Origin of the sequence: Paenibacillus sp. Dod16 (assembly GCF_049893405.1) — a bacterium.
Classification (GTDB): domain Bacteria; phylum Bacillota; class Bacilli; order Paenibacillales; family Paenibacillaceae; genus Paenibacillus_AQ.
Map to the genome: position 1 here is coordinate 1 of NZ_JBNDYG010000055.1, position 43620 is coordinate 43620.

At 50.5% G+C, this 43620-nt stretch carries 45 protein-coding genes, 1 pseudogene and 1 riboswitch; of the genes and pseudogenes, 35 read left to right on the forward strand and 11 right to left on the reverse strand.

What is annotated here, in order from left to right; translation table 11 throughout:
- The coding region (locus tag ACPV3A_RS31345; RefSeq protein WP_426203510.1) for an IS3 family transposase at positions 1-112 on the forward strand (112 nt) is incomplete at its 5' end.
- Positions 113-264: 152 nt separating this feature from the next.
- Here ACPV3A_RS31345 and tatC read toward each other — a convergent pair.
- Positions 265-1035: a twin-arginine translocase subunit TatC gene (gene tatC / locus ACPV3A_RS31350; protein WP_426203609.1), complete on the reverse strand. Its 771-nt coding sequence runs from the start codon at positions 1033-1035 to the stop codon at positions 265-267.
- Positions 1036-1058: 23 nt separating this feature from the next.
- Positions 1059-1310 (reverse strand): MerR family transcriptional regulator, encoded by a 252-nt coding sequence (locus ACPV3A_RS31355; protein ID WP_071222093.1) that lies wholly within the window; start codon positions 1308-1310, stop codon positions 1059-1061.
- Positions 1311-1587: 277 nt separating this feature from the next.
- Between ACPV3A_RS31355 and ACPV3A_RS31360 the strand changes: the two genes are divergently transcribed.
- From ACPV3A_RS31360 to ACPV3A_RS31390, 7 genes are all read left to right on the forward strand, one after another.
- Positions 1588-3192, forward strand: coding sequence for a flavin monoamine oxidase family protein (locus ACPV3A_RS31360; RefSeq protein ID WP_194540790.1), 1605 nt, complete (start codon positions 1588-1590; stop codon positions 3190-3192).
- 19 nt (positions 3193-3211) lie between these two features.
- The gene (locus ACPV3A_RS31365) at positions 3212-3766 is read left to right on the forward strand and encodes a RidA family protein (protein ID WP_071222092.1); all 555 of its coding nucleotides are present in this window, start codon (positions 3212-3214) and stop codon (positions 3764-3766) included.
- A gap of 90 nt (positions 3767-3856) precedes the next feature.
- Entirely contained in the window at positions 3857-4072 is a 216-nt protein-coding gene (locus ACPV3A_RS31370) for a twin-arginine translocase TatA/TatE family subunit (protein WP_071222091.1), read from the forward strand.
- Positions 4073-4318: 246 nt separating this feature from the next.
- The gene (locus tag ACPV3A_RS31375) at positions 4319-4522 is read left to right on the forward strand and encodes a CsbD family protein (protein WP_071222090.1); all 204 of its coding nucleotides are present in this window, start codon (positions 4319-4321) and stop codon (positions 4520-4522) included.
- Between the two features lie 32 nt (positions 4523-4554).
- The gene (locus ACPV3A_RS31380) at positions 4555-4830 is read left to right on the forward strand and encodes a hypothetical protein (RefSeq protein WP_426203614.1); all 276 of its coding nucleotides are present in this window, start codon (positions 4555-4557) and stop codon (positions 4828-4830) included.
- Between the two features lie 246 nt (positions 4831-5076).
- Positions 5077-5751 carry an NAD(P)H-binding protein gene (locus tag ACPV3A_RS31385; RefSeq protein WP_220686639.1) on the forward strand — a complete coding sequence of 225 codons (675 nt, stop codon included), beginning with the start codon at positions 5077-5079 and terminating at the stop codon, positions 5749-5751.
- A gap of 68 nt (positions 5752-5819) precedes the next feature.
- Positions 5820-6200 carry a RidA family protein gene (locus ACPV3A_RS31390; RefSeq protein ID WP_071222088.1) on the forward strand — a complete coding sequence of 127 codons (381 nt, stop codon included), beginning with the start codon at positions 5820-5822 and terminating at the stop codon, positions 6198-6200.
- Positions 6201-6342: 142 nt separating this feature from the next.
- Here ACPV3A_RS31390 and ACPV3A_RS31395 read toward each other — a convergent pair whose 3' ends face one another.
- From ACPV3A_RS31395 to ACPV3A_RS31405, 3 genes and pseudogenes are all read right to left on the reverse strand, one after another.
- Complete coding sequence (locus ACPV3A_RS31395; protein WP_220686638.1) at positions 6343-7107, reverse strand: tryptophan-rich sensory protein; 765 nt, start codon at positions 7105-7107, stop codon at positions 6343-6345.
- A 190-nt stretch (positions 7108-7297) separates the two neighbouring features.
- Positions 7298-8812 (reverse strand): annotated as a pseudogene (locus tag ACPV3A_RS31400) (response regulator); the annotation flags it as partial.
- Between the two features lies 1 nt (position 8813).
- The gene (locus ACPV3A_RS31405; RefSeq protein ID WP_220686636.1) at positions 8814-10598 is read right to left on the reverse strand and encodes a sensor histidine kinase; all 1785 of its coding nucleotides are present in this window, start codon (positions 10596-10598) and stop codon (positions 8814-8816) included.
- A gap of 152 nt (positions 10599-10750) precedes the next feature.
- Between ACPV3A_RS31405 and ACPV3A_RS31410 the strand changes: the two genes are divergently transcribed.
- The 3 genes from ACPV3A_RS31410 to ACPV3A_RS31420 all read left to right on the forward strand — a co-directional run bounded on the left by ACPV3A_RS31410 (position 10751) and on the right by ACPV3A_RS31420 (position 13901).
- On the forward strand, positions 10751-11632 hold the full coding sequence (locus ACPV3A_RS31410) for a carbohydrate ABC transporter permease (RefSeq protein WP_071222084.1): 882 nt from the start codon (positions 10751-10753) through the stop codon (positions 11630-11632).
- A complete protein-coding gene (locus ACPV3A_RS31415; RefSeq protein WP_194540796.1) occupies positions 11632-12468 on the forward strand; it encodes a carbohydrate ABC transporter permease in 837 nt (278 codons plus the stop codon). The genes ACPV3A_RS31410 and ACPV3A_RS31415 overlap by 1 nt, the downstream gene beginning before the upstream one ends.
- Before the next feature lie 143 nt (positions 12469-12611).
- Positions 12612-13901: an ABC transporter substrate-binding protein gene (locus tag ACPV3A_RS31420; protein ID WP_071222082.1), complete on the forward strand. Its 1290-nt coding sequence runs from the start codon at positions 12612-12614 to the stop codon at positions 13899-13901.
- A gap of 243 nt (positions 13902-14144) precedes the next feature.
- Here the strand turns inward: ACPV3A_RS31420 and ACPV3A_RS31425 are convergent, their stop codons facing one another.
- A complete protein-coding gene (locus ACPV3A_RS31425) occupies positions 14145-14357 on the reverse strand; it encodes a PLDc N-terminal domain-containing protein (protein ID WP_194540797.1) in 213 nt (70 codons plus the stop codon).
- A gap of 312 nt (positions 14358-14669) precedes the next feature.
- Between ACPV3A_RS31425 and ACPV3A_RS31430 the strand changes: the two genes are divergently transcribed.
- From ACPV3A_RS31430 to ACPV3A_RS31440, 3 genes are all read left to right on the forward strand, one after another.
- Positions 14670-17771, forward strand: a complete 3102-nt coding sequence (locus ACPV3A_RS31430; RefSeq protein ID WP_339295513.1) for a DEAD/DEAH box helicase — start codon at positions 14670-14672, stop codon at positions 17769-17771.
- A 70-nt stretch (positions 17772-17841) separates the two neighbouring features.
- A complete protein-coding gene (locus ACPV3A_RS31435) occupies positions 17842-18579 on the forward strand; it encodes a hypothetical protein (protein WP_426203623.1) in 738 nt (245 codons plus the stop codon).
- Positions 18580-18768: 189 nt separating this feature from the next.
- Positions 18769-19647, forward strand: a complete 879-nt coding sequence (locus tag ACPV3A_RS31440) for a M15 family metallopeptidase (protein WP_194540800.1) — start codon at positions 18769-18771, stop codon at positions 19645-19647.
- Positions 19648-19851: 204 nt separating this feature from the next.
- On the opposite strand, the gene ACPV3A_RS31445 is transcribed toward ACPV3A_RS31440, so the two are convergent.
- Entirely contained in the window at positions 19852-20220 is a 369-nt protein-coding gene (locus ACPV3A_RS31445; RefSeq protein WP_216532632.1) for a hypothetical protein, read from the reverse strand.
- A gap of 377 nt (positions 20221-20597) precedes the next feature.
- Here ACPV3A_RS31445 and ACPV3A_RS31450 point away from each other — a divergent pair, with 377 nt between their 5' ends.
- The 8 genes from ACPV3A_RS31450 to ACPV3A_RS31485 all read left to right on the forward strand — a co-directional run bounded on the left by ACPV3A_RS31450 (position 20598) and on the right by ACPV3A_RS31485 (position 26870).
- Positions 20598-21419: a zinc ribbon domain-containing protein gene (locus ACPV3A_RS31450; protein WP_426203626.1), complete on the forward strand. Its 822-nt coding sequence runs from the start codon at positions 20598-20600 to the stop codon at positions 21417-21419.
- Between the two features lie 97 nt (positions 21420-21516).
- The gene (locus ACPV3A_RS31455; RefSeq protein WP_426203627.1) at positions 21517-22413 is read left to right on the forward strand and encodes a TrmB family transcriptional regulator; all 897 of its coding nucleotides are present in this window, start codon (positions 21517-21519) and stop codon (positions 22411-22413) included.
- Between the two features lie 35 nt (positions 22414-22448).
- Complete coding sequence (locus ACPV3A_RS31460; protein WP_426203629.1) at positions 22449-22646, forward strand: hypothetical protein; 198 nt, start codon at positions 22449-22451, stop codon at positions 22644-22646.
- Between the two features lie 2 nt (positions 22647-22648).
- Positions 22649-22954, forward strand: a complete 306-nt coding sequence (locus ACPV3A_RS31465; RefSeq protein WP_426203631.1) for a hypothetical protein — start codon at positions 22649-22651, stop codon at positions 22952-22954.
- Between the two features lie 85 nt (positions 22955-23039).
- Positions 23040-24137, forward strand: coding sequence for a metallophosphoesterase (locus ACPV3A_RS31470; RefSeq protein ID WP_426203632.1), 1098 nt, complete (start codon positions 23040-23042; stop codon positions 24135-24137).
- Positions 24138-24297: 160 nt separating this feature from the next.
- Complete coding sequence (locus ACPV3A_RS31475; RefSeq protein WP_426203633.1) at positions 24298-24486, forward strand: hypothetical protein; 189 nt, start codon at positions 24298-24300, stop codon at positions 24484-24486.
- 162 nt (positions 24487-24648) lie between these two features.
- A riboswitch (purine riboswitch) is annotated at positions 24649-24749 on the forward strand.
- A 147-nt stretch (positions 24750-24896) separates the two neighbouring features.
- On the forward strand, positions 24897-25466 hold the full coding sequence (locus ACPV3A_RS31480; RefSeq protein ID WP_009593434.1) for a xanthine phosphoribosyltransferase: 570 nt from the start codon (positions 24897-24899) through the stop codon (positions 25464-25466).
- 39 nt (positions 25467-25505) lie between these two features.
- Positions 25506-26870: a nucleobase:cation symporter-2 family protein gene (locus tag ACPV3A_RS31485; protein WP_194540807.1), complete on the forward strand. Its 1365-nt coding sequence runs from the start codon at positions 25506-25508 to the stop codon at positions 26868-26870.
- 232 nt (positions 26871-27102) lie between these two features.
- Here the strand turns inward: ACPV3A_RS31485 and ACPV3A_RS31490 are convergent, their stop codons facing one another.
- The 4 genes from ACPV3A_RS31490 to ACPV3A_RS31505 form a co-directional block, all read right to left on the reverse strand.
- Positions 27103-27441 (reverse strand): DUF4870 domain-containing protein, encoded by a 339-nt coding sequence (locus ACPV3A_RS31490; RefSeq protein ID WP_071222068.1) that lies wholly within the window; start codon positions 27439-27441, stop codon positions 27103-27105.
- A 99-nt stretch (positions 27442-27540) separates the two neighbouring features.
- Complete coding sequence (locus tag ACPV3A_RS31495; protein WP_426203637.1) at positions 27541-29499, reverse strand: electron transport protein; 1959 nt, start codon at positions 29497-29499, stop codon at positions 27541-27543.
- 66 nt (positions 29500-29565) lie between these two features.
- Positions 29566-29844 (reverse strand): transposase, encoded by a 279-nt coding sequence (locus ACPV3A_RS31500; RefSeq protein WP_194540809.1) that lies wholly within the window; start codon positions 29842-29844, stop codon positions 29566-29568.
- A gap of 161 nt (positions 29845-30005) precedes the next feature.
- Positions 30006-31052, reverse strand: a complete 1047-nt coding sequence (locus ACPV3A_RS31505; RefSeq protein ID WP_426203641.1) for a serine hydrolase domain-containing protein — start codon at positions 31050-31052, stop codon at positions 30006-30008.
- 385 nt (positions 31053-31437) lie between these two features.
- Here ACPV3A_RS31505 and ACPV3A_RS31510 point away from each other — a divergent pair, with 385 nt between their 5' ends.
- The 13 genes from ACPV3A_RS31510 to ACPV3A_RS31570 all read left to right on the forward strand — a co-directional run bounded on the left by ACPV3A_RS31510 (position 31438) and on the right by ACPV3A_RS31570 (position 43451).
- Positions 31438-31626, forward strand: a complete 189-nt coding sequence (locus ACPV3A_RS31510) for a hypothetical protein (protein WP_006208082.1) — start codon at positions 31438-31440, stop codon at positions 31624-31626.
- Positions 31627-31893: 267 nt separating this feature from the next.
- Positions 31894-32643, forward strand: coding sequence for a type I methionyl aminopeptidase (gene map, locus ACPV3A_RS31515; protein WP_216532624.1), 750 nt, complete (start codon positions 31894-31896; stop codon positions 32641-32643).
- A 434-nt stretch (positions 32644-33077) separates the two neighbouring features.
- A complete protein-coding gene (gene coxB / locus ACPV3A_RS31520) occupies positions 33078-34127 on the forward strand; it encodes a cytochrome c oxidase subunit II (RefSeq protein ID WP_100540082.1) in 1050 nt (349 codons plus the stop codon).
- 86 nt (positions 34128-34213) lie between these two features.
- Complete coding sequence (gene ctaD, locus ACPV3A_RS31525) at positions 34214-36061, forward strand: cytochrome c oxidase subunit I (protein WP_426203656.1); 1848 nt, start codon at positions 34214-34216, stop codon at positions 36059-36061.
- Positions 36058-36678: a cytochrome (ubi)quinol oxidase subunit III gene (locus ACPV3A_RS31530; RefSeq protein ID WP_009590523.1), complete on the forward strand. Its 621-nt coding sequence runs from the start codon at positions 36058-36060 to the stop codon at positions 36676-36678. The genes ctaD and ACPV3A_RS31530 overlap by 4 nt, the downstream gene beginning before the upstream one ends.
- 3 nt (positions 36679-36681) lie before the next feature.
- Positions 36682-37005 carry a cytochrome C oxidase subunit IV family protein gene (locus tag ACPV3A_RS31535; protein ID WP_071222061.1) on the forward strand — a complete coding sequence of 108 codons (324 nt, stop codon included), beginning with the start codon at positions 36682-36684 and terminating at the stop codon, positions 37003-37005.
- A gap of 99 nt (positions 37006-37104) precedes the next feature.
- A complete protein-coding gene (gene ctaG, locus ACPV3A_RS31540) occupies positions 37105-38013 on the forward strand; it encodes a cytochrome c oxidase assembly factor CtaG (RefSeq protein WP_426203645.1) in 909 nt (302 codons plus the stop codon).
- A gap of 24 nt (positions 38014-38037) precedes the next feature.
- A complete protein-coding gene (locus ACPV3A_RS31545) occupies positions 38038-38502 on the forward strand; it encodes a DUF420 domain-containing protein (RefSeq protein WP_098741840.1) in 465 nt (154 codons plus the stop codon).
- A 615-nt stretch (positions 38503-39117) separates the two neighbouring features.
- Entirely contained in the window at positions 39118-39843 is a 726-nt protein-coding gene (locus tag ACPV3A_RS31550; RefSeq protein WP_426203648.1) for a hypothetical protein, read from the forward strand.
- A 75-nt stretch (positions 39844-39918) separates the two neighbouring features.
- The gene (locus ACPV3A_RS31555; RefSeq protein WP_119850108.1) at positions 39919-40320 is read left to right on the forward strand and encodes a GntR family transcriptional regulator; all 402 of its coding nucleotides are present in this window, start codon (positions 39919-39921) and stop codon (positions 40318-40320) included.
- 6 nt (positions 40321-40326) lie between these two features.
- Positions 40327-41229 (forward strand): ABC transporter ATP-binding protein, encoded by a 903-nt coding sequence (locus tag ACPV3A_RS31560; protein WP_194540816.1) that lies wholly within the window; start codon positions 40327-40329, stop codon positions 41227-41229.
- A 22-nt stretch (positions 41230-41251) separates the two neighbouring features.
- A complete protein-coding gene (locus ACPV3A_RS31565; RefSeq protein WP_426203651.1) occupies positions 41252-42154 on the forward strand; it encodes an ABC transporter ATP-binding protein in 903 nt (300 codons plus the stop codon).
- Positions 42147-43451 carry an ABC transporter permease gene (locus ACPV3A_RS31570; protein WP_426203654.1) on the forward strand — a complete coding sequence of 435 codons (1305 nt, stop codon included), beginning with the start codon at positions 42147-42149 and terminating at the stop codon, positions 43449-43451. The genes ACPV3A_RS31565 and ACPV3A_RS31570 overlap by 8 nt, the downstream gene beginning before the upstream one ends.
- Positions 43452-43620 lie beyond the last annotated feature (169 nt).

Below are 43620 nucleotides of genomic sequence, written 5' to 3' on the forward strand. Positions count from 1 at the left end.
AGAGGCACAAAACCGAATTGAAAAATACATACGATTTTACAACCAGAGACGACCGCAGCGGAAATTAAACAAACTGACGCCGGTAGAGTACCGACGCCAGTTTGCAGCTTAGGTGTTTTTCCAATGTCCACAAAATGGGGTCTTGACCATGCAGGTAAACGGCCTCTTTTTTGTGCGCCTGTCGTTAAAATATCACTGCCCTCAGGGCAGCCAATAAATGGGTACTCGGCTGCTTCGAGAGTCGGCGAGGAGTGAATACGGAAATTAGATCATCTGGTGAGCCGTATCGATTTCCGTGCTTTCTTCATGTTTCACATGCTTCTGTTTGCGATGCATCCAGCTTGCCAGCCATGTGCTGATCTCATACAGACCGATGAGCGGGATGGCAACCATCAGGTGAGATACGAGATCAGGCGGTGAGATCAGCGCCGCAATGATCACCAGAACGACGTAGGCATACCGCCTCATCGTATGCAGGATAGCCGGGCTTAATATGCCTATTCGCGTCAGAAACAGGACAACAACGGGGAGCTCGAAGGCAAGGGAGAGCGGGATGATGATATTGAACATGAATCCGAAGTACTGGGCGACGCCGTACGTTTCGACAAGGTCCATCTGACTGTTGATTCCTGTCGTAAAAGCAAGACTCATCGGAAAAACGACAAAGTACGCAAAGGCAACCCCTATAAGAAAACATAACGCGGAGAAAGGGATAAACCGAAGGGCCGCTCTCTGCTCGCGGTTGTTCAGTCCCTGATTGACGAACAGCCATATTTGATAAAGGGCAAACGGCAGGGTAGGAAGCAGCGATAATACGATGCTTATGCTCATATAGATGCGCAGTCCGTCCCAAGGCGAGAACACGTTCCAGGTTACCTGAAAGGCCGGTGAGTGATGCTTTAACATGGATAACACATGGGGGGCGGCAATCAGGCCTGCCGCCATGCTCAGGATGAAGACGGCAGCTACCAGCAGGATCCGTTTTCTAAGTTCGGCGATGTGCTCAAGCAGCGTCATGGTACCCTTGAACTCCATAGGCTTCGTCACTCCTTTGGTCATCATCGGAAGATGGGCGTGCAGCGCTGTTTTTTCGTTTTGTTCAATTCCTTCAGCTCAAATGTATTAAATCCCTCCTGCATTTTTTGATGGATTTCCTGGATGCTTTTCACATCCTCAAAAGAATATCGACGATTTCCTCCCTTCGTACGCTCCGGAAATATAAGCTTTCGTTCCTCGTAATACCGAATTTGACGTTCCGTCAAGCCGGTCAGTTCGCAAACAACCCCAATACTCATCACCTTACTCTCCATAATCTTTACCTCCTATGTAAGTATTGTTAACCCTGAGCTATTGTTCCTGGCTTGGGATTAAAAACGAAGAAGATAAAACGGCAATAATTTTGGCGATTTCATTTTGTTCGGAAGGATTTATGACATGATTTTATGAAAAAGAAGGAAAAAAAGCAATCGTTTTTCAAAAATAAAAAAACCGTGTAAGAAAACCTAACAAAATTTAAGCCAAACTTTGTTTTCTCTGCTAAGATCGGCTCATGAATCCAATCACAAACTAGCGAAGGAGTGAACGAGGGTGGCTACAAAAGGACAACCAAAAGAGATGACCCGGAGGCAATTTCTGACGACTGTTGGCAAGGTGGGTGGATCTGTCGCCGTCTTCAGCTTGATGGGTACGATGGGGCTCCTTACGCCGGAAACGTTGAAAGCAGCAGAATATATGCCTCCCGGAAAAAATGACCTGACTCTAAGCGGCCGCGGCGGCAAAAAGATTATTATTCTCGGCGCAGGAATCGCGGGTTTGACGGCAGCGTATGAGCTTGGTCTGGCAGGTTACGATTGCACGATATTGGAAGCGAAAAGCTTTGCCGGCGGGCGCAATTGGACGATCCGCAAAGGAACCTCCGTTGCGGAGATCGGATTTGGCCGTCAGACTTCCCGCTTTGATAACGGGCTGCACTTCAATGCAGGCCCGATGCGGATTCCGCAGTTTCACGTCACGCTGGATTATTGCAAGAAGTTTGGCGTAGCCATCGAGCCATTCAACAATGTGAATGAGAGCGGCTACTACTATAACGAGAACGTGGGGGCTTTATCCGGGCAGCGCGTCCCCAAGCGTGCAGCCAAAGCCGACGTGCGCGGTTACGTGGCCGAGATGTTGGCCAAAGCCGTGAATCAAAATGCGCTGGATCTGCCGCTGACAGCGGAAGAGAAGCTGAAGCTGGTGGATTATCTGAGGGCCGAAGGCGATTTGAATCCGGATCTGTTCTACAAGGGATCCGAGCGCGGCGGGTATAAGGATGAGCCGGGAAGCCGCCTGGATGCCGGTGTGCTCCGGGATCCATTCGATTTGAAGGCGATCATCAATTCCGGCTTCGGCAAATATTTCAGCAACGAGTACGGTTACGACCAGCAGATGATGATGTTTCATCCCGTAGGCGGCATGGATGCCATCATCAAGGCATTTGAGAAAAGAATCGGCAACCGGATCAAGTACCGGGCAGAGGTGAAGGAAATTCGCCAGTCCTCTTCCGGTGTGCGGATCGTGTACACGGACGGCAATTCCGCCAGAGAGCAAGAAATCCGCGGCGATTATTGCATCTGCACCATACCGTTGACGGTATTGAAGAAGATCCCGGCCGATTTCTCGCCGGAGATGTCCAAAGCGATCAGCAGCGTCGGTTACGCTTCCGCAGGTAAAATCGGCCTGCAGTTCAAACGGCGCTTTTGGGAAGAAGACGAATATTTATATGGCGGCAGCAGCTTGACGAATATGGACATTACGCAAATCTACTATCCGCCGACAGACTATTTTGGAAAGAAGGGGATTCTGCTTGGTTATTATGCATACGGGGGCACTGCCGATAAAATCGGGGCCATGTCGTATGCCGAACGCGAGCGACTTGCACTAACGCAAGGCGCTAAGATTCATCCACAGTATCCGAAGGAGTTCGAGGCATCCTTCTCCATCGACTGGAAAAAGACTAAATACCAGGAAGGCGGCTGGGTATCCTATTCCGCCAACGACAGGAAAACCTACTACCCTACCCTCTGCAAGCCGGATAACCGTATTTACTTGGCAGGGGAGCACATCAGCTACATCACGGCTTGGCAAGCAGGGGCCATTGAGTCCGCCCGGGAGGTCGTAACCGACATCCATCAACGCGTAATGAAAGCGTAAATCGAAAGGAGACGATTCCATGAAAAATCAACTGAAGACGATCCTGGCGCTGGCCATGCTGATCAGTGCGGTGAGTGTAACCGCCGCGTATGCCGACAGCTCTTCCGCCTATAAGAAGCCGACCAAAGCTTCACCCGCCCCGAAATTTTACGGCAGTCCCACATCCTCTATTTCCAGCGGGGTTATCATACCCGAAGGGGCTTCCTATCTTTATACAAGCGGGACGGTTCCGCCCTTGCTGAACAAGGATGGCAAGACGGTTTATGAGCGCTATGGCGATACCAAAACCCAAGGAATCGGCATCCTGAAGGAGATCGAGAAACAGCTGAAGGAGCAGGGGCTGACGATGAAGGATGTCGTCTATTTGAGAGTATACTTAACCCCGGATGCAGCCAAGAACGGAGCTTTTGATTATACCGGCTGGTTTGACGCATACGCCCAGTTTTTCAATACGAAGGAGAATCCCGTGAAGCCTGCGCGTTCTACCGTGGGAGTAGCGAGCCTCGTGAATGCCGATTGGTTAATTGAGATTGAAGCCGTAGCGGTATACCCTGGCAAGGATAAGAAAAAGTAAGTTGTTCTTGTTCCACGTAGTCGGCTGATCGAATAGCGCTGGCTTTTACAAATGAACGGTCACCATCACATATTAAAGGAGTTGGGTTCTATGTTTCAAAATGTCGGCTTTGTCGGATTGATGATGATCCTGATTGTCGTGCTCATTCTGTTCGGTCCTTCCAAGCTGCCGGAGCTTGGGCGGGCGGTGGGCCGCACGTTGTCTGAATTCAAAGCTTCCGCCAGAGACTTGGTTGGGGAAGATAAAGAAGAGGAAAAGGGCAAGGAGAGGGAAAGGGAGGGAGCGGTCATCAAACTGAAAGGGTGATCAGGCCGTTTCATCCAGCCCTCAGCACTATGAGATTGGATATGTATGTACAAATGAAGCTGTCCCGTGGAGCTGCTGTAGCCCATGGAGACAGCTTTTTTGAATGTTTGGACTTTGAGATCAATGCGAGGACTGAAACTTCGCGATGACATCCTTTGCCAGGATTCAGAGAAACTTCTGAGGGGTATACACAAGTACAGGCAATTCTACATTTCATCATTCATTACTCTATGAGGAGCTGATATTATGGATAGCAACGTATTTAAAGGGAAATGGAAACAGATGAAGGGTGAAGCGAAGAAGCAATGGGGAAAATTGACGGATGACGATCTCGATGTGATCGACGGCCAGAAGGATAAATTGGTTGGCAAGCTGCAGGAACGTTACGGACATACGAAGGATGCGGCGGAGCGTGAATATACCGATTGGAGTGCAAGATACCGCGACTAGTCTAAAGGACGATAAGGGAGGCAGAACGAATCATGTTGGAATCCCGGGTTGTGACCGGCAAGGTGATCGATATTCGTGACGGCAAGGTGTTTACCTTACACGGAGACATGGTCAGCACCTATCATTTGGGATACTATGAGATGATGAATGAGGAAGTTCTCCCTGTCAGAGACAGTCAGCAGGCGGCATCTTCCACCGCGGGGCTACTGGCGGAGGAAACTGCCGAATCCTCCGGCTGGCTCCGCAGGGAGTGGAAACCGCTGACCAGCTTCATAACCGCTTGGAGAAAGAGTGCAAATCGAGCCTGATTTGCGCTCTTTTTTTGCCTTTTTTAAGCTTGGATGTCCAGGCCCTGAGCCATGGGAAATTCATGTGAGTTTTATATTTGAAAAGTCATATTGACTTGGGTCCGATGCGGTGTAGAATGAGGTCAAAAGGAAGTTTGATCAGCCCATTTAGGGCGGAGAATGCTTCGTGCTGCATAGAAGAGCGGGGGCTGCAGAGGCCTTTCATGTCATTCATATTTTATATCATGAACGGAGGGAGGGGGCGAGGTGGGAATGGTTGCACTCGTAGTCGGGGCTACAGGGCTTGTGGGGCGTATGGTAACCGAAGAACTGCTGGGGCGCGAGGAGCTTGAAGAGGTTCGCGTGCTGGTACGAAGTCTTCCTGATATAACGCATCCCCAGTTGAAGCCCATCTTGGTGGAATGGGATCAACTGGATCGATACAGCGATGCTTTTTCTGGCGTCCACAGCGTGTATTGCTGCCTGGGAACCACGATCAGGAAAGCGGGGTCCCAGCAGCAATTCCGTAAAGTGGATGTGGATTATGTCATCAAGACAGCGGAGTTGGCTAAGCGGCACGGGGTGAGACAATTTATGGCGGTCAGCTCCGCAGGCGCTAATCCGAAGGTTCGTAATTTCTATCTTCGCACCAAGGGTGAGGTTGAAGAAAAGCTGGCCGGGATTGGCTTTCGGGGGCTGCATCTGTTCAGACCGTCATTATTGCTGGGCGAGCGGCCCGAGCGGCGGTTTGGAGAGCGGGTGGCATCTGTTCTCATGACTTCCCTGGACTTTGCATTCAAAGGTCCGAAGCTGGCCCCATACCGGGCCATACCAGCGCGGAAAGTAGCCAGATCGATGGTGAATATCGGCTTAACGGATATGAAAGGCCACCATGTATACACCAATGAAGTCATTCATGTTCTCGGCGAGGCCGCTGAATAAATTTGCCAGAGCACCCTTGGCAGATTACAATGTACACAGATAGGAATACATAGAAAGGGTGACAGACCATGAGTAAACATATCATATCGACCAACAAAGCACCGGGAGCTATCGGGCCTTACAGCCAAGCTGTAGAAATCAACGGATTCGTCTATACCTCAGGCCAGCTCGGCCTGAATCCGGAAACGGGTGAATTCGGCGAGGGAGTTCAGGAGCAGGCGAAGCTGTCTCTTAGCAACGTGAAGGCGATCCTTGAAGCAGCCGGGACAAGCCTCGACCATGTGGTGAAAACCACCGTATTCTTGAAGGATATGAATGATTTTGCAGCGGTTAACGAAGTGTACGGCAGCTTTTTCTCCGAGCCCTACCCTGCTCGCAGCGCCGTTGAGGTTGCTCGTTTGCCGAAGGACGGACTGGTTGAGATTGAAGTCATCGCCGTTAAGCCATAAGCGATATGATCCCATGTGAAAGGGAGCTTTGCCAATGCAGGCAAAGCTCCCTTTTTTATGCTCTATTGAATTTTAACGATATTGAAAAGGGTGCGAACTAATCTCATAGACGAGCAAGGGAAGCTTTTCGTTAAGGCTCGGTTTAATATCGCGATCTTCTCCGATTGCGGGTAAAGAAGAGCCATATGGCATATACAAACAGGACGATAGAGAGTACAAAGGCGGTCATTAAAATGCTGTCGGTCTCCCGATGCTCGGCCGCGATGGCGATGTAAGCCCAGGTGAAGACCAGCGGCACGATGCTGTCCCGGTAACGCTGGCCGATCCATATGGCGAGTAATGCACCGATGCAGAGCAGCACAATCCCCAAAGTGGTTTCGCGCAGGCCGAAAAGGCTCCAGTCATTCTTCTGAAACACGATTCCGACGTTGACGATAAAGGCAGGGCATACCCAGCCGATATATAGGCTGAACGGCAATTTCAGACAAAACTTTTCCCCTGACGTCGGATAGTCGATCGTATGCGTGCGGGCATATAGAACCCATAAGGTTAACAGCAGCAGGAACATCACCACGACAGACCATTCAATATACAAATAGTGCCACAAAATAAGCCATGCCATATTGAATACACAGCTGAGGATAAACCATGGACCGATGGATTTTACCGAATCGCGGTTTCCGGTGTCGCGACGCAGCTGATAGATGACAAAAAAGAACAGCAGCACATAGATGACGGACCATATGGAAAAGGCATATCCTGCGGGGGTGATCGCTGTATAATACATATCTGATATCTCCCCGGTTGTTCTGCCGCCAAGCGGCAGCATGCCTGATAACACATTCACGGCAATTACACCGGCGAAAAACAGCAGATTCCACCAGCGGTACGGGTTGTTGCGGTACAATAAAATCTCCTCCTGATATCAGTCTGGAATATATAGAATATACCCAAAAGAATGAATATCGAGCCAGCAGCCAAGAAAGGGGCACCGCCCCTTCACTTAACTCATAGGTTTCTTCCGGTATTCGTTGGGCGTGAAACCCTCTGAACACTTTGCTGAAATACTTCTCATCCTGGTAACCAACCATCTCCGCGATTTGGGCGATCCGGATCTGGGGATTGAGCAGCAGCGTTTTGGCTTTGTCGATACGAATCCGCCCGAGAAAATCCGATAACGTTACGCCGAATTCCTGCTTGAATTTTCGCGAAATGTACTCCCTGCTAAGAAAGAATTTCCCCGCAATTTGCTGAAGGGAAATCTCCTCATGATAGTGCTGCTCCAAATAGTGGGCAATATCATGAATGATGTGACTGTCCTTGGAATGAATCTGGGTAAGAACCCGGGATGCTGCATACAGCCTTCCGCTGATCTGCTCGCGCCAGCGATCCCAGCAGATCATTCCCTCCTCGCTGTAAGGAAGCGGGGAAGGGAGGTCCTGCGAGATTTCAGCGTCTTCGATGGGCTCCTGCGTGCTTTTCACTTCATTTTCCGTCCAATGATACTGGATCCAGTCCCACTCCGAATTCCATCTCGCCAGATGCTCCGGCGATACGAGATCCCTCTCTCTCACATCGTGCAGCCATTCTTCCGTGGCTGCCTCAATGCGCTCCTTGCTCCCGCTAAGCGCGGCCAGTTTGAATTTCTCCTCGTAGGAGGAGAGCCGAAGGGTGCGCGAGCCTTCGCTTTCAACGGCGCGTTCGCGATGGATACGGGATTTGCCGGTTAATAGATTGCGGCTGCACAAAGCTTGGACGGCATTTAGATAAGCCTTCGGCAGATCATCGGGAAAGGCGCATGCTCTGGCGGCACCGAAATGGCTCCGCCTGCGAAGGGTGGAGAAGAACCCGTCATTGATTCGATCGAGTACGTCGTTAAAGGGAAGCCGCGGATTCCAACAGAGGATCATGATTTCCCCGGGCTTGTCGATATGTCGAAAGGCAACCCCCTGATCCATCAACAGCTCATTGCAAATATTGATGAGCGTGAAGGATAGCAGATGGCGCCTGTTGCGGAATTTGGACAGCAAAGCTTCGTCAAATTGATCATCGCGTAGGACGGCAACGTTATAGATCATGCCGGTTGCCGGCAGCGTCATCCGGTTCCGCAATTGAGAAACCACGCTGTCCCTGTTGCCGTAGCCGTTAACCAGATCCGAGAGCAGGCGGTCCATATAGAAAGGGGCCATCTGATTCATTTCAATATTCTGGTTAGTAATCTGCTGCCGCTTCTCTTCCTCGAGCTGCCAGGTTTGAACCGCTTTGGCCAGCGCTTCGTTCAAGCTGTCCGGTTCAACGGGCTTGAGAATATAGTCAATGCCTCCCGAACGGATCGTATGACGCACATATTCAAAATCATCATATCCGCTAATGACGAGCACTTTAATATCCGGTTTCGTAGTATGGAGCCAGGTAAGCAGCTCCAGTCCGTTTTTGCGGGGCATTCGCATGTCGGTCATGACAATTTGCGGTTTGTTCTCCTCGATTAAGCGGACCGCTTCCTCCCCGTCAGCGGCCTGATCAATTTCCGTGATGCCATGCCGCTTCCAGTCTGCCAGAAGCCCTATAGCCTCCCGCACATGCTGTTCGTCATCTACGATCAATACTCTCATTCTACTGTTCACTCTCCCATGCGTTGATATCGAGCGTGACCTTGACGCCGTGTGGTATTACATTCTCTATCGTTAATCCGGCCTTGTTGTCGGAGTATAAGTTCAATCGCATCAAAACATTTAAGAGCCCAATCGATTCATTGCCGGCATCGTTCCGGTCAGGGTGGCCGTAAGCGGTCGCAAGCTTGCTGCGAATCAAAGCGAGCTCGGCTTCTTCGATGGAGGACCCGTTATTTTCAACGATGACGATCAAGCGGCGATCTTCCGCGATGCGGGAAGATATGGATATATGGCCGACGCCGGCGTGCGTATTCATGCCATGCTTAAAATAATTCTCAACTATCGGCTGCAGGATCATCTTCGGAACCGGAGTCGTAAGGCTCTCGGGATCCAAATCCCATGTGATGTCCAGCTGGTCACGGAACCGCTGCTTCTGCAGCTCAAGATACAGCCGCACATGGTTGATCTCATCCTGCAGGGTCACTTTGCCCTCGCTGTTGCGCATATTGTAGCGCATCATATTCGCCAGCGATGAGAGCAGGGAATAGATCCGCGGCACATTATGCTGCAGGGCCAGGGTACCGATCGACTGGAGCGAATTGTACAGAAAATGCGGATCAATCTGCGCCTGAAGTGCCTTCAGCTGATTGGTCTTATTGGCGATTTCCAGCCGGTACTCACGCAGGATCAGGTTGTTGATGGTGTCCATCATCGTTCGGAAGCGGCGGGAGAGAATCCCGATCTCGTCCGGGCTTGTTACGTCAATATCCACGTCAAGCCGACCGGTTTTCACCTGATTCATATAGCTTGTGAGTTGTTTAATGGGTCTTGTAATCCGAATGGATATCCATAGCGTGCCGAATATGACAATGAACAGTGCTAAAATCGCAATAATCGCATTAATGCTCGTTAGTTCTGTCGAATGCTTGTACAGCGTTTGATGCGGAATTTGTTTGACAAGCGTCCAGGGCGCATAAGGCAAATCGAGTTTCTCATATACGATCATCGCGTCTCTGCCATCGTAGTAACCATTTTCCGCTTGAGCGATTTCGCCCATGAGCACAGGGTCGTCCAGACGTTGCCCCCGCTGCTGCGGATCCGGACTGTAGATGACGCTTCCCTTGTCATCAATCAAGTATAGCTGTTCTTCCCCTTTGGCATACAGTTGATCGCAAATGGCCAAAATACTGTCAAGTTTCACATCGATCGCCATAAGGGCATATTGGTCGGGTGACGGTACGTTGGTGATGGAGCGATAGAAGGTGAAAACTTCAAAATTCAGAATGTCCGCAGGCCGCGGAGGGAACCCGTAACTGTGCACCTGATGGACGGGCTCGATGGCCGTATTGCCCGGGCCGAATTCTTCTATTTTACGGTAAGGGGCCTGCCGGAATTCCCTGCGAGGCAAATTGCTGGATATCTGGGTGGACTGTCCCGTCAAATGATTGTGCAGATAAATTTGATGCACGTCCTGCGTGCCCGTTTGAATGGCCTGCAGGGTCGTATACAGCTCGGCCACCACCCGGTGATTATCGGGATCCAGGGCAAGATTGCGCAAAAAATGGGGATCGGAATATACGGACAGGGAGGCGCGGTCGATGACGCGCAAATAGTTCATCAGATTGGTGGCTCCTTGGTAAATCAGCCGTATATTTTCATCCACCGTCTGCTCCTTCACGGACTCGCGGGTATGCGTAAACGTAATGTAAAGCGACAGCAGAAGCGGAATGGTTGTGACGGCGAGCATGAATGTGATCAGCCGGGTCTGGATGCTGCGGTATTTCATATAGGATCACCCCCTGAGTTATGGAATGGGCATCGCGTATGGTCAATATTTTACACCTAACGGTTCATGATTCTCCGTGTTTATTGTTTACAGGTTACCGCATAATGGCTATACATCATACAACAACTTAAACGAAAAGGGGAGATCAAGGGATGAATCGAAAAAAATCTTCGGCGCTGCTGCAGCAGTTTCTTTTCGTGGGACCTTCCACTATTTTTTTCATCCTGATCATGATCATTCCGTTCCTTCTGGGTCTTTATTATTCCTTCACGAACTGGAATGGCGTGTCAAGCAAAATCGACTTTGTCGGCTTTGATAATTTTGTTACCATTTTTACCAATGATGATAAATTCCGTGATGCCTTCTGGTTCACAACCCGGTTTACGGTGCTTGGCGTCATCCTTACGAATCTGCTCGGATTTTTACTGGCGTACTTCCTGACCAAGCCGCTTAAAACACGGAACGTGCTCCGGACGATTTTCTTCATGCCTAACGTCATCGGCGGCCTGCTGCTCGGTTTTATCTGGCAGTTTATTTTTGTCAAAGGGTTTGCGGCGATCGGTAATGCCACCAACCTCGGATTCTTCAATCTGCCGTGGCTCGGTACGAAGGGAACTGCCTTTTGGGCAATTGTAATCGTTTTCGTATGGCAGACGGCCGGTTACCTGATGGTCATCTACATTTCCTCGCTCAACAACGTGCCGAAGGATATTCTGGAGGCAGCCGAAATCGACGGCGCGAGCAGAGGGCAGGTACTGCGGTCCATCATTATTCCGCTCGTTATGCCAGCGGTTACGGTATGTTTGTTCCTGGCGATTTCCTGGTCATTCAAAATGTTCGACTTGAACCTGTCCTTAACTAAAGGCGGACCGTTCGGCTCCACGGAGTCGGTGGCCATGAATATTTACAACGAGGCGTATACGAATAACCGTCTCGGGCTCGGAACGGCGAAAGCGGTCATCTTCTTCATCGTGGTTGCCATCATAACAAGTCTGCAAGTTCGATTCACGAAGAGCAAGGAGGTTGAAGCGTAATGGAGACCACGAGAAAATACCGGCTGAACACCATGGCCACGGAGATCATCATGATTATCGTAGCCTTGCTCTTCCTGGTCCCGTTCTACTTCCTGTTCGTGAACTCCGTCAAAACCTTCGGTGATCTGTTGACGGACTCGGCAGGACTCCCGACCACTCTTGAATGGAGCAACTATTCACGGGCGTGGGATATCACCAATTTCCCGCAGGCGTTCTGGAACTCGCTGGTCGTTACGGTAGCCAGCAATCTGCTGCTGGCGATGTTAAGTGCGATGACCGCGTATCAGATGGTTCGCCGGAACACGCGCTTTAACCGGATCATGTTTGCACTGTTTGTGGCGGCGATGGTCATTCCGTTTCAATCGATCATGATTCCGCTCGTGAAAGTGACGGCAACGCTGGGCATTAACAACAGCTTGTACGGGCTCATTATCTGTTACCTGGGCTTCGGAGTTCCGCTAAGCGTATTTCTGTTCCATGGCTTCGTGAAATCGATCCCGATGGAGATCGAAGAAGCCGCAACCGTGGATGGATCCAGCGGATACGGCGTATTCTTCCGGGTGGTATTCCCGCTGATGAAGCCGATGTTCGTTACGGTTATCATCCTGAACACCCTATGGATATGGAATGACTACCTGCTGCCATCCTTGATCCTGCAGTCCGCAGATCTTCGGACCATTCCGATTGCTACCTTCGCCTTTTTTGGGCAATATACCAAGCAGTGGGATTTGGCTCTGCCGGCGCTGGTGCTGGGGATCATGCCGGTCATTATTTTCTTCCTGGCCATGCAGAAATACATCATTGAGGGCATTACGCAAGGAGCGGTGAAGGGATAGCTGTCAATCGGTCAATTCCTTCCCCCTCACAGATCAATATAATCCCTGATTTAACGAAAAAAGGTTGATTATACTGGAAAAGTAAACGCTATCAACAAATGCAGTACACGATCCTTATAGAAGAAAAAAAGGGAGGATTCACAATGAAGAAATACGGTAAGCTGCTCCTGGTCATGGTTCTGGCTTTCTCTACGCTGCTTGCAGCCTGCGGCGGCAAGAATGAGGACAATCAAGGCGCTGATGGTGGTGCCGAGGGTGGAACGAAAACGATTAAGATTTTTCAATTTAAAGTCGAAATCGCCGAGGCTCTGAATAAACTGAAAGCCGAATACGAAAAAGAGCATCCCGGCATTAAGCTGGACATTCAAACGGTTGGCGGCGGTTCGGATTATGGCGCGGCGCTGAAAGCGAAGTTCGCTTCCGGCGACGAGCCGGACATTTTCAACGTTGGCGGATACCGCGATCTTGAAACGTGGTTCGAGAATGTTGAGGATCTCTCAGACCAGCCATGGGTGAAGGATGTTGTTGACGTTGCCAAAGAGCCTATGACCAAAGACGGTAAACTGTACGGACAACCGATGACGATCGAGGGTTATGGATTTATTTACAATAAAGATTTGTTTGAAAAAGCGGGAATCACCGAGCTTCCTAAGACGCTCACAGAGCTTGAGGAAGCAGCCAAAAAACTGCAAGCAGCCGGTATTACGCCATTCGTGAACGGTTACCAAGAGACCTGGATTTTGGCCAACCATTTGCTGAACATTCCGTTCGCCCATCAGGAAGATCCGAATGCATTCGTTAAAGGAATGAATGAAGGCACGGAGAAGCTGGTTGGCAACGCGAAATTCGACGAATGGATGAGACTGTTCGACCTCACCGTCCAATACGGCCAGAAGAACCCGCTGACGACGGATTACAACACGGAAATCACGACCTTTGCCAGCGGTGAAGCGGCTATGACCCAGAACGGGAACTGGACGCAAGTACAGATCGACGGCATCAATCCGGATCTGAACATCGGCCTTCTGCCGATGCCGATCAATGACAATGCCGAAGAGAATGACAAACTTCCGATCGGCGTGCCAAACAACTGGGTCGTGAACAACAAATCGCAGGTGAAGGATGAAGCGAAGGAATTCCTGAACTGGCTCGTCACTTCGGAGACCGGTAAACGTTACATTACGGAAGAGTTCAAGTTCATCCCTGCACTGACCAGCATCGAAGCAAACAGCGAGACGCTTGGCGATCTGGGGAACGATGTCATGAAATACAGCAAAGAGAACAAAGCGCTCAGCTGGGAGTTCAACAAATTCCCTGACGGCGGCATGAATGAATTCGGCAGCCAGATGCAAGGTTATGTGGCAGGCAATGTGGACAAGAACCAATTGTTCGAAGGCATTCAGAAATCATGGGAAAGCTTGAAAGCGAAGTAACCACGAGGGTGGCGCTTATAGCGCTATGCCATCGAAATGATCCATTGACGTAATTGGGGCTGTCCCTAAGGGAATATCGAGTCATCAAAACAGTTTATGCATTATAAAAGGTCGGAGACAGACTCATTTCGAGCGCTGTGCTTCGACCTTTTTATTTATTGGTAATAGCTTTGTGGCACCGTCTTTATCGTTGATAAGCATGCCCCGTGGCTAAGGGGAAGAAGCAGCGGAGCATGTTTATGACTAATAATGATTTCGGATCAGCAAATAAATAATGAGACCAACAACAGGGAAGAACAACAAGCCGAGCACAACCAGAATCGCAAATTCAGGGCTGCGGCCTTTTCGCCGGGCGTCATTATAACCCCATACGCAGACGGCAATGTGAAGAAGGAAGAAGAATAATCCCAGTAATAATGTCAAAATTCCGATAATACCAACGCCAACAAAACTCATAATGAAATACCCTCCCGAACTCTAATTGTATGATCTACATACGGTCGATCGGCATTAGGGTCGCATAAAAACGAAAAAATTTGGGGTTTTCCTGCTGGCGGTAACCGGAGATTGCATAAGATTACGGATATTTTATTAACCTATATAGGAGAAATCTACAATACATAGATCACTACGAAATAGTAAATACATGGTATGATAAAGGTTGACGTTATTTTGGCGTGAGAACGATTTCGCATCGTTTTGAAATGTTGAAGCTATCGTATAAGATAGTAATAATATCTATAAAGCAGGAAAAGACGGGAGACAACGATGAATCAACCGCTCTATGGCGTATGGTTAGGTGATGTATTCTTTTGTTTTTCCGGTGAGGTTTCGGAACCGAGAGTGGATGCTTGGAGCCGCGTGGTCCGTACCTTTCGCAGACCGGATGGAATCCGTCCCTTCGCTAACGCTTCCCTCCGGCTTGCCGAGCTCCGATATCCGGCCAAAGTTCTCGGATCGAAAAGCGCACGGCGTCCGGAACGGAAGACACTTGGCGGACGGACGATGGAAGGGCTTGCTCTGACACCGGGAGACGCATTTCAATTGCTGATCTCGCTGGATCCTGAGTATTACCAGACTCAGGGACTAAGCGTTGGTGAAGAAATGGAATATTGGGTACAAGCGAGCAGATTCGCATTGGAGCTGCTCCTGCAAGGGAAGTTTGCACCAGGGACGGCCGAGGTGCCTTCCGTAGGCAGGCGTCGGACAACGATGCAAAATATAAAGGCGGTATGGAAGCCGCAGCTGTCTGCCGAGGATGGCGCGCGCTTTCTGCAGCTGGCAGCGAATATCCCGCCCATTGCGATTGGGACGCCGGCAGCTCTTGCCGGATTCGATCCTTCTACTCGTGAGGAAGCAGGGGCTATTGTGCTGTATTCTTTTCTGTGCGGCGTGATCGACAGCCAAGTCCGGGCGGCTGTCCGCGAATCGGAGGATAAGCTGCGGACCTATCTGGCGAACTACCGGCGGGGACAATCTCCGCTGGCCGAGCTGTGGTGGAACAGCCTGTTGACCGTCAGTCGGGACATTCCCATTCAAGGGACGGCGGAGGAAGTGAGCGAGCTGGAGGAAGCCGTTGAACGTGTTGGAGGGACGGCGTTTCCTTATGACAGCGGGGAGGATCAGCCTCCCGAGAACGGGACCATTGGACTTGGGCTGCGGCTTGAGCCGCCCCTGGATGAGAGCCGGAAGGACTGGAAGGTGTCCTTCTGGGCACGCAGTCAGGAGGATGAAGGCTTATCGATGCCCGTCCGCAGCATCTGGGGAAATCCGGAATCCGATCAGCTGATCCGCGGACGGATGTATTCTAGGGTTCAGCTGCAGCTGTTGATGAAGCTGGGAGAAGCGGCAGAGCTGGCACCGGAGCTGGCCGCTGGCTTGTACGGACGTGCTCCCGAGAGCGTGTCCCTGTCGCTTGACCGCTTGTCCACATTTATGAAGGAATCGGTTCCGAAATTAACGGCAAGCGGAGTCACGGTTCAAATGCCTTCACGATGGAGCAGGGAAGGGCGCCGCCGCGTCGGCTTATCCCTCAAAATGATGCCGGATGCAAGACCATCCGGCGAAGCGCATCCTCTGCCGGTGCTCGGCATGGAGCATCTGGTCAGCTTTCAAATCTCCGCAGCGATGGGAGGCCAATCCCTGACGCGCGAAGAATTAAAGTTTCTGGCCGAACAGAATCTGCCCTATGTCCAGTTCCGCGGGGAATGGGTTGAGGTCGATCTGAAGGAGATCAACCAAGTGCTGCGGTTCATGAAGCGCCATGAGAAGGGCGAGATGGAGCTTGCGGAATGGATGCATCTTAGCGCGGATATGGATGGAGAGCGCATGTGGAAAGGTCTCTTTATCGAGGAAGTGGAGACAACCGGTCTGCTATCCTCCTTACTGGATGGCGAAACGGCCCGGAAGCTGCCGTCTCGCCCGATTCCTTCCTCGCTTCACGGCGAACTGAGGCCGTATCAGGAACGGGGGTACCAGTGGCTTAGCGTAATGCGCGATTTGGGATTTGGTGTTTGCCTTGCCGACGATATGGGACTTGGAAAAACGGTACAGGTTATAACCTGTCTATTAGAGCGTCTCAATACGGAATCGGCTGGCGGTCCGGTGCTGATTATTTGCCCGACTTCGCTTCTGGGTAACTGGCAGCGGGAAATCCAGCGATTTGCACCGGATCTGACCTTGCATGTGCACCATGGCGTTCGACGTCTGCGTGGAGAAGACTTCCTGCAGGAAGCAGCCAATCATGATATCGTGCTGACCACGTATCATTTGGCGGGAAGAGACGGCGGTGATTTATCCGCTATCCAGTGGTCGAGTGTGGTGCTTGACGAAGCACAATATATTAAGAATTACCGGACGAAGCAGGCGCAGAGCGTCATGAAATTATCCGCGCCTCACCGCATTGCCATGACCGGAACGCCGGTGGAGAACCGTTTGGCGGAGCTTTGGTCGATCTTTCATTTTCTTAATCCGGGATATCTCGGCTCCTTTAACGCCTTCCGTCAGCGATATGCGCCGGGAGAGGGACAGCAGGAGAGATTCCGCGAGCTTCATAAGCTCGTATCTCCATTCATGCTGCGCAGACTCAAGAGCGATCCGGATATCCGCAAGGATCTGCCGGAGAAACTGGAATTGAAATCGTATTGCCCGCTGACCGAGGTTCAAGGTGCGATGTACCAAGCGGTTGTCGATGAGATGATGGGACAGATCGAAAGCCGGACGGGCATGGCGCGCAAGGGACTTGTGCTTTCATCCCTCACCAAGCTGAAGCAGATATGCGATCATCCGCAGCTGCTTCGACGTGACGAAGGACGTGCGGTGCGTGCGGAGTCCTCGGGCAAAATGGAGCGCATGCTTGAAATTCTCGACAGCATCGCGGATGTTGGAGAATCCGCGCTGATTTTTACCCAGTATGTAGGCATGGGTGAATTGCTGGTAAGCATGCTTGGGCGTAAATACGGGAAGGAGCCGTATTTCCTTCATGGCGGGGTGCCCAAACGGGAGCGGGATGAGATGGTACGGGCGTTCCAGGCAGGCGAGGGGACCGAGTTTTTTGTTCTGTCGTTAAAAGCCGGGGGCGTAGGTCTGAATTTGACCCGTGCGAACCATGTGCTCCACTATGATCGTTGGTGGAACCCGGCGGTTGAGAATCAGGCGACGGACCGTGTGTTCCGGATCGGCCAGCATCGCAACGTTCAGGTGCACAAGCTGATTTCTCAGGGAACGCTGGAGGAACGGATTGACGAGCTGATTGAACAGAAGAAGGCGTTGTCCGAGCAGGTGGTCGGGTCGGGCGAAACATGGCTGACGGAAATGTCGGACGGTGAGCTGCGCCAGTTGATTGAGCTGCAAGAGCAGGATTGGATGTAACCGGATTGCATACGGCGTGTGAAGCAGCGTAAAAAGGCATACAAAAATGGACGCCAAGGAGGTGTGGGTTATGGAATCTGCGGAATCGGCCGAACGGACCGGTCTGGTGATCGAACCCGGATGGTTAAAAGGGAAAGTGGATGGAGCGCCCGAATCATCGGGGAGCTATGAGGTCAGCGTTCAGGTAAAGACGCTGAGCCCTGCTGCCCGCGAGGCCGTGCTGGCTTATCTGGAGGAAGACCCGCAGGCGCTGTACCGCCTGCTTGCAGGGCAGGACGCCCCTTGGCTGGCCGAGCTGGCGCCGTCCCCCCTGCAGGGCGAAGAGCCGGCCGCCTCTGCCCGCTGCACCTGCGGCCAAGCGGCCTGCGGACACGCCGCAGCCGTGCTGGCTGCCGCAGCCCTGCGGCTTGCGGCTGAGCCGCTCCAGCAGCTGACGCTGCTGGGGCTGCCGCGGGAAGCGCTGCTGGCCGGCGTCTTTGGCGCCTGGGCCAAAGCAGCTCCGCCGCAGGTAGGCGGCTCTGCCGCAGAGCAGGCCGCCCGCGCGAAGGAGAAGGTGCCTTCCGGCCCTTCTCCGGGCGAATGGGTGGCCGAAGCGGCGGCCGAGGGCCGATTGCACCGGCCCGGCCCGCAGCTTAGCGAGCTGGCGGTGCAGCTGTCACCGCCGCCTCCGGCAGATCAGCTGGGCCCAGTCGGCGACTGGACAAGCTTACTGCCAGGCGTTCGCGGCGCGTCCAAAGCGCTCAGCGTGATTGCCCGCAGCGCGGCCAAGCAAGCCGAGCAGAAGCGCCGCAGCTTGAAGTCTCCGTAAGGGTTACCAATCCATCACAGAATTGTAATGAATTTGATAGATACGGCGCCATAAATCGGGGCAATCTGCCGGATATTTGACGTAAACGGAGATTATCCGGGATGTTTCGACAGCCGCCCGTTTGTTCTGCTCATTCTGATTAATGTACAATGGATGCAGGACAAACCGTGGGAAAGGAAGAAGCCATAGATGAATGCATTTTCGGGAAAACGAACACGATTTACAAGCGCAATGCTGTCATCCTTGCTGTTAGCAGGAGCCATTCTGGCAGGCTGCCAATCGGATGATGCCGGTTCCGGCAAGGAACAGGGTCAGGAATTGCAGTCGCCGGCTGAGGGTCAGGAAGGAAACACGCTTCCTGAGGGCGGCGCGGGCAATGAAGAGACTGGGGCTGAGAATCAGCCGGCGGATCCGGTCATGGCAAAGCGGAGCGAGAATGCGCTTCAGGCCACGATCCAGGAAAGCGGCGGCAAGCAGGTTGTAACCAACGCAGAGGCGATGACGGTGGTTGTGAACAAGCAGCGCAGCTTGCCGGATGGATATGAACCAAGTGACCTCGTGGAGCCGGATGTTCCATTTTCTTTTGATGAGCCGCACGAAAAACGGCATCTGAGAAAAGAAGCGGCGGATGCGCTCGAGGAATTGTTCGCTGCGGCCCAAGCAGACGGCATCGAGCTCCGGGCCGTATCGGGATACCGTTCTTATGCCCGTCAAAAAACGATATACGAGAACAATGTTCGTACCAAAGGGGAAGCCGAGGCTAATCGTGTAAGTGCGGTGCCGGGTACGAGTGAGCATCAGACAGGCCTTACGATAGACGTGTCCAGCCCAAGCGCAGGCAATGCGCTGGAAGAAGCGTTCGGGCATACGGAGGAAGGGCAGTGGCTGGCGCAACGCGCGCCGGAATTCGGCTTTATCATTCGTTATCCGGAAGGGGCCGAGGATATTACCGGCTATGTATACGAGCCGTGGCATATCCGTTATGTAGGCAAGGATCTGGCGCCGGATATTGCCGACAGCGGCTTGACGCTGGAGGAATACTTCGATGAGGCGAACATTAAACTGTAAGCTGTGCTAATAGTCGTAGGATAAACGGGACTTTTTATCCTTGTACCCCGGCTTGCGAATCTATAAAGTAGAACAGGACCTGCGCAAGACCGGGCGATGTTCTTGTTATACGAATGAATCCCGGGGCGGCTTGGCTCCGGGATTCATTCGTATTTTAAGAGATAAGAAAGCATACACTTCAGAGGCTTACCATTCTGATAGTCTTTACTTATTTAATGGCGAGTCCTCATAACCGGGATCATCGTAGCCGGTGTCAGTCAGCTTGCCGATGATGTTCATGTCTTCAATGGTTTTTCGGGTGCGTTCATCCCCATGTTCATGGAGAAAGTGGTAGAGGTTGATCGTTCGTTCATCGTATTGCTCGGCAGCATCGTCATGATCTGCCGACTTGTAAGGGACGAATGTGCGTTTAAACGCATACCGATCGCTGCTGCTGACTTCATAGAGCAGCCCCCTCAGCTTTGAGACCTCTTCATCATCCATATATACGACATATTCGTTCGAATCGTTCGGCACATCCTGGATCAGGTTGTGATTGACTGAAACATAATACGTCTTTTTATCGTTTGTCATATTAAATCCCTCCAGTCTTCGGCAGCTAAGGGCTGCACGGAATAGGATGCGGCTGCGGCCGACAGTATCCGGCATTGTACTGTCCAGTTTTCTAAACATATACACGTTCGGGGCCGGGTTGAATCAGCCGTGCAGTTGGAAGGGGCTTCCTTTTTCACATGGGGCAAGGAATTTGGTATGATAGAATCACCATGGCGGCAGTATACTGGACGATGAGGAGCATGGATCATCACATCGAGTAGTATGCGAACGGTAAAAATATGGGATGGCCGGTTTATGGCTAGTTAAAAATCGTTAATAACCTTAATGAAGTGATAATGACAATGTGCCGGCGGCCTGCCGGTCAATCGGGATATGAGAAAGAGGAGGATTCATAGATGAATATTTTACAAAAGCTTAAGGATGGAGCCAACCGCGCAACGGAAAAGGCGCAGCACGTGGTGGAAGTGAATAAACTCAACAGCCAAATTTCCGAAATCGAACAGCAGAAGAACTCATATTACTTACAGATGGGTAAAGTGTTCTATGAGGGCTACCGACTTCAGGACATGACGATGGCAGAAAAAGAAATGGTTGAGCTTGCGCAAACCTGCGATGGATTGCAGGAGCAAATCGAAGCGATTCGGAACCGCATTGCGGTCCTCAAGAATGAGCGGGTCTGTGAATGCGGACGGGTGGTCGCGCTGGATGCGAATTTCTGCCCGTACTGCGGAAACAAGCTTGCTAATTTGATACACCCTGAGAAGTCAGCACCGGACGAACCGAGGGAGCCTGAACGTAAGATCGTGTTTGATAAACATGAATATGCAGCGGCGGAAGAACAACAGGAACAGGATGAATTGCCTACCTACGACTACCGTTCGAATCCGGATCCATACGAGCCGGACATGTACGAGCCGGAGCCGGAACGGCAGCACGAGGAAATGGATCTCTCTGAACCTGAGGTTGATCGGGAACAGCTGCGTATCGAGCAGGAAGAGCAGGAGAAGGAGCGCCGTCACTGGGAAGAACTTGAGCGGGAGCGGGAGCGGCAGCTGGAACTGGACCGCCGCATTCGTTTCTGGCAGGAGAATAACCAAAGTCAGGACTATGTTGGTGATGATGAGGCGACGCGCGATATGGTGAAGTGCCAGATTTGCAGTGTCGACCTGCCAAAAGGCTCGAAATGGTGTCCGCGCTGTGGAGCTGAACAGATTTAAGATATAGGGATTCGGACGATCATGCCCTTGCGCGAGTGTTAATAAGACAGTGTGAATGATAGAGCAAGCGTTCGAGCATCTTGGGAGGACTAATATTATGGAACAATTGCTGCATCATTTGCGGAATTTGGGATTTACGGAGATTGAATCGAAAATTATGGTAGACCTTGCCGAGTATGGGCCGGCGGGTGGTTATGAAGTGGCAAAACGACTTGGAGCTTCGCGTTCTAATGTCTATGCAGCCATGCAGCGTTTGGAGCGGCAAGGGGCACTTGAGCGAATGGACGGGGAACCCGTCCGTTACCGTTCGCTGAAACCGGAGGAATTGACGCGGATGATATCCGGCCGTGTGGAGGCATCACTCGCTTTTGTTGAGAAGAGCTTGCCGCGAGGAAGCGGCACGGCCGCTCCCTTCCTTAGTATGGAGGGAGATCAGGCGGTGCTTGATGTGCTCGTCCGGGAATTGAAGCGAGCGAAACAGGAGATCGTGGTTGACGTCTGGCGTGAAGAAGCTTCGCTTCTGCGTGAACCGCTGGCTGAGGCGGAGGCTAGGGGTGTCAAGGTGCTGTGGGCTTGTGACGGCCCGGACCAGGGTCTCTCAAGAACGCTGGCGTGGTCTGGGTGGAACGGACTTGCGGAGCGCCGGGGAGGCGGCCGGAAATTCTCCTTTGTTGTAGACCGGCAGTGGTGCATACTAGGGATGCGCGGCGGGGAATATGATACAGGGGCGGTCATCACGGAGCATCCGGTAATGGCGGAGCTGCTGCTGCACCATTTTACTCAGGAGATGGTATTGTTCCAGCTTGAACAGGATATGGGTGAGCAGTTGGAAGCCCGTTATGGAGAGCACTTTGGTCTGATTCAGAGCCAGTATCTTAATGCGGAAGCCGACGCTGAAGCACAGGATGACCAGGCTGCGGAATCGAAATCGGGCGCGGAGTATGAAGCTGATTCTGGCCCAATGGACGGGGATAGCAATCGTAATACGGCCTAGGGTTCCGACTGGCACATGAGGAGGCTCACCCAGAAGTGACTTTTATCACAGTTAGGCATCATGGTTCATCGTACAATGTAATAAACATAAAGATAAGGAACGCCGGGATTTATCTTGGCGTTTATTTGCTTAAGATCCGCAGGCAGGCGGGAATGAAAGTTGCAGCTGGCAAGAGTATGAATGAAGCGGTCTTTAATCGCAATTATGACAACCAAGAGAAGGGGGATGAATGAGCATGGAATGCATCGTTCATTTTACAGTGGGACATAAGGAAGGACCCAAGAAGCTCCGAGGATTGATTTTTGTTGATAAAGGAGAGAATCCTACAGGTCAGCAGCTGCTCGATATGTTTCATGAAATGGAGTATAAGGTGGTACCTGACCCGCAGGATGAACTTCTATTTAAACCGGAACATCCCGCGGAAAGTTATACTTATATACGTGTGAACGAACTCGATATGGGTCAAGAAAAATATACCGAAGACCGCAATCTGAAATCGCTGCTGAACGAGCTGCTGCCTAAACAGCGCACGGGCTTGTAACGAATAAACCCATCTGCCTTCCGCTGACGTCCGCTGGGATTCGTGAAATCCGCTTGTTATAATGGATGTACGGAAGGGGATGGAGATGTTTATTTTTGCAGGAATCGCAGCATTATTGATTTACGGCTTGCTTGTTTATTATATAGGCCGAAGCGTATGGAGCTGGATGAAACCGGGCCCGTCCATTGTGCTCAAATGGATATACATAATTGTGCTGACCGTTGTTTCGACATCGTTTATTTCAGGACGGTTCTTCGGCAACCTCACGGTGCTGAGCGTGATAGGATCGTATTGGATGGCTATTTTCTATGTCCTGATCATCCTGCTCCCGTTGATGCACATCATGCTGTGGCTGCTAAGATTGACGGCATTGCGAAGAGAGGGCCTGAAGAAGGCGGCGGGATTTATCGTGTTGGTGCTATTGGTCGTTGTGATCGGCTTCGGTTCTTTTAATGCTTACAGTCCAACGGTTCGTGCATATGATATTCACGTGGACAAGGACGCCGGCACAATTGAGGAGCTGAATATTGTCATGGCGTCCGATATGCACTTCGGCGTCCTGTCAGGTAAAGCCCACGCTGCGCGTATGGTGAAGGAGATTAATGACTTAAAGCCGGATCTGGTACTGTTCCCTGGCGATATCATCGATGACGATCTGGATGCCTATTTAAGTCAGGGGATCGATCAGATCCTGACCGGTATCCAGGCGAAGTATGGCGTGTATGCCTCGCTTGGCAATCATGACCGATTCGAAGGCGAAATGCCGGAACTGATCGCGGCTCTTGAACATAGCGGCATGACCGTGCTGTATGATGAGAAATTGACGGTCGAGGGCCTGACGCTGGTTGGCAGACGGGATAAACAGGATCAGGAGCGGGCCGAGTTGTCCACGATCATGGATGGGGCCGATCTATCCAAGCCGATCTTTGTGCTCGATCATCAGCCGAATGCCCTGGAGGAAGCACAGCAGCAGGGCGTAGACCTTATCGTTTCTGGGCACACGCACCGCGGGCAGGTATTCCCGGCGCATCTGATTACGCAGGCCATGTTCGAGAATGATTGGGGCTATCTGCAAAAAGGCCGGATGCATTCCATCGTGTCCTCAGGTTACGGTTTCTGGGGACCTCCGATTCGTCTGGGTTCCCGCTCCGAAATTGTACAGATCCATGTTACATTTCAATAGATGATATTGAGGGATGAGCCACCTGTGAGGTGGCTTTTTTCATGTCAGATATTTTGTGGAAATGTTGTATCCAGAAAGGATCGGATTATTGTATGATCTTTGCTAGATATACACATTGAGTGTAGGGAGGTAAACGGGTTGCGATCGATTCCGTGCTCGGATGAACGCAGGTTTAACGGCCGGGGACATGGATCTGGAAGGGAATGGGAGTGATATCCTGTTCCGCTGGCAGCAAGCTCATGTTGGAACATATACGCTTCGAATCCGGCTCGTTGATGTAAGCGGCGATGTACCCCAGTCCATTGGTGATCCTCTGGAATGGATAATTGAAGTTATACTTGCAAGTTAATGCTCTAGGAAGGCTGTCCCATGAAACTTATGGGGCGGCTTTTTTTCGTTTAATTGACCGGTAGTTTATTATTTCCGTAAATTTTCACTTTATTTTTTCATAGGGAATGCGTTATACTTCATTCATTCGGAAATATTACATTTACACGTAAGCATTCTAAGGTATACAGATCATACATTTTCTCGTATAGGTGCAGGAATTGGCCTGCATGTCTCTACCCGATCACCGGAAATGATTGGACTACGGGTTATAGCAGCAGCAGCGGACAAGCCAGGTCAATCCCATTTGACTTCTATGGCTCAAGGTGCGTTTTTGCTGTTTATGCCCATTTGTTTCTTTCCCGGCGATTCGGTGAAAGGAGGAAGTGGGCTTTTTTGCTTGGAATGTAAACAAATTTAAGGGGGAGCATCATGCAATTACTGCAGAACAAGGTGAAAGAGGAAGGCATTGTATTAAGCGGACAGGTACTGAAGGTGGATTCGTTCCTGAACCACCAGATGGATCCGGTATTGATGAAAGAGGTAGGTAAGGAATTTACACGATTGTTTAAGGAAGCGAACGTAACTCGTGTATTGACCATTGAATCCTCCGGCATCGCGCCCGGCATTATGACCGCTCTTGAGATGGAAGTGCCTCTTATCTTTGCACGGAAGCAGAAGTCGCTGACCCTCCGTGAGGATATATTTGTGGAGAAGGTGTACTCCTTCACCAAGCAGGAGACGAACGAAATTACGGTCGCGAAGAAATTCATCAAGCCCGGCGATAAAGTGCTGATCGTGGATGACTTCCTTGCTAACGGCGAGGCGGCATTCGGGCTTGCCCGAATCGTAGAGCAGGCGGGTGCAGAGGTGGTAGGCATCGGGATCGTTATTGAAAAGGCGTTTCAACCAGGAGGACGTTTGCTGGCCGAAGCGGGTTATCGGGTAGAATCGCTCGTACGGATTGCATCACTTGAAGATGGCGTAGTGACATTCGCATAGAACGAAAGCTAACAATTTATTGGGGGGAATCAAGAAGCCATGGAACAACAGAAACAAGCGGTGCAAGAACCGATTTTCGATAAAAATCGGAGTCCGGGCAAAACCTTTTCGCTGGGTTTGCAGCATGTATTGGCAATGTACGCAGGGGCAATCATCGTACCGCTTATCGTTGGCGGGCAGCTCGGCTTAACGACGGAGCAGCTGACGTATCTCATCGCCATCGACCTGCTGGCGTGCGGGGTCGCTACTTTGCTGCAGGTATTCGGCAACAAATACTTCGGCATCGGTCTTCCGGTCATGCTTGGCTGCGCGTTCCAGGCCGTAGGTCCGATGATCATTATCGGACAGCAGCACGGGATGTCGGCTATTTATGGAGCGATTATCGCTTCCGGTTTATTTGTCATTCTATTCTCCGGTTTATTCGGTAAGCTGATTAAGGTATTCCCGCCTGTCGTTACAGGCTCTGTTGTTACGATTATCGGTTTGACGCTGATCCCCGTAGCTTTAACTGACCTTGGTGGTGGGCAAAGTGCAGGGGATGAGTTTGGCAGCGCGCTTAACATTTCCCTTGGCTTCGGCGTTCTAGCCTTCATTATCATCATGAATCGTTTTGCCAAAGGCTTCTTGCGTTCGATTTCCGTTCTTTTGGGTCTCATTCTCGGCACCGTGGTAGCCGCATTCTACGGTGGAGTGGATTTAACCCCGCTGCGCGAAGCCGGCTGGTTCCGTGCTCCGCAGCCATTCTATTTTGGCACGCCGGAGTTTAAGATCGTTCCGATCATGACAATGATTCTGGTTGCGATTGTCAGTGTTGCCGAATCGACGGGCGTATTTATGGCGCTTGGCAAAATCGTGGATCGCGACATTACCTCCAAGGATCTGTCCCGTGGTTATCGTGCAGAGGGTCTTGCGATTGTGGTAGGTGGTATTTTCAATTCGTTCCCTTATACCACATACTCTCAAAACGTGGGCCTGATTCAGATGAGCCGCGTGAAGACGCGCGACGTGATTGTGGTGGCTGGCGGCTTGCTTGTATTGATCGGATTCGTTCCGAAGATTGCCGCCATGACGCAGCTTGTACCGACTTCGGTTCTCGGTGGGGCCATGGTAGCCCTGTTCGGCATGGTTGTATCTTCCGGTATTCGGATGTTAGGAGATCAAGTAGACCTTAACCGTCACGAGAACCTGTTCATTATTGCGTGTTCCGTCGGCATGGGCCTTGGTGTGACAACCGTACCGGGTCTGTTCGCAAGTCTGCCTGACAACCTGCGCATTCTTGCCGATAACGGCATCGTGGCCGGCAGCTTGACCGCGATTGTGCTGAACCTGATCTTTAACGGCTTGAAATATACGAAGCCCACTCATACAGAGCAAGGTGATACCGCAGAAGGGCATGCTGCATAACCAATGCCCACTGAAAGCAGCCGGATGGCCTCCGGCTGCTTTTTAGTTGATAAAAACAACAATTTCAGAGGCTAACCCTCCGTATTTCGTAAGAAAATCTTCCTTAACTAGCGGTCGGGCTTCTGCAGACAGGACGTCGACAGACGTTTTTCCTTTGATATTGCTCGGTCCAATCAAAAACGGCTGCCTCCATAGTAGAATGGAGGCAGCCGTTTTACGTGATGTGTAAGCGTTAGACGCGCTGCATTTGTTTCTCTGCAATATTGCCGATCCAGGGCAGCTTGAACCATTTTCCCTGAATGGCGTTTGCCATAAGCACCAGCCACATCAAGACGCCGACCAGCGCCAGAAGGGCGGAGGCCAGGAGGCCGATGATGGGCACCGCGCTCGACAGCAGGTGAGCGACGGCCAGGATGCCGAAGGCCAGCAAGGACTGCAGCGCGTGGAATATGACGTAGCGGCTTCTCTTTTCTAATGAAAGAAACAGAATTCCTCCGACCATGGGAAAAAAATAGCACAGCGTAGCCGCCAGATTCTCGGGAAGTCCTGTGGACGATTTGAAAGGGGACATCTCATCAACTCCTTGTCTTAGACCGGTTCTGGGGTAGGGCAAGCTTTATACCTTACCTTATGAGCCGATGGGACAAAGTATGATGGTTAAATCCCGAACTTATTTCATTTTCAATTGCAGCAGATATTTCACGAGAGCATCCTGCTGCTCCTGCGTGAACCCGCTGCTTTCGTCCACCCAAAACTCATGTCCCTGACCGGTGACATGGGTGTCTCTCAGTCTTGAATCCTTGCGGTTCGCCTCGACGACCTGCAGTCTCAACTTACGGTCTATCAGGGCTTTCAGGCTGTTGTAAGGGTCGGGGTGTATCCCTTTCATAAGGGTCTGCGATACGCCGGTTTGCGTCAGCTTAGGCCCGACTGCTACGCCGCCGTCGTGCAAATACGGTGCGGACAAGCGAAGACCGATCAACCCTTTGACCTTATAACCGCCGCCAGATGTATGGCCGAAGCCCAACTTGATCTGCTCCGGGTCGATATCATCCAGCGGGATTTTGGTCATTTTGGCACCCGGAGGGATCGGGACAGGCGTGTCGGGCGGGTAGAACTCCGCAGCGCCAAAAGCATTCTGTGTGCGCTGGAAAGCCTTTGCCCTTGCAGGCTCGGTACCGATTTCAGCCGCGCGCATAACGCGGTTATTCGTATAGAAGTCACCAGCGTGGCAAGTGATGCATTGCGCTTTTTTGAATACTTCCGCTCCGAGGTTGATCGTCTTGGCATCGGAGATATCCTTGGCACCCGTTTCCGGCGGACGGATCGTATTCTGATAGGCGGACATGGCGTTCACCTGCTCCCCGGCTTTGAAGCCCGGCGAGCTGATGTACAGCCCGTTTGGTGCGATGGCTGAAACCTTCGGGAAATTCGGAATCTTAATAACCTCATTCACGCCGGGGGTTCCGGGATTGGGATCCAGCCGGTTAAAGAATTCGGTGGGCTTCAGCCCGCTGCTCGGATCATAGCGAAACTTGCGATGGGCTGCATTTTGCAGAATGGTGCCCACATAAATCTCTTTGTCGATCCCCCACATCGGTTCGCTCACCTCGGTTTGACTCAAGGTATCCGTGTTCTGGGCGTGAACATTGTTGCTGAAGGTGCTAAGTCCCTTGAAGGGGCCCGCGGCAGCGAAGCCGCTCCAGCTGTATGGATGATCGCCCTTCGTAAACATATCGGGAATTTGGGTCACGTCACTGACCAGATCCACGGTTGTATCGAACGTGCCGGGCATCCATTTGATCAGATTTTCGTCAACGGCTTTTTCCAGCAGGGCGGGATCCGGCAGCGCTTCGGTTTTTCCTTTGGAGTTTACAATCGTACGCTGCTCGTTCTTTACATAATCCACCAGGCTGGTAATGTCCGTATGGGTAAAATAAGCCGCGCTATTCGGGGCAAGTGCCAGCATTAGACCGAGGTTCAGATCGGAGTTGGGCGCGCCCTCGACGATCATTCCCGTTTCACGGTTGACGGTTGCATGGCAGGCCATGCAGCTAACGCCGATGCGACCCTTGCCTTCGGCATATTTAAATGTGACGCCAACGGGGGCATAGGCGCCTTTGGCTACGTCAAAGCCGGTATCAATCTTATCCCCCTTGCGGTAGGTCCTGCCGCCGATCGTTACATCCTGATCGAGTGCAACGCGCAAATTGGTTGTTCCCCGTCCTTTTAACTCGGCGAGGGCTTTTGCAATATTATTCAGCTTCATCGGACCGCCGATGATCCCCACAATATCAGTTAAAAACACCTCATTGCCAAAGGATTCCTCATACAATGTACGACGCCCTAGGGCAAGCAGATCTTTTGTCACCTCAACGGCGCCATGGGCGGCTGTTAAACGGGGGTCCTGATCCTTCAGGGCGGTACCGGGAACCGTAAGCGTCTTGCCCCAGATATCATACTGGCGAATGAAGCCCGTTTGCTGGGCTTGGATTTGCGTAGTATTCTCCAATTTATGTGCAGGCGGTATATAGGCGTATTCCGGCTCCACGATATTAGCAGCAAGCCATAAGGCCCCTACGACGGTGATCGGGATCAGCCATAGCAGAAGCCGCTTCGATTTTCGCATGTCTTATCACCCTTTTTTATGAGCAGATCTGATGAATCATCTCTTCACTGCCGATATACAAGGGCTTTAGTCTACATGCACATCATGGCGCAGAGGCGATTCGGCATTAACTTGCTTATCAGGGCCTTTCTCTTTCGGAACCAGACGCTCGTCTGTCCTGCCTTGATGGTGGTTTTCAAAATCATACTCCGCCAGCCGCCACTCCGTGGAGCCCTTCTGGGGATCGAACGGGAATTCTTCGCCGCGTTTTAAATATTCCTCCCGTCCCCATTCATTTGTGTATGTTCCGTCTACTTCAACCTCTTCTCGCGAAATAGGGTGGAGATCCTTGTCTTTTCCGGACATGTCGCATGCTCCTCTCAGGCTTGATTTTAGAAATGATTCATATCGCATAAAGTAACCAGAAAGAGGAGGTACTATCCGCTGAAATTTGCAAGTAAGTCAGATTACGGTTTCGGGAAAGAACCGAATGCTCCTAAGTGTAGGGATGGCCACAGGACGATCTGTCAGCTGCCTGACGATGATACAGCAGGTTTTGACTTTAAGTCGTCAAGAATATAGCGCTCCAGCAGAGAGCGTGGGTTCTTCCAGCGGCTGACCTTGCTGTCGGCAGTAAATACGACGACCGTATCCAATTGGGGAAAAAGGTAGATTTGCTGTCCTCCATGGCCGTGTGCAAGCGCGAAGGGAGTCCCGTTCTGAATGCCGGTCCACCACTGAAATCCGTAATCCCCAAAGGCGGGATAGCCCTTGACCTGCGGAGCGAGGGCTTGCTTTAGCCATGATTCCGGGATGAGCGTGGTGCCTTGCCATCGTCCCCCATTCAGGCAGCAAAGACCGAATTTGGCCATGTCGCGGGAGGTGAGATAGAGGCCGACGTGACCCATGCTGTGGCCCTCGGGACTTGGGGACCAGGCGGCATGACGAATGCCGAGCGGCTCGAATAAATATTGTCTGGCATAGGCGTAAGCATCCATTCCCGTAGCCTCACTAATGGCAACGGAGAGCAGATGGGAATCTGTGCTCCGATATTGAAAGAGGCCCATTTCCTGTTCCATGACAGGGAGGGATAGCGCGAAGCTTGTCCATTTCCGGTTGCGGTGGAATCGGTGAATGAGCGGCTCCCCTAGCTTTTTACCGGTTTGCCACGAAAAGCCTGAGGTCATCGTCAGCAGGTGATGAAGGGAAACCTTGTGTAATAGCGGATGGGCTCGTTCGGGAACATATCGATGCAAAATATCCATGACAGAGGAATTCAGATCAGGTAATTCGCCGCGTGAGTGGGCGATGCCGCATAACGCTGACGTAAAGCTCTTGGTGGCGGACCTGAGATCGTTCAGCGAGGAAACGCCGTGACCGTTGTAATAGCGTTCGTAGATGAGTTTGCCGGCATGCAGGAGGAGAAAGCTGCGCATTTTCGGATATTGTTTCTGAATGATCAGGTCGACCTGATCAAGCGAATTGAGGTGCAGCCCTGCCTCATGAGGCTCAGCGGCAGGAATAGGGGATCCTAAATCGACAGGGGAATGCAGGATAGACTGTGAGTTCGGCATGAGCTGTAGGCCTCCTTGTATCTAGAATATGTTATTCTGCGTATCTATTTGTGATATTCGCTGACTTCTGGAGTCGCGGGAGGTTCGTTTGAATGTATCTTAACCAATTCCGGGGATAAAGGGATGACCTGATGAAAAAACATAGTACCAAAAAACATTTTTTGGGAAAGATGAAACAAACAGAAGAATATGATATAATATATTAATGATTCAGTTGCATGCTGTTAGGGTATGTATAGTGTCAGGTGCATTGGTAAGTTGCTGAATATCAACCTAATGGTCACCGTAAGAACTGCAATATGGCTTCAACTTAATGAGGTAGATCTTTTCGGCATTCTCTTTAAACGGAGTAATTTTATTCCACACGTTTTGGGAGGGATCCATCATGGCAACGAAAGGTCACAATGAGGTTAAGGAAAGTCTGCGGGAAATGACACGAATTTTCCGGCCTAAAGATCCGAAAAAATTTGTAAAGGAGTATGTCCGGAAGTACCATATTATGGGGGGCTATGAAGAAGAGCTTACACTTGTTGTTGAGCATGAACTTGGCAAGCTGAATTCCTCCGTTTCGTAACCTGTAATAGCACCTGGTCTATAGAAATAACCAACACGCATCGCATCTTCACCTTGTTAATGACTAATGATATGAACCAATTTAGAGTTTATGGTTAAACCGTTTTTGGGGCAAATGTCCCGAAAGCGGTTTTTTTGCTTTTGCCAGTTCCCGTTACGTGAACAGACTCATCTCCTCGGAAAGTCTATTTCCTGGGGGAATTTTGCATCTGTCCCTACATATATTGTTAGCAATCGATCCGATAAGGATATAAGGGAGTGGACAGATGTGAGGACACAGCTCAGACGGAAGGAAGAAATCGGATATATCCGCGAGGCGGGACGTATATTGGCTGCGTGTCACCGTGAAATAGCGAAAGTCATCAAACCGGGAATCACAACGAGCGAGATCGATGCCAGGGTCGAGAGATTTTTGGAGAAGAATGGGGCTTTGCCCGAGCAAAAAGGATATAAAGGATTTCCATACGCCACTTGTGCATCAGTCAATGAGGTGGTGTGTCATGGATTCCCCGATCAGCGGCCGCTGCAATCCGGGGATGTTGTGACCATTGATATGGTGGTGAATAAGAACGGGTGGCTGGCGGATTCCGGCTGGACTTATGCGGTAGATCGGGTTTCAAGGGAAGTAAACCAGCTGATGCAGCACACCCATGAAGCGCTGTTTAAAGGGATCGAGGCTGCTCGGCACGGCGCAACCTTGGGCGACGTAGGTTATGCCATTGAGCAGGTTGCCGAAAGGGAAGGCTACGGGATCGTCAAGTCGCTTGTCGGTCATGGCATCGGCCGCGCTATCCACGAGCCGCCCGATGTCCCGAACTACGGCATTCCAGGAAGGGGTCTTAAACTCAAAGAAGGAATGGTCATTACCATCGAACCCGTTTTTACCCTGGGCCCCTCGGGTGCCGTGTTCTGGGGGGATGACGGCTGGACCATTTCCAGTGCGGACGGATCGGTGGGCGTCCAGTATGAGCATACGATTGCTATTACTCGTGGAGAAGCTGTTATCCTGACGGATTAAGATGCCGAAAAATATACCATAATAATAGGAGGCTTACTTCGTGAGGCATCAGGGCTTTTCGAAGGAGACCTCCTTATATCATGGGTGCCCAGATAAATGGGGGACGGCTGCATATAGATTCAAAAGGCGGAAATGACTGTATATATAGCTATGAAGGCTGTCGCTGACAGGGTGTGAAGAATGTCGAATGATGGGTCGCGGGATGGTGGATACGGTTTGAAAGCGATTGCAAAATCAGTAACGGCGCGACTTTGACGACTTTTCGAACAATTTGTGAACTCCCTGTGAATGATTGACAAAAGCAACCCATGAACTTATATTTAATAAGTGATTGCTTTAATTGACAGGATTACTTCATCCGTGATTGTGCAGGTAGATTACCGCTGTTTGCGCCGGATGGTAGTCTACGAAAATCGGAAAAGTGGGGTAGATCAATGATGAAACGGTGGCAGGCTGTAAAGCGTCTTCTTCCTTTGATGGCCATGTTTGCTTTGGTGTTATCCGGCTGCGGCCGAGAGGATTTGTCGGTCTTAAGACCACAAGGTCCGGTAGCACAAGGTCAACTGGATTTAATTAAGCTCTCCATTTCGATTATGATCGTCGTAATGGTTGTGGTATTTGGAATCGCCGCATACGTGCTTGTTAAATTCCGTCGAAAGAAGGGACAAGATGAAATTCCTGAGCAAGTAGAAGGTAACCATAAGCTGGAGATTATTTGGACGGCGATTCCGCTGCTCTTGGTACTCGTGCTTGCAGTTCCTACTATTCAAAAGGTATTTGCTTACGGAGAGAACGACTGGAACAATCCAGATGCAGTTAAGGTGGAAGTTACTTCTCATCAGTTCTGGTGGGAGTTTAATTATCCAGACTACGGCGTAAGAACCGCTCAAGAGCTGGTTATTCCTGTAGGCAAGAAAATTGCTTTCCAATTAAAAACGAATGATGTGCTTCACTCCTTCTGGGTACCATCGCTCGGCGGCAAGATGGATACAAACACAGAAGGCAGCGTTAACTACATGACTCTGGTTGCTGACAAAGCAGATACATACATTGGTAAATGCGCAGAGTTGTGCGGTCCTTCTCACGGGTTCATGGAATTCCGGGTGAAAGCGGTTGACGATGCGGCATTTGACAAATGGGTAGCGGCATTTAAAGAACCTGCTGTGCTTCCTGCGGATGCGGCACTCGCCGAGAAATTCAAGACCAACTGCCTTTCTTGCCACGCTGTAGGCGACCAAGGCGGAGCGATGGGTCCTAACCTGACCGGCATTGGATCACGTGAGACGATTGCGAGTATCTTGCTGAACGACATAAGCGGCAAACCAGGCACGAAGCCTACGAAAGACAACCTGGTGGAATGGCTGATGGAGCCTCAGGCTGTAAAACCTGGCAACACGATGCCTAATCCGAAGGATCTCGGCTTCAGTGACGAAGAAATCGAGCAGATTGCCGATTACTTGGCCAATTATAAGTTGGATTATTAATACAGCAGCAAGAACTTTAAAAGGGGGTACAAACCTTGGCTCACGCTCATGCTCAAAGCCATAGCGTCAAACGCTACACGGGGTTAATGGATTGGCTTACAACCGTTGACCACAAGAAAATCGGGATATTATACCTGATAGCGGGCGGCTTCTTCTTCGGGATTGGCGGTATTGAAGCGATTCTGATTCGCTTGCAGCTGATCAAGCCGATGAACGATCTGGTATCGGCTCAAGTATTTAACGAATTGATTACAATGCACGGAACGACGATGATTTTCCTTGGTGTTATGCCAGTTATCTTCGCCTTGATGAACGCGGTTATTCCGCTTCAGATCGGTGCACGTGACGTCGCATTTCCATTTTTGAACTCGCTTGGATTTTGGACGTTTTTGTTCGGTGGACTTTTGCTCAATCTTAGCTGGATTATGGGCGGCGCGCCTGATGCGGGCTGGACATCCTATACACCGCTTTCCACAAATGACTATTCGTCCACGCACGGTGTAGACTTTTATACCATAGGTCTTCAGATTGCGGGTCTGGGTACGTTGATCGGTGGTATCAACTTCCTGGCTACCATCATAACGATGCGTGCACCTGGAATGTCCTTCATGAGAATGCCAATGTTTACATGGACGGCTTTCATTACATCGGCCATGATCCTGTTCGCATTCCCTGCCATTACGGTAGGTCTCGTGTTGCTTAGCTTTGACCGTTTGCTAGGTGCCAATTTCTTTGATGTTGCGGCTGGCGGTAGCTCCGTATTGTGGCAGCATATTTTCTGGATCTTCGGTCACCCTGAAGTCTACATTCTGATTTTGCCGGCATTCGGTATTATTTCAGAAGTTATTCCGACATTCTCTCGTAAACGTTTGTTCGGATACAGTTCCATGGTATTTGCAACCATCCTGATCGCCTTCTTGGGCTTCATGGTTTGGGCTCACCATATGTTTACGACAGGTCTTGGTCCTGTAGCGAATGCGCTCTTCTCCATCGCAACGATGCTGATCGCCGTTCCTACCGGTATCAAAATCTTTAACTGGCTCTTTACGATGTGGGGCGGTCAAATCCGCTTTACCAGTGCAAACCTGTTCGCGATCGGTTTCGTACCGACGTTCGTTATGGGTGGAGTTACCGGCGTCATGCTGGCATCTGCTCCGGCAGACTTCCAGTTCCATGATACGTACTTCGTTGTAGCTCACTTCCACTACGTTATCGTTGGTGGTCTGGTATTCGGTTTGTTTGCCGGACTCCACTACTGGTGGCCAAAAATGTTCGGTCGGGTATTGAACGAAACGCTTGGCAAATGGACGTTCTGGTTGTTCGCAATCGGCTTCCATATGACATTCTTCGTACAGCATTTCCTTGGATTGCTGGGTATGCAGCGGCGGATTGTCTCTTATCTGCCGAACCAGAATTTTGACGAGCTTAACTTTATCAGTACCATCGGCGCAATCTTGATGGGGATCGGCGTTCTGGCCTTCTTGGCAAACGTTGTTATCACTTCGAGAAAACCGGTCGGTGCTCCGGCCGATCCATGGGAAGATGGCCGTACGCTCGAGTGGAGTATTCCTTCTCCACCGCCAGAGTACAACTTTAAGCAAATTCCGCTTGTTCGCGGCATTGACGCTTATTGGAAAGAGAAGATGGCAGGCAATAAAGAGATGACACCATCCGAACCGGTTGGTCCGATCCACATGCCTTCGCCAAGCATCCTTCCGTTTGTAATGTCACTGGGTCTGTTTATCGCGGGTCTTGGTTTCATGTTTAGCACGGAGGACTTCTCCAATTCGTTCATGAGCTTAATCTTCAATAAATATATCGTTCTGATTGTTGGTCTTCTGATTACGTTCGCGGCAATGATCACTCGTTCCCTGTACGATGATCATGGATATCACATCGAAGTTGAAGAACTGGAAGGGGAGGGTAAAGCATGAGTCACGCTGAACATGTAAACGGCGAACTTCCTCACGAGCCGGAGAAGGCAACACTCGAAGGCCGTAATAAGGTTCTTGGTTTCTGGCTCTTCCTCGGTGGAGAGGCCGTGCTCTTCGGTACGTTGTTTGCAACGTTCCTGGCGCTTCGCGGACAGAACAATGAAGGCCCAACCGCAGCTGAGCTGTTCTCTCTGCCGATTACGGCAGCGGCAACGTTGATATTGCTTGTCAGTTCCTTGACCAGTGTGTTCGCTATTCAGGCGCTCCACCGTCACAATATCGAGAAGCTGAAGTTGTGGCTGATCGTAACCGTTGTTTTGGGTCTTGGGTTCCTTGGCCTTGAAATTTATGAGTTCTATGAATATGTTGTGCATGAATCGTTTAACATGAAGACGAGTGCATTCTCGTCTGCATTCTATACGCTGGTTGGCTTCCACGGTGCCCACGTTGCGTTCGGGGTTGTGTGGATCAGCCTGTTGATCGCTCAGCTGTACAGAAAAGGGTTAACCGTAGTTACAGCACCTAAGGTATATGTTTCTGCCATGTACTGGCACTTTATCGACGTTGTATGGGTGTTCATCTTCTCGGTCGTATACCTTCTTGGAAAGGTGGGCTAAGGAATGACTGCGAATCAACAATCTAATGAGGGGCCTACAGTAAAACACCGCCATCGTGTGGAAGGCCCTGAGAAACACATTGTTGTCTTTATTTTCTCGATCGTCCTGACTGCGATTGCTTTTGCGGCTGTCGCAGCCGGTGGCATCAACACAGCATTTACGATCATCATTTTGCTGGTTATGGCTGTATTGCAGGTGTTCGTGCAAATGGGTTACTGGATGCACTTGAAGGACAAAGGGCATCTGATGCCAATCCTGTTTATGATTGGCGGCTTCTTCGTAGCTAGTACCTGTATTGTCATGGCACTGTTCTGGGTTTGGTGGTAAAATGAAAAAGAGGTGGGCTCTTCAGCCCCCTCTTTTTTTAAATCGTAGGAAGGTGTCACAATTTCGACAGAATTTAACCCGTTAAGGGGAGGTTTTTGCATGCTGGGCTTAGAATATTTTAGTTTTGCAGATAAATGGAGTCCCTTGTTCCTGGCATTTATGCTGCTCGTAACAGCAGGCTACTTCCTGTTGACCGGGCCGCTGAGCAGTAGATTCGAAGGGAGCGCTCCAGTTTCCGCAGGAAGGAAAACGCTGTTTGTAGGCGGTATGCTTACGTTCTATCTTGCGCAGGGTGGACCTATTGAACTGCTGGGGCATACGATGTTCTCGTTTCATATGGTCAGTATGGCCATGTCCTATTTAATGGCGATGCCGCTCTTGATTCTGGGTATTCCTGTCTGGATATGGCGTGCCTTCGATAAGGTCAACCCGTTTAAGAAGCTCGGTTTTCTTGCGCGTCCGATCGTTGCCGCCGTTCTGTTTAACGGTTTGTTTTCTTTTTATCACGTCCCGGTTATCCATGACTTTGTCATGTTGAACTTCTGGGTGCACCGTTTGTACTATTTGATCCTGTTCATCGCCTCACTGTTGATGTGGTGGGCTATCATTAACCCGATTCCGGAGAAGGACAAGTCCTCAGGACTTTTGAAAATGGGATACATCTTTCTCAACATGGTATTGTTAACTCCGGCGTGTGCGCTCATTATATTCTCGAGCGAGCCAATGTACGCAACGTACAGCGATCCGGTGGTATGGGCGAAGGCGATGGGATACTGCGTAGCTGGCGATACCTCGGCATTGCTTAGCCAATTTGGCGGACCTGAGTTCTTCGGTTATCTGGAGCCTGCGATTGACCAGCGGGTAGGCGGGATCATCATGAAGTTTTTCCAAGAGATTATTTTTGCCTCGATGCTAGCTTATGTGTTCTTTCATTGGTACAAACGAGAAAATCAGGAAGACGATCCTTTGCCTAGCGAGATTCCTCCCGGCAAGCTCAATCAGGCGTAAGGGGATTATTGAAGGGGGATCCATATGGATTGGTTTTTTATATTTCCCACGGTCAGTACAACGTTTATTGTCATCAGCGCCGTGTTGGTAGCGATTGGCTGGGGTCTTATCATTAAGGGGAAGCGCGAAGCCCACAAAAAGGTAATGATCTGGGCGGCCGTCGCAGCCGTCATCTTCTTTATCATCTATTCCTCGCGCACCGTATTCATCGGGAATACGTCATGGGGTGGTCCTGATGATCTGCAACCGTATTATCAGGTTTTCCTGGTCTTCCACATTGTCCTGGCTACCGTCGCAGCGGTATTCGGGATCACGACATTGACCCTCGGCTTCAAGGAGAAGTATTCCAAGCACCGCAAATGGGGCAGAGTCACGTCGATCATCTGGTTCTTTACCGCCATTACCGGCGTAGCCGTGTATACTTTGCTGTACCTGTTATATCCGGGCGGGCATACTCAGCCTGTATGGAAAGTGATATTTGGAATGTAAGCGTGGGAGAACACCCGTCAGAGGAATCTGGCGGGTGTTTTTTGTTTGCGCGGCTCAATTGTGAGGGCAGGGGAGGGGGAGTGTATCCGCTCCGGTCGCTGTTGAAACCAGGAAACTGGGATTAGACGAGATGGATGTTTCCCGGTTTCAAAGGCGAACGCCAGGTCTCCTCCGCGGCTACACTCCCCTTGTGCAGGAAGCTCTTGAATGAGCCGCCATGGGGTAGTGACACCCGTCAGGAAGCCTCGGACAGGTGTTTAGAGAGTGTGAGGGCAGGGAGGGGGAGTGTATCCGCTCCGGTCGCTGTTGAAACCAGGAAACTGGGATTAGATGAGATGGATGTTTCCCGGTTTCAAAGGCGAACGCCAGGTCTCCTCCGCGGCTACACTCCCCTTGTGCAGGAAGCTCTTGAATGAGCCGCCATGGGGTAATGGACACCCGACAGGCATCTCTGCCGGGTGTTTTTTTACAACTTCTATTGACACTGTTTATATACACACTATATACTGTGTATAAAGATATACACAGTGAGCACAGTAATCACACTAAGCACAGTGAAACATAACTGCGATGATAACGAAATGAATATATGAAGAAATGAAAGGGTGAGCTGCATTGCAACAAGTTCTCCATAATGCGATGAAGATCGTCAAGAAAGACTTCGCTAGCGACAAGCTGCAAATTGTATGGAACATAATGTTTATGGTGTATATGGGGTTTGCCACCAGCGTTATCATTGACAATCAGTTTGAACATTTGGATGAGTACATTAATCCACTGATTGACTTTCTATTGGTATTCTACGCTCCGTTGCTGGGATTCCTTTTTAGCAGGAGGTCCTTCCGGTATCTGAACGAGGATTCATACACCCGGATGCTGTATTTTTATCGGAGTATACCGGTACCAGCCTCGGCCATCTTCGTAAGCCGGATCATGAACTCGCTGATCGCTTTCTTCATAAACGGCATCGTATTATTTGGAGTCATTTATGCGATAGGCAATCATATTAGAGCCGCGATGGATATCCCTAGTTATATTGCATTTATACTGACCTGGATGGGCATCGGATTTTTAATAACAGGACCCTATATTTACTGGGAAAATATGTGCAGCGGTAAGAGGTACTTCGGGATTTCTCTTCTGCTGATGGTGCTAACCTCCGGAACGGCCGTTATGCTTAGTTTGCTGGGTTACAGCGTATTCGATTTCGTTGTGAGAGCCTCCATCAAATGGGGCCTGCTATCTCCGGTCATGTGGGGATCGCTGATGGTTGGACTGGCGTCTATGCTGCTTATGAGCAAATTAACCTACATTCGGCAGCAGACCAGAGACTTATCATGAAGAATATGAAGATGAATCCGTATGGAATAGCAATAGGACGGGTTTATGTACAAGAGAAAAGCGAGGTGATAAAAGGTGCGAATTCCGATTCAGATCAACGAAAATAGCGCAGAGCCTTTATATCACCAGATTGAAACACAGCTGCGCTCGCTCATTATTAGCGGTCAGATTGAGGAGGGAACGTTATTGCCGTCCATAAGGGAATTTGCCGGGAATCTGAACTGTAGTGTCATTACGGTACGCAGGGTGTATCAGGATCTTGAGAATGAAGGGCTGCTGCGAACGAGGCAAGGTACGGGAACCTTTGTGGCCGGTGTCGGGGATCAGGCCCGTGAACAGTATAAACGCGATGCGGTTATAGAGGCGTTAAAGATAGCAGTCGAAAAAGGGCTTGCCGTTCAGTTTAACGAGGATGAATTGAAGGAACTGTTCATGGAAGTGATTCGGGAAATATTCGATGCAAAAGGAGGTCGTTAACACGTCATGGAACCACATATCATTGAATTTCGTAATGTCATTAAACGACGGAGAACGAAAACCATCGGCCCGATCGAATTGTCGATTCCTCAAGGATATATTGTTGCCCTGGTGGGACCTAACGGCTCGGGAAAAAGCACGCTGCTGAACATGATGATGCAGACCGTGTTTCCGGACGAAGGGGAGATCACCTGGTTCGGCGAGTCTTACCGGGGAGAGCTTCCGGTCTCGATCCGTAAACAAATGGGATTCGTTCCTGAACAGTTGAGTGTAGAGGAGCAGCATTTGACGGTAGATGAAGCGGCCAGCTTTCGCGCATCCTGGTATGACACTTGGGACGGTTATTTTTTCGATGAGCTGCTATCCCGGTTCGATGTCCCGCGAGGCGTAAAACTGCGCAAGATGTCCAAAGGGGAACGACGCAAGTTCGAGATCGCCGCTGCACTTGCACCAAGGCCCAAGTTCTTGCTGCTGGATGAACCTTCTTCCGGTCTCGATCCTTTCGCTTGGAAGCTGATGATCGACCAGCTGCACAAAGTGATGAAGTCCATGGATACAACGATCGTGCTCTCAACCCATGTTGTGGATGAAATCCGACGTCTGGCGGACTACGTCATACTCATTCATCATGGGAAGCTGCTGGGCATGGTGGAGAAGGACTCGCTGCTGGATAACTGGAAGGAGTGCTGGATACAAGGGGATGCCTCCATTGTGGAGGAGCTGCCGGGTATTCTGAGTTACAAACAAGAGACAGCAACAACGATTTCTTTTATAACGACGGAATGCTTGGAAGTGGAGAAGATCCTGCAGTCTGCAGGCATACCGTTTATTCAGACCCGTTCCCTGGAGCTGGATGAAGTGCTTCGATTATGGATTGACGGAAACATTCCTGCCAACGTGCAGAACTAGGATAGAGAGGGGTTTTTACGATATGCAACGCTTGCAATTAGACAATGTAGTTAAGATTTATGCGGACAAAACGGCAGTAAACCGGATTTCGCTTCAGGTTGAGGAAGGTGAAATCTACGGACTGCTTGGCGCGAACGGCGCCGGCAAAACAACCACCATGCGGATGGTGCTTGGGTTGATCTACCCGGATGACGGGACGATTCTGTATAACGGAAAGCCGTATAACAAGGAACTGCGACATATTATGGGTTACTTGCCGGAGGAGCGCGGGTTATACCCGAAAGTGAAAGTCAGCGAGCAGATTTCCTACTTGGCACAGCTGCGGGGCATGTCCGCGAAAGACGCGGACAAGAGTCTGAAATATTGGCTGGAACGGTTTGAAGTACCTGACTATTATGATAAGAAAATTGAAGAACTGTCCAAAGGTAACCAGCAAAAAATGGGATTTATCGCGGCGGTTGTTCATGACCCGCAAATTCTGATTTTGGACGAAGCCTTCAGCGGTCTGGATCCGGTGAACGTCGAACTTCTGAAATCAACGGTAAAAGAACTACGCGACAAAGGCACGAGCATTCTGTTCTCCACCCACCGGATGGAACATGTCGAGGAGTTGTGTAAGAACATTACGATTCTGCATCGCTCCAATACGGTAGTGAAGGGGAACCTGAAAGATATCAAATCCAAGTATCCTCGAGAAGAAGTGGTGCTCGGTACGTCCGGTGAAGTCCTTGGTCTTGAAGCCCTGCCAGGCGTAACGGCTGTGGAGCGGACAGAGGACGGCTACTCCATCCGGATCAGCCAGGTTGATGCAGCGCAAGAGATTTTGAATACAGCCATGTCGCAAAGCACGATCCATCGGTTTGAAGTGAAGGAGCCGACACTCAATCAAATCTTCATAAAGGCGGTAGGTGAATCCAATGAATAATATGTGGACTGTTATCCGATTTACGTTCATGAATAAAGTAAGAACGAAGTCCTTTCTTGTTTCGACCTTGATATTTGCACTCATTATTACCATCGGGATCAATCTTCCTTTTCTGATTCAAATGTTTACGGGAGATAAGGCGGGCTCCGAAGAAACCACCCGCATCGGACTGGTTTACGGACAGGAGCAAATGCTTGCCGAACAACTGGAAACCACTTGGAGTAACCTGCCGTCAACTTCCTATGAATTTGTAAAATATGAAACGGCTGATGAAGCCGCTCTGAATAAAGACATTAAAGATGGCGTTATCGAGGGTTATCTGAAATTTGAAGCAAAAGAAGGCAATGCATTCCCGACGGTGGTCTACAGCTCTGAAGACGAGGCCATGAGTCCGGAACTGCAATCCAACCTGCAAGCAGCTCTGCAAGTGGCGAAGACGCGCAGCATTGTAGACGGACTTAATTTGTCCGATGCGCAGATCAATGAGCTGAATACGCCGGTTCAGATTGATGCTCGGGGTATCGATCCTACAGAAACGGGTAACGCGGACGGAGCTTCCGGAGAGAAGGAAGGGGCTTCCGAGGTTATTAACTACATTGTCGTGTATGCACTGATTATTCTCTTCTTCTTTACTTTGATGGGAACAGGTAACATGATCGCATCTGAAGTAACGACAGAGAAGAGCTCCCGCATCATGGAGATTTTGATTACAAGCGTATCTCCGCTGAGCCAAATGTTTGGTAAGGTTATTGGCATGTTCCTGCTGGGACTGTCGCAGATCGCGGCATTCGGTGTTGTAACCGCCGTGAACCTGATGCTGCCGCACAATATGGATACATTGAAGGACATGAATCTCGACCTGACGGCGATCGACCCGATGCTTCTGGTGTTCGGTTTAATCTTCTACATCCTTGGTTATTTCTTGTACGCGATGCTCTATGCGGCCATTGGTTCGATCGTCAGCCGTACCGAGGATTTGGGGCAGGCGGTTATGCCGATCACGATGCTGTCGCTGGTGGCATTCTATATCGCGATCTTTAGCTTAAGCGCTCCAAACTCGATGCTGATGAAGGTATCCAGCTACATTCCGTTTATCTCGCCGACCACGATTCTGGTTCGCATCGGACTTGGAGATATCCCAATCTGGGAGATCCTGCTCTCACTGGCGATCCTGATCGTATCCATCCTCGTCTTTGGCTGGTTGGCAGCGAAAATCTATCGGACCGGTGTCCTGATGTACGGCAAACGCCCTACGTTCAAGGAGCTTAGAAAAGCGATGAAAGCTTATAAGATGTAAGTATAAAACACGGAAGATAATGTGAGTAATGGTTATAATTGAGATTGATTTTATTAATAATTGAGATTTATTATATCTTTTAAGTGAGACCAATTTAAAGACTAGTTTAATCAGACCCCTGATTTCACTAGTCTTTTTGTCTTACTAAGATATGTATCGTTCTTGCTTT

Coding starts and splice junctions, on each gene's coding strand:
- ACPV3A_RS31375 (WP_071222090.1), top strand. CDS start 4,319: ATGGATAGCAACGTATTTAAAGGGAAATGGAAACAGATGAAGGGTGAA.
- ACPV3A_RS31470 (WP_426203632.1), top strand. CDS start 23,040: ATGTTTATTTTTGCAGGAATCGCAGCATTATTGATTTACGGCTTGCTT.
- ACPV3A_RS31480 (WP_009593434.1), top strand. CDS start 24,897: ATGCAATTACTGCAGAACAAGGTGAAAGAGGAAGGCATTGTATTAAGC.
- tatC (WP_426203609.1), bottom strand. CDS start 1,035: ATGGAGTTCAAGGGTACCATGACGCTGCTTGAGCACATCGCCGAACTT.
- ctaD (WP_426203656.1), top strand. CDS start 34,214: ATGGATTGGCTTACAACCGTTGACCACAAGAAAATCGGGATATTATAC.
- ACPV3A_RS31355 (WP_071222093.1), bottom strand. CDS start 1,310: ATGGAGAGTAAGGTGATGAGTATTGGGGTTGTTTGCGAACTGACCGGC.
- ctaG (WP_426203645.1), top strand. CDS start 37,105: ATGCTGGGCTTAGAATATTTTAGTTTTGCAGATAAATGGAGTCCCTTG.
- ACPV3A_RS31425 (WP_194540797.1), bottom strand. CDS start 14,357: ATGAGTTTTGTTGGCGTTGGTATTATCGGAATTTTGACATTATTACTG.
- ACPV3A_RS31475 (WP_426203633.1), top strand. CDS start 24,298: ATGAACGCAGGTTTAACGGCCGGGGACATGGATCTGGAAGGGAATGGG.
- ACPV3A_RS31530 (WP_009590523.1), top strand. CDS start 36,058: ATGAGTCACGCTGAACATGTAAACGGCGAACTTCCTCACGAGCCGGAG.
- ACPV3A_RS31405 (WP_220686636.1), bottom strand. CDS start 10,598: ATGAAATACCGCAGCATCCAGACCCGGCTGATCACATTCATGCTCGCC.
- ACPV3A_RS31490 (WP_071222068.1), bottom strand. CDS start 27,441: ATGTCCCCTTTCAAATCGTCCACAGGACTTCCCGAGAATCTGGCGGCT.
- ACPV3A_RS31430 (WP_339295513.1), top strand. CDS start 14,670: ATGAATCAACCGCTCTATGGCGTATGGTTAGGTGATGTATTCTTTTGT.
- ACPV3A_RS31465 (WP_426203631.1), top strand. CDS start 22,649: ATGGAATGCATCGTTCATTTTACAGTGGGACATAAGGAAGGACCCAAG.
- ACPV3A_RS31570 (WP_426203654.1), top strand. CDS start 42,147: ATGAATAATATGTGGACTGTTATCCGATTTACGTTCATGAATAAAGTA.
- ACPV3A_RS31420 (WP_071222082.1), top strand. CDS start 12,612: ATGAAGAAATACGGTAAGCTGCTCCTGGTCATGGTTCTGGCTTTCTCT.
- ACPV3A_RS31500 (WP_194540809.1), bottom strand. CDS start 29,844: ATGTCCGGAAAAGACAAGGATCTCCACCCTATTTCGCGAGAAGAGGTT.
- ACPV3A_RS31440 (WP_194540800.1), top strand. CDS start 18,769: ATGAATGCATTTTCGGGAAAACGAACACGATTTACAAGCGCAATGCTG.
- ACPV3A_RS31505 (WP_426203641.1), bottom strand. CDS start 31,052: ATGCCGAACTCACAGTCTATCCTGCATTCCCCTGTCGATTTAGGATCC.
- ACPV3A_RS31415 (WP_194540796.1), top strand. CDS start 11,632: ATGGAGACCACGAGAAAATACCGGCTGAACACCATGGCCACGGAGATC.
- ACPV3A_RS31435 (WP_426203623.1), top strand. CDS start 17,842: ATGGAATCTGCGGAATCGGCCGAACGGACCGGTCTGGTGATCGAACCC.
- ACPV3A_RS31390 (WP_071222088.1), top strand. CDS start 5,820: ATGAGTAAACATATCATATCGACCAACAAAGCACCGGGAGCTATCGGG.
- ACPV3A_RS31450 (WP_426203626.1), top strand. CDS start 20,598: ATGAATATTTTACAAAAGCTTAAGGATGGAGCCAACCGCGCAACGGAA.
- ACPV3A_RS31380 (WP_426203614.1), top strand. CDS start 4,555: ATGTTGGAATCCCGGGTTGTGACCGGCAAGGTGATCGATATTCGTGAC.
- ACPV3A_RS31445 (WP_216532632.1), bottom strand. CDS start 20,220: ATGACAAACGATAAAAAGACGTATTATGTTTCAGTCAATCACAACCTG.
- ACPV3A_RS31410 (WP_071222084.1), top strand. CDS start 10,751: ATGAATCGAAAAAAATCTTCGGCGCTGCTGCAGCAGTTTCTTTTCGTG.
- ACPV3A_RS31560 (WP_194540816.1), top strand. CDS start 40,327: ATGGAACCACATATCATTGAATTTCGTAATGTCATTAAACGACGGAGA.
- ACPV3A_RS31495 (WP_426203637.1), bottom strand. CDS start 29,499: ATGCGAAAATCGAAGCGGCTTCTGCTATGGCTGATCCCGATCACCGTC.
- ACPV3A_RS31485 (WP_194540807.1), top strand. CDS start 25,506: ATGGAACAACAGAAACAAGCGGTGCAAGAACCGATTTTCGATAAAAAT.
- ACPV3A_RS31510 (WP_006208082.1), top strand. CDS start 31,438: ATGGCAACGAAAGGTCACAATGAGGTTAAGGAAAGTCTGCGGGAAATG.
- ACPV3A_RS31365 (WP_071222092.1), top strand. CDS start 3,212: ATGAAAAATCAACTGAAGACGATCCTGGCGCTGGCCATGCTGATCAGT.
- ACPV3A_RS31370 (WP_071222091.1), top strand. CDS start 3,857: ATGTTTCAAAATGTCGGCTTTGTCGGATTGATGATGATCCTGATTGTC.
- ACPV3A_RS31535 (WP_071222061.1), top strand. CDS start 36,682: ATGACTGCGAATCAACAATCTAATGAGGGGCCTACAGTAAAACACCGC.
- ACPV3A_RS31545 (WP_098741840.1), top strand. CDS start 38,038: ATGGATTGGTTTTTTATATTTCCCACGGTCAGTACAACGTTTATTGTC.
- coxB (WP_100540082.1), top strand. CDS start 33,078: ATGATGAAACGGTGGCAGGCTGTAAAGCGTCTTCTTCCTTTGATGGCC.
- ACPV3A_RS31455 (WP_426203627.1), top strand. CDS start 21,517: ATGGAACAATTGCTGCATCATTTGCGGAATTTGGGATTTACGGAGATT.
- ACPV3A_RS31565 (WP_426203651.1), top strand. CDS start 41,252: ATGCAACGCTTGCAATTAGACAATGTAGTTAAGATTTATGCGGACAAA.